50 protein-coding genes (1 of these 50 running past the window's edge) are annotated in these 57,671 nt (G+C 71.1%); 28 read left to right on the top strand and 22 right to left on the bottom strand.

Translation table 11 applies throughout. From position 1 onward, the window contains the following. The 3 genes from mnmG to D6689_05785 all read left to right on the top strand — a co-directional run. Positions 1-764 carry the 3' portion of a tRNA uridine-5-carboxymethylaminomethyl(34) synthesis enzyme MnmG gene (gene mnmG / locus D6689_05795; GenBank protein RMH43257.1) on the top strand. The gene continues 1,144 nt to the left of window position 1, outside the view, so 764 of the gene's 1,908 nt are visible here — the last part of the coding sequence; its start codon lies beyond the left edge, outside the window; its stop codon occupies positions 762-764. Continuing rightward, entirely contained in the window at positions 755-2,341 is a 1,587-nt protein-coding gene (locus D6689_05790) for a hypothetical protein (protein ID RMH43256.1), read from the top strand. The genes mnmG and D6689_05790 overlap by 10 nt, the downstream gene beginning before the upstream one ends. A 64-nt stretch (positions 2,342-2,405) precedes the next feature. After that, on the top strand, positions 2,406-2,669 hold the full coding sequence (locus tag D6689_05785) for a hypothetical protein (protein ID RMH43255.1): 264 nt from the start codon (positions 2,406-2,408) through the stop codon (positions 2,667-2,669). A gap of 214 nt (positions 2,670-2,883) precedes the next feature. Here D6689_05785 and D6689_05780 read toward each other — a convergent pair whose 3' ends face one another. After that, positions 2,884-3,717, bottom strand: a complete 834-nt coding sequence (locus tag D6689_05780; GenBank protein RMH43254.1) for a LysR family transcriptional regulator — start codon at positions 3,715-3,717, stop codon at positions 2,884-2,886. A gap of 919 nt (positions 3,718-4,636) precedes the next feature. Between D6689_05780 and D6689_05775 the strand changes: the two genes are divergently transcribed. Next, positions 4,637-5,467 (top strand): MoxR family ATPase, encoded by an 831-nt coding sequence (locus D6689_05775; protein ID RMH43253.1) that lies wholly within the window; start codon positions 4,637-4,639, stop codon positions 5,465-5,467. Positions 5,468-5,507: 40 nt separating this feature from the next. Beyond that, positions 5,508-6,707, top strand: coding sequence for a VWA domain-containing protein (locus tag D6689_05770; protein ID RMH43252.1), 1,200 nt, complete (start codon positions 5,508-5,510; stop codon positions 6,705-6,707). A 5-nt stretch (positions 6,708-6,712) separates the two neighbouring features. On the opposite strand, the gene D6689_05765 is transcribed toward D6689_05770, so the two are convergent. Continuing rightward, positions 6,713-8,671: a hypothetical protein gene (locus tag D6689_05765; protein ID RMH43251.1), complete on the bottom strand. Its 1,959-nt coding sequence runs from the start codon at positions 8,669-8,671 to the stop codon at positions 6,713-6,715. 202 nt (positions 8,672-8,873) lie between these two features. On the opposite strand from D6689_05765, the gene bfr reads away from it, so the two are divergent. After that, positions 8,874-9,344: a bacterioferritin gene (gene bfr, locus D6689_05760; protein ID RMH43250.1), complete on the top strand. Its 471-nt coding sequence runs from the start codon at positions 8,874-8,876 to the stop codon at positions 9,342-9,344. Positions 9,345-9,365: 21 nt separating this feature from the next. Here the strand turns inward: bfr and D6689_05755 are convergent, their stop codons facing one another. Together D6689_05755 and D6689_05750 are read right to left on the bottom strand one after the other, a co-directional pair. After that, positions 9,366-9,932 (bottom strand): hypothetical protein, encoded by a 567-nt coding sequence (locus D6689_05755; protein ID RMH43249.1) that lies wholly within the window; start codon positions 9,930-9,932, stop codon positions 9,366-9,368. 69 nt (positions 9,933-10,001) lie between these two features. After that, complete coding sequence (locus tag D6689_05750; GenBank protein RMH43248.1) at positions 10,002-12,101, bottom strand: TIGR02266 family protein; 2,100 nt, start codon at positions 12,099-12,101, stop codon at positions 10,002-10,004. 62 nt (positions 12,102-12,163) lie between these two features. Between D6689_05750 and ggt the strand changes: the two genes are divergently transcribed. After that, the gene (ggt, locus tag D6689_05745) at positions 12,164-13,921 is read left to right on the top strand and encodes a gamma-glutamyltransferase (GenBank protein ID RMH43247.1); all 1,758 of its coding nucleotides are present in this window, start codon (positions 12,164-12,166) and stop codon (positions 13,919-13,921) included. 15 nt (positions 13,922-13,936) lie between these two features. Here the strand turns inward: ggt and D6689_05740 are convergent, their stop codons facing one another. Together D6689_05740 and D6689_05735 are read right to left on the bottom strand one after the other, a co-directional pair. Further along, complete coding sequence (locus D6689_05740) at positions 13,937-14,479, bottom strand: hypothetical protein (GenBank protein ID RMH43246.1); 543 nt, start codon at positions 14,477-14,479, stop codon at positions 13,937-13,939. A 64-nt stretch (positions 14,480-14,543) separates the two neighbouring features. Beyond that, a complete protein-coding gene (locus tag D6689_05735; GenBank protein ID RMH43245.1) occupies positions 14,544-15,824 on the bottom strand; it encodes a VWA domain-containing protein in 1,281 nt (426 codons plus the stop codon). 56 nt (positions 15,825-15,880) lie between these two features. Between D6689_05735 and accC the strand changes: the two genes are divergently transcribed. The 16 genes from accC (at position 15,881) to D6689_05655 (ending at position 32,745) form a co-directional block, all read left to right on the top strand. Next, positions 15,881-17,413, top strand: a complete 1,533-nt coding sequence (gene accC / locus D6689_05730) for an acetyl-CoA carboxylase biotin carboxylase subunit (GenBank protein ID RMH43244.1) — start codon at positions 15,881-15,883, stop codon at positions 17,411-17,413. Continuing rightward, complete coding sequence (locus D6689_05725; GenBank protein ID RMH43243.1) at positions 17,352-18,032, top strand: 4Fe-4S dicluster domain-containing protein; 681 nt, start codon at positions 17,352-17,354, stop codon at positions 18,030-18,032. The genes accC and D6689_05725 overlap by 62 nt, the downstream gene beginning before the upstream one ends. Before the next feature lie 243 nt (positions 18,033-18,275). Further along, on the top strand, positions 18,276-19,928 hold the full coding sequence (locus D6689_05720) for a CTP synthase (protein RMH43242.1): 1,653 nt from the start codon (positions 18,276-18,278) through the stop codon (positions 19,926-19,928). Between the two features lie 340 nt (positions 19,929-20,268). Further along, positions 20,269-20,601 carry a hypothetical protein gene (locus D6689_05715; protein ID RMH43279.1) on the top strand — a complete coding sequence of 111 codons (333 nt, stop codon included), beginning with the start codon at positions 20,269-20,271 and terminating at the stop codon, positions 20,599-20,601. Between the two features lie 232 nt (positions 20,602-20,833). Beyond that, on the top strand, positions 20,834-22,324 hold the full coding sequence (gene rpoN / locus D6689_05710) for an RNA polymerase sigma-54 factor (GenBank protein ID RMH43241.1): 1,491 nt from the start codon (positions 20,834-20,836) through the stop codon (positions 22,322-22,324). Positions 22,325-22,376: 52 nt separating this feature from the next. After that, entirely contained in the window at positions 22,377-22,952 is a 576-nt protein-coding gene (gene raiA, locus D6689_05705; protein RMH43240.1) for a ribosome-associated translation inhibitor RaiA, read from the top strand. A gap of 276 nt (positions 22,953-23,228) precedes the next feature. Further along, positions 23,229-23,690, top strand: a complete 462-nt coding sequence (locus D6689_05700; GenBank protein ID RMH43278.1) for a PTS sugar transporter subunit IIA — start codon at positions 23,229-23,231, stop codon at positions 23,688-23,690. 29 nt (positions 23,691-23,719) lie between these two features. Then, a complete protein-coding gene (locus D6689_05695) occupies positions 23,720-23,914 on the top strand; it encodes a hypothetical protein (GenBank protein ID RMH43239.1) in 195 nt (64 codons plus the stop codon). Next, positions 23,911-24,888: an HPr(Ser) kinase/phosphatase gene (gene hprK, locus D6689_05690; GenBank protein ID RMH43238.1), complete on the top strand. Its 978-nt coding sequence runs from the start codon at positions 23,911-23,913 to the stop codon at positions 24,886-24,888. Before D6689_05695 ends, hprK begins: the two co-directional genes overlap by 4 nt. After that, positions 24,888-25,730, top strand: coding sequence for an RNase adapter RapZ (rapZ, locus tag D6689_05685; GenBank protein RMH43237.1), 843 nt, complete (start codon positions 24,888-24,890; stop codon positions 25,728-25,730). The genes hprK and rapZ overlap by 1 nt, the downstream gene beginning before the upstream one ends. Continuing rightward, positions 25,723-26,004: an HPr family phosphocarrier protein gene (locus D6689_05680; protein RMH43236.1), complete on the top strand. Its 282-nt coding sequence runs from the start codon at positions 25,723-25,725 to the stop codon at positions 26,002-26,004. Before rapZ ends, D6689_05680 begins: the two co-directional genes overlap by 8 nt. Further along, positions 26,001-27,812 carry a phosphoenolpyruvate--protein phosphotransferase gene (gene ptsP / locus D6689_05675; protein ID RMH43235.1) on the top strand — a complete coding sequence of 604 codons (1,812 nt, stop codon included), beginning with the start codon at positions 26,001-26,003 and terminating at the stop codon, positions 27,810-27,812. The genes D6689_05680 and ptsP overlap by 4 nt, the downstream gene beginning before the upstream one ends. 5 nt (positions 27,813-27,817) lie before the next feature. Beyond that, positions 27,818-28,072, top strand: a complete 255-nt coding sequence (locus D6689_05670) for a hypothetical protein (GenBank protein RMH43234.1) — start codon at positions 27,818-27,820, stop codon at positions 28,070-28,072. 27 nt (positions 28,073-28,099) lie between these two features. Then, the gene (locus D6689_05665) at positions 28,100-31,027 is read left to right on the top strand and encodes a hypothetical protein (GenBank protein ID RMH43233.1); all 2,928 of its coding nucleotides are present in this window, start codon (positions 28,100-28,102) and stop codon (positions 31,025-31,027) included. Next, entirely contained in the window at positions 31,024-31,761 is a 738-nt protein-coding gene (locus D6689_05660; protein RMH43232.1) for a hypothetical protein, read from the top strand. The genes D6689_05665 and D6689_05660 overlap by 4 nt, the downstream gene beginning before the upstream one ends. Positions 31,762-31,812: 51 nt before the next feature. Continuing rightward, positions 31,813-32,745: a GTP-binding protein gene (locus D6689_05655; protein RMH43231.1), complete on the top strand. Its 933-nt coding sequence runs from the start codon at positions 31,813-31,815 to the stop codon at positions 32,743-32,745. Between the two features lie 135 nt (positions 32,746-32,880). Here the strand turns inward: D6689_05655 and D6689_05650 are convergent, their stop codons facing one another. From D6689_05650 to D6689_05640, 3 genes are read right to left on the bottom strand one after another with little or no spacing between them, the layout of a single operon-like run. Then, entirely contained in the window at positions 32,881-33,270 is a 390-nt protein-coding gene (locus D6689_05650; protein ID RMH43230.1) for a response regulator, read from the bottom strand. Next, on the bottom strand, positions 33,216-33,902 hold the full coding sequence (locus tag D6689_05645) for a TlpA family protein disulfide reductase (GenBank protein ID RMH43229.1): 687 nt from the start codon (positions 33,900-33,902) through the stop codon (positions 33,216-33,218). The genes D6689_05650 and D6689_05645 overlap by 55 nt, the downstream gene beginning before the upstream one ends. Then, positions 33,902-34,150, bottom strand: coding sequence for a glutaredoxin family protein (locus D6689_05640; GenBank protein RMH43228.1), 249 nt, complete (start codon positions 34,148-34,150; stop codon positions 33,902-33,904). The genes D6689_05645 and D6689_05640 overlap by 1 nt, the downstream gene beginning before the upstream one ends. Positions 34,151-34,185: 35 nt before the next feature. Between D6689_05640 and D6689_05635 the strand changes: the two genes are divergently transcribed. Together D6689_05635 and D6689_05630 are read left to right on the top strand one after the other, a co-directional pair. Beyond that, positions 34,186-35,295: a DUF4388 domain-containing protein gene (locus tag D6689_05635; protein ID RMH43227.1), complete on the top strand. Its 1,110-nt coding sequence runs from the start codon at positions 34,186-34,188 to the stop codon at positions 35,293-35,295. A gap of 60 nt (positions 35,296-35,355) precedes the next feature. Continuing rightward, positions 35,356-36,075, top strand: a complete 720-nt coding sequence (locus D6689_05630) for a hypothetical protein (GenBank protein ID RMH43226.1) — start codon at positions 35,356-35,358, stop codon at positions 36,073-36,075. A gap of 9 nt (positions 36,076-36,084) precedes the next feature. On the opposite strand, the gene D6689_05625 is transcribed toward D6689_05630, so the two are convergent. After that, positions 36,085-37,545, bottom strand: a complete 1,461-nt coding sequence (locus D6689_05625; GenBank protein RMH43225.1) for a hypothetical protein — start codon at positions 37,543-37,545, stop codon at positions 36,085-36,087. Between the two features lie 23 nt (positions 37,546-37,568). On the opposite strand from D6689_05625, the gene D6689_05620 reads away from it, so the two are divergent. Further along, complete coding sequence (locus D6689_05620) at positions 37,569-38,441, top strand: NAD-dependent epimerase/dehydratase family protein (GenBank protein RMH43224.1); 873 nt, start codon at positions 37,569-37,571, stop codon at positions 38,439-38,441. Between the two features lie 7 nt (positions 38,442-38,448). Here the strand turns inward: D6689_05620 and D6689_05615 are convergent, their stop codons facing one another. The 3 genes from D6689_05615 to D6689_05605 form a co-directional block, all read right to left on the bottom strand. Then, positions 38,449-39,270 (bottom strand): hypothetical protein, encoded by an 822-nt coding sequence (locus tag D6689_05615; GenBank protein ID RMH43223.1) that lies wholly within the window; start codon positions 39,268-39,270, stop codon positions 38,449-38,451. A 271-nt stretch (positions 39,271-39,541) separates the two neighbouring features. Beyond that, positions 39,542-40,198 (bottom strand): 2-dehydro-3-deoxyphosphogluconate aldolase, encoded by a 657-nt coding sequence (locus D6689_05610; GenBank protein ID RMH43222.1) that lies wholly within the window; start codon positions 40,196-40,198, stop codon positions 39,542-39,544. Then, positions 40,177-41,031 carry a hypothetical protein gene (locus D6689_05605; GenBank protein RMH43221.1) on the bottom strand — a complete coding sequence of 285 codons (855 nt, stop codon included), beginning with the start codon at positions 41,029-41,031 and terminating at the stop codon, positions 40,177-40,179. Before D6689_05605 ends, D6689_05610 begins: the two co-directional genes overlap by 22 nt. Positions 41,032-41,111: 80 nt before the next feature. Here D6689_05605 and D6689_05600 point away from each other — a divergent pair, with 80 nt between their 5' ends. After that, a complete protein-coding gene (locus tag D6689_05600; protein ID RMH43220.1) occupies positions 41,112-42,227 on the top strand; it encodes a GNAT family N-acetyltransferase in 1,116 nt (371 codons plus the stop codon). Between the two features lie 18 nt (positions 42,228-42,245). Here the strand turns inward: D6689_05600 and D6689_05595 are convergent, their stop codons facing one another. The 4 genes from D6689_05595 to hflX form a co-directional block, all read right to left on the bottom strand. Further along, the gene (locus tag D6689_05595; protein RMH43219.1) at positions 42,246-44,714 is read right to left on the bottom strand and encodes a hypothetical protein; all 2,469 of its coding nucleotides are present in this window, start codon (positions 44,712-44,714) and stop codon (positions 42,246-42,248) included. Between the two features lie 136 nt (positions 44,715-44,850). Beyond that, positions 44,851-45,426, bottom strand: a complete 576-nt coding sequence (locus D6689_05590) for a sulfotransferase family protein (GenBank protein RMH43218.1) — start codon at positions 45,424-45,426, stop codon at positions 44,851-44,853. Between the two features lie 58 nt (positions 45,427-45,484). Further along, a complete protein-coding gene (locus D6689_05585) occupies positions 45,485-47,758 on the bottom strand; it encodes a hypothetical protein (GenBank protein RMH43217.1) in 2,274 nt (757 codons plus the stop codon). Between the two features lie 107 nt (positions 47,759-47,865). Beyond that, positions 47,866-49,533: a GTPase HflX gene (hflX, locus tag D6689_05580; protein RMH43216.1), complete on the bottom strand. Its 1,668-nt coding sequence runs from the start codon at positions 49,531-49,533 to the stop codon at positions 47,866-47,868. Between the two features lie 42 nt (positions 49,534-49,575). On the opposite strand from hflX, the gene D6689_05575 reads away from it, so the two are divergent. Next, positions 49,576-50,712 (top strand): HD domain-containing protein, encoded by a 1,137-nt coding sequence (locus tag D6689_05575; GenBank protein RMH43215.1) that lies wholly within the window; start codon positions 49,576-49,578, stop codon positions 50,710-50,712. Between the two features lie 55 nt (positions 50,713-50,767). Here the strand turns inward: D6689_05575 and D6689_05570 are convergent, their stop codons facing one another. The 5 genes from D6689_05570 to argJ all read right to left on the bottom strand — a co-directional run bounded on the left by D6689_05570 (position 50,768) and on the right by argJ (position 57,387). Further along, positions 50,768-53,344 carry a response regulator gene (locus D6689_05570; GenBank protein RMH43214.1) on the bottom strand — a complete coding sequence of 859 codons (2,577 nt, stop codon included), beginning with the start codon at positions 53,342-53,344 and terminating at the stop codon, positions 50,768-50,770. 75 nt (positions 53,345-53,419) lie between these two features. After that, positions 53,420-54,277 (bottom strand): hypothetical protein, encoded by an 858-nt coding sequence (locus D6689_05565; protein ID RMH43213.1) that lies wholly within the window; start codon positions 54,275-54,277, stop codon positions 53,420-53,422. Further along, positions 54,277-54,906: a sigma-70 family RNA polymerase sigma factor gene (locus tag D6689_05560; GenBank protein RMH43212.1), complete on the bottom strand. Its 630-nt coding sequence runs from the start codon at positions 54,904-54,906 to the stop codon at positions 54,277-54,279. The genes D6689_05565 and D6689_05560 overlap by 1 nt, the downstream gene beginning before the upstream one ends. 74 nt (positions 54,907-54,980) lie before the next feature. Continuing rightward, positions 54,981-56,087 (bottom strand): alanine dehydrogenase, encoded by a 1,107-nt coding sequence (gene ald / locus D6689_05555; GenBank protein RMH43211.1) that lies wholly within the window; start codon positions 56,085-56,087, stop codon positions 54,981-54,983. A gap of 136 nt (positions 56,088-56,223) precedes the next feature. Beyond that, positions 56,224-57,387, bottom strand: a complete 1,164-nt coding sequence (argJ, locus tag D6689_05550; protein ID RMH43210.1) for a bifunctional glutamate N-acetyltransferase/amino-acid acetyltransferase ArgJ — start codon at positions 57,385-57,387, stop codon at positions 56,224-56,226. Positions 57,388-57,671 lie beyond the last annotated feature (284 nt).

Here is a 57,671-nt window from a genome sequence, read left to right as displayed (position 1 = left end):
CCGCGGCCCAGGGGCTCGTCGCGGGCATCAACGCCGCACTCGCGCTTCGCGGCGACGAGCCGCTGGTGCTCCGGCGCGATCAGGCGTACGCCGGCGTGCTCATCGACGACCTCGTCACCAAGGGCACGAACGAGCCCTACCGCATGTTCACGTCGCGCGCGGAGTACCGCTTGATCTTGCGCGAGGACAACGCGGCCGATCGCTTGTTTCCGATTGGACGGTCGCTCGGCCTGGTCGACGACGATCGCTGGCGGCGGTTCGTCGAGTTCGACCGCGCGCGGGCCGCCGAGCGCGAGCGCCTCGACGCCGCGACCGTCGCGCCGAGTGCCGCCGTCAACGACCAGCTCGCGGCGCGCGGCTCCGCGCCGTTGCGCGATCGGCGCGCGACGCTTGCCGAGCTGTTGCGGCGGCCGGAGCTGTCGCACGCGGACGTCGTGGCGATCGGCTGCGCGGCGGGGCTCGCCGATCCGCGCGTCGACCCGACGGTGGCCGAGCGGGTGGAGACCGAGGTCAAGTACGCCGGCTATCTCGAACGCCAGCAGCGCGACGCCGCGCGGCTTTCGCGACTCGAGGACGTGCGGCTGCCCGACGACCTGGACTATGCTCGCGTGCGCGGTTTGTCGAACGAAGCGCGGGAGAAGCTGGCGGCGTTCCGGCCGCGGTCGTTGGCGCAGGCGGCGCGGATCAGCGGCGTGACGCCGGCGGCGGTGGCCATTTTGATGACCCACTTGACGGCAGAGAGGCGACGAGCAGGATGTCGATGACACGATCGATGCAGACGGCGGCCGCGGTGGTCGCGGCGCTCGTGTGGCGCGCGCCGGGCGCGAGCGCGGGCGGCATTTTGGTGCCGGGCACGGGGCCGCAGGCGCAGGGGCGCGCCGGCGCGTTCGCCGCGAAGGCGGACGACCCGTCGGCGCTGTACCACAACCCCGCAGGCCTCGCGAAGACGCCGGGTACGGTGCTCTATATCGGGGGCAACTTGCTCGATTATCGGCTGCGGTTCGCCCGGGCGGGGCGCTACGAGGTCACCGACGGCGGCGAGAGCTACGTCGGCGCCGACTATCCGGTGGTCGAGGACGACTCGACACCGGACATCGGCGTCGGTCCGTTTCAAGCCGTGCCCATCGTGGCCGTGTCCACCGATCTGGGGCGGCCGGAATGGCCGGTGCGGTTCGGCGCGGGCCTGCTCGCGCCGCAGGGGCACCCCAACCGGTCGTTTCCCGTACGCCACGACCTGGGCGGCGCCGATCCGGCGCCCGGGCCGCAGCGCTACGATGTCATCGAACAGAGCGCGGCGACGGCACTGCCGTCGATCGGCGTCGCGTACCGGCCGATCGACAGCGTCGATGTCGGCGTGCGCGCGTCGTGGGGCATCGCCCAACTCCAGGCGACGACCGCCACGTGGGCGATCCGCAACTACGAGGAGTGGGAACAAAAAGACGGCGTGTTCTCGGTGGACGTGGCGGACTCCTTCGTCCCCGCGTGGGGGATCGGCGTGTTGTACCGGCCGATCGGCGCGATCGAACTCGGCGCGAGCTATCACAGCGCGCTGCACATTCGCGCGACCGGCACCGGCACCGCCGATCTGGGGACCGCCGCCGATCCGCTCGATCCGAACGCGTTCATCGAGCCGGAAGATCGGCCCGAGTTCATCGACTGTGCGCTCGGCGGCACGGTCGACGCGCTCAAGTCGTGCATCGATTTCGACCTCCCGCAGATGGCGTCGATTGGCGCGCGGTGGATCGCACGGGATGGCGAGGGTCGGGAGCGAGGCGACGTGGAACTGGACGTGCGCTGGGAAAACTGGGGCGCCGACGATGCGTCCAACATCCTGGTGCGTGTGGATGGGCGATCGAGTACGGGCGGCTTCGTGCTCAACCCGGTGGTGTTGCGGCACGGCTTCCGCGACGTGTGGTCCATCCGCCTCGGCGGCTCGTATGCCGTGCCCGTCGCCGGGCGCCGCGTGACGGTGCGCGCCGGCGTCGCGCACGACACCGAGACGGCGCCGCTTTTGTACAACCGGGCCGATATCGACGGCGCGCCGCGCACGACCATGGCCATCGGCGCGTCGTTCCCGGTCGGCGACCGCGTGCAGCTGGACGTCGGCGGCGGCTACGTGGTGGAGCCGACGCGCGACGTGCCGCAGTGCCTGCCGCCCGACGGTCCCGATGCGTCGAACCCGACCTGCGACGGGCAGGCGCTGCCGCCGTTCGACCGGAGACGGCCGGACCCGGCGCAACCGCTCAACGACGCCAACTCGGCGGTGGAGAGCCCGTTCAACGCCGGCCGGTACGAGGCCAGCTACGTGATGTTGTCGCTCGGCGTGTCGGCGCGGTTCTGACCCGCGACGGGCGGGCGCGGTTCGGCGGCGGGCGCCACGCCGGCGAATGCGGCATACTCGCTGTGTGACCAAGGCGCTGACGACGCGCGACGATGACCCCGTGCGGGGGCTGGTGGCGGCCGGCGCGAGCGCGGTGCTGCCGGGATTGGGCCAGCTAATCAACGGCGACACGGACAAGGCCATCGGGGTGGCCGTCACGTTCGTCGTCGCCGGCGCAGGGTTCTGGAGCGCACTGCCGCTCGTCGGCACGGCCGCCGGCCTGGTCGCCAGTCTCACGTGGGTCTACGGCGTCGCCGACGGCTACCTGCGGGGCAAAAAGAAGAAGTAGATCCGCGGTGCGGCGGTCGGCGGGCGGCGCCCATCGCCCGCGTCGCCGCGCGGCGTCCGCCGGCGCCAGACGTCGCCGCGCGCGCCGCGGAGCCCGCGTGCGGTCGAGGTCAAGATGAGCAACGACGAGCAGAAGCGCCGACCGCCGGCGAACACGACGACCCGAAGGGGTATCGCGATGATCCGGTCTTGCGCTGATCCGACCCGCATAGCTCCTAGCGCGACGCGGTGACTGCGTTGCGGACCAGCTCGAGAAACGCCGCGGCGGCGGGCGACAGCGGCCGCCGCTCGGGCCGCACGGCCCACGCCGAGCCGAGCGGCGCGCATGCGTCGCTCAGCACCGACTCGAGGCGACCGGCCGCCAGGTCGCGGGCGGCCGCGAAGTCGGGCACGAGCGCCACGCCGAGTCCATCGACGGCGGCGGTGACGACCACGTCGGCGTCGCTGGCGCACAGGCGTGGCCGGACGCGGACCGAGTACGCCCCGTCCGGGCCGACGAACGGCCACGCGCGCGCGTGCGCCGGCTGGCACAACAGCGCGTGCGCGCCGAGATCGGCTGGCGTGCGCGGGCGGCCGTGCGCGTCGAGATACGCCGGCGACGCGACGGCCGACAGCCGAACGGGAGCGAGCCGCAGGCCGGCGAGCGGCGGACGCGGCGACCGGCCGACTCGAATCGCCACGTCGTAGCCCTCCGCGATCGGGTCGACCGGCCGATCGATCCAGTCGACCTCGACCGCGACGTCCGGGTGGAAGGCGAGCAGGTCCCCGACCGCGTCCGCCACGACCGCGCGGCCGAACGACGCGGGGGCGGCCACCCGCAGCCGCCCGGCGACCGGCTCCTCCAGATCCAGGGCGGCTCGGCGCTCGGCTTCGCGCGCCAGCGCGATCGCCCGCGCGGCGGCTTCGTAGACCGCGCGCCCCGCCGGCGTCGGCGTGACTCGGCGGGTGCTGCGGTCGACGAGCTGCGCGCCCAGCCGGTCCTCCAGCGCCGCCAGATGTTTCGACACGGTCGACTTGGCGACGCCGAGCCGGCGCGCGGCGGCGGTCACGCCGCGCGCGTCGACGACGGCGACGAGCGTCGCGAGCTGTTCGAGATAGGAAACAATAATACATAATTTAACTAATTCGGATCAAAAAAGAAACATTGTACCGGGCGCGGCGGTCGCATTCCCACGCCGCCCGGACGCGCGTCTTTGCACGTGCGGGGCACCTGTCGGCGTCGTGGTGCCGGGCCCCACCGGGGCGCGCGCGTCTTTGCGCGTGCGGGAACCTGGCGCGGCCGGCGGACGGGAGCCGGCGCGCGCCTCGCGCTCGACCCGCGCTGCCGTCGCGGCCTGCCGCGCCGCGCGCCCCGCCAGGCGACCTCCACGCGGGGCGGCCGCCGGCGTGCATCGGGGGCGGCGGACGACGGCCTCGGGCCCCGGATCGAGCCGCGAGGTTGTCCGGGGACGACCGCGGCGTTCCGTCCCGCGGGTCGCTGTCCGCCGCCGTGTCCATCGCGGGGCGTCCTGCGTTGCAATTGCAATAAAAGCGGCGCGCGTCGGCCCGCAGGGTCGCGTGCGTCGCGCACGGTGTGTCGCGCACGGTGTGTCGCGTGGAGGGACCGCCGCAAACGCGCAAGGGCGCCACCGGCCGACGCCGCGGTGCGCCCCGGCGCGGCGCGGGCGGGCGGCGCGCCGGCGCCACCGGCCGCCGTGCGCCCCCGGTGCGGCGACCGCGCGCGCCGCGCCGGCGCGGGCGGCCGCCGCGCGCAGCAGCGGGACGGAACGCACCCCCGCGGTGGGGGACTGACGCCGGGTTGCGCAGTCGGTTGCGCCCGCGCCCCGGCGCGCTCGTTCGGCCGGCGACCGCACAGGCCGGCGCCGCAACGCTGAATCGAGCGGGAGGCCGATCCGGCGCCGCTGGCGCGGAGCGATCCCCGCCGGAGCCGATGCCAACACCGCGGTCGCGATGGGCTACAGTGGGGGGATGTCCTTCGAGCAGTTTACCGGCACCGATCGCTACATCGCGTCCGAGGACCTGCGCGCCGCGGTCAATACGGCGCTCGCACTCGAACGGCCGCTGCTGGTGCGCGGCGAGCCGGGCACCGGCAAGACGCTGCTGGCCGAGAGCGTTGCGGAGGCGTTGGGCATGCCGCTCATCAGTTGGCACGTCAAGTCCACGACGAAGGCGCAAGATGGGCTGTACGTCTACGACACGGTGCAGCGATTGCACGACTCGCGGTTTGGGGACGGCGACGTGAGCGACATATCGCGCTACATCAAACTCGGGCCGCTCGGTCGGGCGCTCGCGAGCGACGAACGCGTCGTGTTGCTGATCGACGAGATCGACAAGGCGGACATCGAATTCCCCAACGATCTGCTGCTCGAGTTGGACCGGATGCAGTTCGATATCGCCGAGACCGGGGAGCGCATCCGCGCCCGACACAGGCCTTTCGTTGTGATTACATCTAACAACGAGAAAGAATTGCCCGACGCATTCTTGCGCCGCTGCGTGTTCCACTACATCGAGTTTCCGTCGCCGGAGCTGATGGCCGACATCGTGCGCGTCCACCACCCCGACATCGAACAGCGCGTGCTCGACCAGGCGCTGGAGCTGTTCTACGGGCTGCGCGACGTGCCGCGCCTGCGCAAGAAACCGTCCACCAGCGAGCTGATCGACTGGATCTGCGCGCTGCGCAGAGCCGGCGTGGATCTGTCGTCGGTCGGCGGCGGGATCCCGTTTTTGGGCGCGCTGGTCAAGACCGAACAGGACCTCGAACTCGTTCGCGACCGCGGCGTTCGCCGCGGGCTCGCATAGCCGCGGCGGCGCGCGCTGGGCCCGCGATGGCGAGGCGTAAGTGCTGATCGATTTCTTCTTCGAGCTACGACGCCACAAGGTGCCGGTCACCGCCCACGAGTGGGGCGATCTGATGCGCGCGCTGGCGCTCGGGTTGCACGACTCGTCCGTCGACGGCTTCTACCGACTTGCGCGCACGCTGTGCGTCAAGGATGTCGCCCACTACGATGCGTTCGATCTGGCATTTGCCGCGTACTTCGGCGGTCTCGCGCTGGACGCGGCGGCCGTCACGGAGCAGGTGCTCGCGTGGCTGCGCGATCCGCGTGCGCTCGATGCGCTCACGCCCGAGCAGCGGCGCCTGGTCGACCGGCTCGATCTCGCCGGCCTGCGGGAGCTGTTCGAGCGCCGGCTGCGCGAACAGACCGAGCGTCACGACGGTGGCAATCGGTGGATCGGCACCGGCGGCACGTCGCCGTTTGGCGATCGCGGCGCTCACCCGACCGGCCTTCGCGTGCGCGACAGCGGCGCGGGCGGCCGGTCGGCGATGCAACTCGCGTACGAGCGGCGGTTTCGCGACTACCGCCGCGACATCGTGCTCGACGTCCGGCAGATCGATCTCGCGCTGCGGCGGCTGCGCACGCTCGGGCGCGAGGGCGCCGACGACGAACTCGACATCGACGCCACCGTCGACGAGACGTGCCGCAACGCCGGTGACCTGGAACTCGTGTTCCGGCCGCCCAAGCGCAACCGGGTCAAGCTGGTGCTGTTGATGGACGTCGGCGGCTCGATGGATCCGCACGCGCACCTGGTCGAGCGCTTGTTCACCGCGGCGTCGCGCGCCGGGCGGTTCGCCCAGTTTCGCCACTACTACTTTCACAACTGCGTCTACGACGCGGTGTACGAGGACGCCTCGTTCCGCCGCGAGGTGTCCGTCGACGACCTGCTGGGCCACCACGGGCGCGACGAGAAACTCGTCGTCGTGGGCGACGCGTTGATGCATCCGGCGGAGCTGATGGACCCGGGCGGCGCGCTGTACTATTTCCGCTACAACCCGACCTCCGGGATCGATTCGTTGCGGCGCATCGAGCACCACTTCCGCAGAGCGGTATGGCTCAACCCGGAGCCGGAGCGCTACTGGCGGCGCACGACCATCGAGACGATCGCAGCGGTGTTCGCGATGTTTCCGCTCACTGTCGACGGCATCGATCGCGCGGTTCGCTACCTGATTGCGGGAGGGCTCCGCCCGGCTGCGGCACGGTAGCGAGCTTACGCCGCGCGGGCGCGCGACCGCGCCACCGACCACAGCGCGATCGCGGCGAACGCGACGAGCGCGACCAACTGGGCTCCGACGGTCTGGAGCGTGGGGTACAGGCCGATCCAGTCGAATCTCGGCAGCGACAGCGGCGCGATCGAGATGACGCCGGCCTCCTGCAGCGAGCGCACGCCCTTGCCGGCGAGCACGACCGCGAGCGCGCACAACAGCGCGCCGGCCGCGGTGAGCAGCGGGCCGGGCTTGAGCCGGTCGCCGAGTTTGCGCATGGCTGCGACGAGCCCGACGAGCGCGACGAGCGCGACGGCAGCGCCGCCGGCGACCGCTGCGCCCGACGCGCGCGCGTCGAGCATCAGCGCCTGCAGGAACAGCACGACCTCGAACGCCTCGCGGTAGACCGCGATGAACGCGAGCGACGCGAGCACCCATCGGCGGCGGCTCGTCGACGTCGCGGCGTCCAGTCGCGCGCGCAGCGCGGCGACTCGCCGCCTGGCGTCGAGGCGCGCGAGCACGAAGTGGCTCGCCATGAGCAGCACGCCGGCCGCGAGCAACGCCACGACGCCCTCGATGAGCTCGCGGTGCGCGCCGCCGAGCCGCGCGATGAGCGATCCGGCGGCGAACCAGGTGGCCGCTCCGAGAGCGACGGCGCCGAGCCAGCCGGCGTGCACCGCGCGCGCGTCGCGCTCCCCCGCGCCGGCGCGCCGCGCCCAGCCGAGCAACAGCAGCACGAGCAGCGCGCCCTCGAGCCCCTCGCGCAGCAGGATCGCCAGCGCGCTGGCGAACGCCATGCCGCCGCCGCGGCCGGCGAGCGCGTCCTCGGCGGCGTCGAGCCGAACGCCGAGCCGCAGCGCGAGCTGCTCGACGTCCGCCAGCGGTGCGCGGCGCTCGATCGCGCCGCGCAGGGCCAAGAACGCGCTCTCGACCGCCGTTACGGCGTCGGGGTCGCGCGCGGACAGCGCCGCCTCGTGCGGCTCGAAGGCGTCGAGGTACGCGGCGCTGAGTTCGGACAGGGCGCGCGCCGGCTCGCCGGCCGCGTACGCCCCGACGGCCGATCGCACGCGCTGGCGGACCGGGTCCATCGGCGCGCCGGTCGACTGATAGGCGGCGACGGCGCGCACGTACGCGAGCGCGTCGGCGCGGTCCGGCTCGGACAGCCCCGCGCGCGCGAACGCGTCGAGCAGCTCGCCGTCGGTCGCGCCGGCCAGCCGCGTCGCGGTGGCGACCACCGCGCCGTCGGCGCGCGCGAACGCCTCGGCGCCTCGCGACGTGCGGCTCGGATCGTGCCGCAGGGTGAACACGTAATACGCGAGGCTCCACCGGTCGGCGGCCGGCAGCAGCCCGAACGACGCCATGCCGGTGTCGGGGATGCCGTCGGTGAGCGCGTTGAACGCGCGGGCCGGCGACAGGTCCGCCATCACCTCCGGGTCGCGGAAGCTGCGGGGCGGCGGATTGAGCTCGTGCGCGCGGGGACCGTCGCCGCCTCCGGTCGGGCCGTGGCACGCGACGCAGTTGTCCGCGTAGAGCTGGCGGCCGCGGTCGAGCGATGGCGGCGCGGTGGGCGCCAGCACGATCCCGTATGCATCGAGCAGCGCGGTGCGCGCGGCGCGCGCGACGGCGGCCACCTCGTCGGCCGGCGCGCGTGCGGTGACCTCGGCGCGAACGCGCGCCAGGTCGGTGGCGACGGCATACCGCGAACGCGGAGGGGGCGGCAGCGCGGCGGCCAGAGCGCCGGCGTCGTCGAGGAACTCGAGCTGCTCGGCGTACTCGGCCGGCTCGGCGATACGGCCATCGACCACGGCGCCGCCGTAGTCGGCGGCGACATAGTCGAGGATGGCGGCGACGCGGCGGACGCGTTCGGCGACGTCCGGGGTGGTGGCGCCTTCGGGAGCGGTCGCGGCGCACGCGGCGGCCGCTGCGAGGGCGAGGGCGTGGAGGGGAAGGCGCATGACGAACACCGATTTTGAAAATAGTTTTCAAAGCCAACCTAGCGCTGTCGGCGATGGCTGTCAACCTCCGCGCCGGCTGCCGCGGCCGGGCCTGGCGCCGGCGGGCGACGCACGGTCGCGGAATCGCGGCGGACGTGGCGCTCGCCGGTCGGTCCCCGCACCGCGCCGGCAGGTGTGCCCCGCGGCCGGCCTGTGCTACCGTCGCCCCGCCATGAAGGGATCCGAACGCGTGATCGAGCTGCTCAACGACGTCCTCACCGCCGAACTCACGGCCGTCAACCAGTACTGGGTTCACGCGCGCATGTGCGAAAACTGGGGATACGAGCGCCTGTGGCACAAGATCCGCGCCGAGGCGATCGACGAGATGAAGCACGCCGACCAGATCGTCGCGCGCATCCTGTACCTCGAGGGCGTGCCCAATCTACAGCGTCTCGGCAACGTGCGCGTCGGCCAGACGGTCAAGGAGCAATTCGAACTCGACCTCGAAGTCGAGCGCGTCGCCATCGATCGGCTCAACCACGCGATCGCAGCGTGCGTCGCCGAGGGCGACCACGGTACGCGCGACCTGCTCGACGACGTGCTCGTCGACGAGGAGGAGCACGCCGACTGGCTCGAAGCGCAGCTCAACCTGATCGACCAGGTCGGGCTCGAAGCCTACCTCGCCGAGCAGATTCGCGACTGACGCCCGCTGCGCGCAGCCGGGTTACGCCCACCGCACTCGGAGGAGCGTGCGGTCGGCCCCGCGCGACCGGCAGGACGCGACCTGACCGGTTACGTCGGACGCTCCCGAAAGCTCGACACAGCCGATCGCAAACCCGAGCACGGTGTAGGTGTGGACGATGTGCGGGTACGGGAAGTCGACGATCTCGCCCTCCGCGGTGCGCGCGGGCTCGTCGAAGCGCACCTCGAACGCCCCCTCGCTGAAGTGCTCGCGCCACACTTTGGACGCGCGCCGCAGCACCCACCCGACGGAGCCGAGCCGGATGAACGGCTTGAGCACGGTGCTCGTGTTCCGGTGGGCGCTGTCGCGTCCGAGTTCGATGGCGAGTGTCCCGTCGCCCGCGCCGAACACGCGATCCATCGCGATGACGACCTCGATGAACAAGAGGTAGTTGATCCACTGTTTGGGATCGATGGGTTCCCGCAACAGCAGCCGGCCCGCCGGCGACAGCTCGCGTGCGAGCACGTCGTAGCCGGCCTCGCCGTGATGCTCCGCGATCCACTGCTTGCGGGCCCACACGCCGCTCGCGCGCACCTGCAGGGCACCCATGTCGACCGATTGTAGACCAGCCGCGGCGACGCCACGGCGGGCGGTCGGCGGCCGCCGCCCGCGGTACGCCTACTTCATCCAATCGGGCTTCGGGCCCTCGTCGACCGGGCGTTTGTCGCCGGTGTCGGGCTTGGCGCCGCCGCCGGTGTCGGGCTTGGCGTCGCCGGTGTCGGGCTTGGCGCCGTCGCCGGTGTCGGGCTTGGCGCCGTCGCCGGTGTCGGGCTTGGCGCCGCCGGTGTCGGGCTTGGCGCCGTCGCCGGCGGGCTTGGCGCCGCCGCCGGTGTCGGGCTTGGCGCCGCCGCCGGCGGGCTTGGCGCCGCCGCCGGTGTCGGGCTTGGCGCCGCCGCCGGCGGGCTTGGCGCCGCCGCGGTCCGCAGCGACTACCGGGCGTTCTTGCAGTTCGATGGACAGCTCGTGCTCGATCGAACCGTCTCGCGGGCGCCAGACCACCTGGTCGGTGCGTACGATCGCCTTGCCCGCGACGTACCCCGCCTTGCGGACGCTGATTCGCAGCGTCTTGGCGCGCGCCAGCCCGCCGGTTAGCGGTACGACGGTCGGGGTCGGCTCCGGGTGCTTTTTGCCGTTGACGAACACCGTCGCGCCCGGCGGCACGGTCGTCACGCGCAGTGCGCGCGGCAACGGCGCAAGCGCAATCTTCGGCGGTGGCTCACCGGCGACGAATTCGATGGTCTGCTCCGCGTAGCCGGGCAGCGACACGCGCGCGCGATACGTGCGGCCCTTTTCGAGCGCCGGAAACGTCGGGCCGCGCTGGCCGTCGTCGACCAACTCGACCGTCGCGCCTTTGGGCTGGACCGACAGGGTGACGGCGACGGTCTCCGCCGGCGGTGCGGCGTCCACCTCGACCTCGGGGGCCACCGCAGGGGTCGCCTGGTCGCCGGCGCGATCCGTGGTGCCCGCAACGATCGGGCCGCCCGTAACCGGCGCGCCGGCAGTCGGTGCGCCGGCTGCCGGCGCGTCCGGGCGCGTCGCGGCGCCCGCGGTGGCACGCCGGCCCGTGTCGGTCGCGCCGCCCGCGCCGGTGGAATTGGAGTTCAGCACGACGTAGCCGCCGACCGCGAGCACGGCCACGGCCACGACGGCCAGCGCGACGATCGACCCGGACGACCGCCTGGCTGGCGGCGCCGTATCGACGGTGGCCGTCGCCGCCCGCGACTCGGCCTTCGCGCCCTCGGCCTTCGCGCCCTCGGCCTTCGCGCCCTCGGCCTTCGCGCCCTCGGCCTTCGCGCCCTCGGCCTTCGCTTTCGCCTCCGCCTGTTCGCGCTCCGCCTTCTCCTTCGCCCGGCGCTCGGCCTCGCGCTCGAGTTCAGCTGCGCGTTCACGCTCGGCGCGGGCCTTCTCCTCCCGCTTTTTCGCCAGCTCGTCTTCCGCCGCCTGTTTGCGCTCGGCCTCGGCGCGCGCTCGCTGCTGTTCGACCTCGGCGCGCGCCACGTCGGCCGCGGGCACGCGATCGGACGGCGTCGAGAACGGATCGGCGTCGTCTCCGGCTTCGTCCCGCGCCGCTTGCGCGAGCAGTTTCGGGTCCAGGGACGCGACCCGCGTCTTTTCCTCGAACGCCTCGTCCGGGAAGTCGTCGGCGTCGCTGTGGAACGGCATCGGCGTCGGCAGCGGGGTCGCGTCGGTGCGCTCGCCCTCGCCGAAGCCGCCTGCCGGCGGAGCCAGGCCCATGATGCGCGCGCCGCCGGCGGGCGCGTCCTTCGCGGCGGCCGATTGCAGGTCCTGCACGAGCGGCGAAGGCGCCACGCGGGTGGGGGCGTCGCCGAACTTCTCACCGTCGGACGGCCGGCGCGCGCGACCGCCGGACGCCGCCGCCTTCTGCGTGAGAATCTGGTCGAGCACCGCCTGGCTGTCGGGCGGCAACCGATCGAAGCGGACGCCCATGCCGGGCGCGACGCCCGCGCGCGACGGGTCGTGTTCGCGCGTCCACACGACGGTACCCTCGCCGCGGATCAGCGGGGACGCGTCCTTGAGCTGGAACTCGAATTTCAGCGTCGTGCCCACCGGCAGCGGGTCGCGCGTGCGGATGAAGATCCCGCCGTGGCTGACATCGACCGAGTACCGCTCGATGAATTGATCCAAGGTCTCGCTCTTGAATTTGATCTTGAGCGTGACCGGCGTGCGTTTCGCCTGGCGCGTTCCTGTGTTCGACACGTAGCGCTCCTCTCGCCGTCACCCCATTGCAAACCGGCGAGATTCGAAGTGTGTTTAAGTGTATGAGCAGGACGCGCCCATTTGCAAATCGCTCGGGTCGCCACGCGCGTCCGCACCTACACCGCGCCACATGGGCCCTCGCGGCCGTCGCGGTCTGGGGCGCGGCATCGATCGCGACGGCACGCTCTCATCCGCCGGTGCGCACACGCGGCGGCGTCGTCGCCGCAGACCACCCCGAGGCCGCGCGAGTGGGCGCGCGCGTGCTGGCGGCCGGCGGCAACGCGGCCGACGCCGCGGTGGCGACCGCGCTGGCGCTCGGCGTGGTCCGGCCGGCGTCGTCGGGCATCGGCGGCGGCGGGTTCGCGCTGGTCTACGACGCGCGCCGGCGGACCGTGTTCGCATACGACTTCCGCGAGCAGGCGCCGGCGGCGCTCACGCCGGATGCGTTCGCGCCCGGGGGCGAGGTCGATCCGTCGCTGTCGCGCGCCGGCGGGCTGGCGGTCGCCGTGCCGGGAGAAGTGGCCGGCCTCGAGGCGATCTCCCGCCGTCACGGGCGCCTGCCGTTTCGGCGCGCCGTCGCGCCGGCGATCGCGCTGGCGCGACGCGGGTTCCGCGCCGACCCGTTTTTCGCGGCGCAGGCGGCCGCGTGGCGCGATCGGCAGGAGGTGGACGCGTCGTTGCGCGCGCAGCTCGCGCGGGTCGAGCCGGGCGCCGTCGTGCGCCGGCCGCGCCTGGCGCGCACGCTCGACGCGATCGCGCGGCGCGGCGCGCGCGGGTTCTACGCCGGGTGGGTGGCGCGCGATCTCGTCGCCGCGGTGGTGCGACGCGGCGGCGTGATGACGCTCGCGGACCTCGCCGGCTACCGCGTACGCGAGCCGCAGCCGTTGTGGGGCACGTGGCGCGGTCTGCGGATCGCAGCGATGCCGCTGCCGTCGTCGGGCGGACTCACGGCGCTCGCGGCTCTCGGCATCCTCGAGGCGGGCGGCTGGGATTTGGCTCAGCTCGGCGCCGGTTCGTCGGCGGCGCTGCACTTGACCGCGGAGGCGCTCAAACATGCGTTCGCCGACCGCGCCCGCCTGCTCGGCGACGCGGGCGCCGCGCTCGTGTCGCCGGAGCGATTTCTCGATCGCGACCGACTGCGGCAGCTCGCCCGTCGCATCAACCCGCTGTCGGTGGACGACATCGATCGCTACGGCGATCCCGGACTCGGCGGGGCCGGCGCGCCGGCCGGCGACGCCGGCACCAGCCATCTTTGCGTGATCGACGCCGACGGCAACGCAGTTTCGTTGACCACGACGATCAACCTCGAGTTCGGTTCGGGGGTCGTCGGCGCGCGATCCGGTGTCATCCTCAACAACGAAATCGACGACTTCTCGCTGCGGTCGGGTGTGCCCAACGCATTCGGCTTGGTGCAGAGCGACGCCAATCTCGTCGGCGGCGGCAAGCGTCCGCTGTCCTCGATGTCGCCGACGCTGGTGTTCGACGGCGACCGGGTGATCGCGTGCGCGGGTGGCTCGGGCGGCCCGCGCATCATCTCCAACGTCGTGCAGGTGCTGCTCAACGTGTTCGTCTACGGGATGGACGCGGCGGAAGCCGTGGCGGCGCCGCGCATCCACCACCAGTGGAAACCCGACGTCCTGCGCGTCGAGGCCGAGGTGCCTCGCGACGTGGTGACCCTGCTGCGGCTGCGCGGCCACCGCGTCGACGCCGGCTGGCGCAACTCGTCGGCGGTACAACTAATCGTGGTGCGCCCGGACGGAACGCGCGAGGCGGCGAGCGACCCGCGCAAGCTCGGCTGGCCCGCCGCGGCCGCGCGGTGACGCCCGCCGCCGGCGTCAGCCGCCGTTGGCTTCGGCGATGAGCTGCGCGCCGGTCGCGACGCCCCACGTCCACGCCGCGACGATCATCGGCAGGCCGATCGCCACGACGATGAGCGGCACGCCGAGCGCGAACAGCGCGAGCTGGCCGATGCCCGCCCGCGTGCGGCCGGCGACCAGGCTGCCAATCCCCGGGCAGACCATCGCGTTGAGGAACATGGCGGCGGTCGCTTGACCGGGCGTCACCGGACTCGGCGCGAGCCCGCGGCCGCCGCGCACGACGATCGCGCGAGGCGGCGCGTGAGGAGGCGGGGCCGGGTAGGGCGGCGGTGCGCCGGGGGCGCCGACCGGCGACGGCGGCCGGTCGGGCATGCGGTACTTGATGTGACCGTCGTCGTCGCTGGCGACCTCGAGCACGCCGAGGTCGACGAGGCGCTGCATGTGCTGTTCCGCCTCGCGCACCGACACGCCCGTGTAGAACGCTACCGACGCCGGGGACAGCTCGATGGGGGTGGTGAATGCGAGCCGCAGGAACTCGCGCTCGAAGCGCCGGTAGTCCACTCGATCAGTGTGAAGCGGTTTTCGACCGGGTCAAGCGCGCGCTCGCGGGGCGGCGTGCGGCACGTCACTCGGCGCCGGTGTCGTCGTCGGCCTCCGGCAGAGGCCGCACGCTCGAGTGACCGAGCAGGGTGAGCTGGCTGCGTTCTCGCAGGCCACGCCGCGCGCGCTCGCGCTCCGCCGCGCCGCCGGCGAGCGCGCGTTCGGCTCGCGCGATGTCGTCCAGCAACTCGTCGACCGCGGCCGGGTCGAGGCGGTGCGCGGCGCGCGCGTCCGCCACCTCGCGGCGCGCGCGGGCGAGCGCGCCGTCGGCCGCCCGGCGGTCGCGATGGCCGCGGCGCGCCCACGCCTCGTCGACCGCGGACGCGACGACGAGCCGCAGGCGCTCGAGGATGACCGCGGCCGCGTCCTCGTGCAGCGGCACGGGCGGCAGTTCCACGCCGAGGATATGGCCGTCGCCGGGCGAGCCGTCGGCGTTGCGGCAGGTGAGCGCGAGCGTGCCGACGCGCCGCGACGCGGTGCCCGGCTCGCGGTGCACGCAGAACAGCACCTGGCGCGGCGGCCCGCCGGCGACGTCGCCGAGGTGGACGACGAGTCCGTCGCCCGCGGGGCGCGCGGGCAGCCGGTGGAGTACCTCGACCGACACGACGTCCTCGTCGGGCACCAGCTTCAGCTCCGCCTGCCGCGCGCCGATGGCGAAGACGCCCGCGAGTTCGCTGCCGAACGCGGCCGGGATCGACTCGGGGCGCTCGAGGAAGTAGAACCCGCCGCCGCCGCGCCGCGCGATCTCGCCGAGCAGTTCGTCGTCGAACGTCTCGCCGATGCCCATGCAGGTCGTGGTCACGCCGCGCGCCGCCTCTGCCTCGGCCAGCTCTGCGAGGCGGCTCGCGTCAGTGATGCCGACCGACGGCTGCCCGTCGGTGAGCAACACGACGCGCGCGATCGCGCCGCGGACGAATCCCGACGCGACCGCCTCGACGCCCTTCTTCCAGCCGGCGGCCAGGTTCGTGCCGATCCCCGTGCGCGCGGCGTCGAGCAGCTCCGCCAGCTCGGCGCGCCGGTCGTCGGACAGCGGCGCCGGCCCGAACGCGACGCGCGCGGTGCCGTCGAACAGCACGAGCGCCAGGCGGTCGCGCGCGTCGAGTCGGCTGGCGACCTCGCGCACCGCGCGCACCGCCTGGGCGAACCGCGGCCCGCGCATCGACGACGACTGGTCCACCACCAGCGCGAGGTTGACCGGCGTTCGGTCGGCGCCGCCCGTGCCGTCGTCCCCCCCGATCGCGACCCGCGCGAGCACGTACACCTTCGACCCCGCTTCGGCGACCCGGTAGCTGAGCACGACCGCCATCGCGCGCGAGCATAGCGCGGATCGCCGGGCGCTGGCGGTGGTGTACAGTCCGCCCCATGTCGTCGTTTCGCCGAGTGCTCGTCGCGAACCGGGGCGAGATCGCGGTGCGCGTCATGCGCACGTGCCGCGAGCGCGGCCTCGAGACGGTGGCCGTCTTCAGCGAGGCGGACCGGCTCGCACCGCACGTGCTGATGGCAGACCGCGCGGTGTGCGTCGGGCCGCCGCCGGCGGCCCAGAGCTATCTCGACATCGACCGCATCCTGCGCGCGTGCCGCGACACCGGCGCCGACGCGGTGCATCCCGGCTACGGGTTCTTGTCGGAAAACGCGGAGTTTGCCGACGCGTGCGCGCGCGCCGGCGTCACGTTCGTCGGGCCGCCGGCGGCGGCGATCCGCGCCATGGGCAGCAAGACCGCAGCGCGCGCGGCGATGGCGGCGGCCGGCGTGCCGGTCGTCCCCGGCGACAACGGCCCGGACGGGCGCGGGTTCCCGTCGACGGAGGCGGCGCTCGAGGCGGCGCGCGCCATCGGCTTTCCCGTGCTGCTGAAGGCGTCGGCCGGCGGCGGCGGCAAGGGCATGCGGCTCGTGGCGGACGAAACGGCGTTCGCCGCGGCGTTCGACGGCGCGCGCCGCGAGGCGGTGGCCGCGTTCGGGGACGAGGCGGTGTACATCGAAAAGGCGATCGAGCGGCCGCGCCACGTCGAGATCCAGGTATTCGCCGACGACCACGGCAACGTCGTCCATCTCGGGGAGCGCGACTGTTCGATCCAGCGGCGCCATCAGAAGGTGATCGAGGAGGCGCCGTCGCCCGCGGTCGACGCCGGCCTGCGGGCGCGCATGGGCGACGTGGCGGTGCGCGCCGCGCGCGCCGTGAACTACGTCGGCGCCGGCACCGTCGAATTCCTGCTCGCGGCCGACGGCTCGTTCTACTTCCTCGAGATGAACACGCGGTTGCAGGTCGAACATCCGGTGACCGAACTGCTCTACGGAGTGGACCTCGTCGCGTGGCAGCTCGACGTCGCCGCCGGCGGGCGGCTGCCGATGGCGCAGGCCGAGATCGACGCCGCGCGCCGCGGCGCCGCGATCGAGTGCCGTATCTACGCCGAGGATCCGCGGCGGTTCCTGCCGTCGCCGGGCACGATCACGCGGCTGCGCGTGCCGTCCGGCCCCTACGTGCGGAACGACGCGGGAGTCTACGAGGGCAGCGAGATCACCGCGCACTACGATCCGATGATTTCCAAGCTGATCGTGTGGGGGCGCGATCGGGCCGAGGCGGTCGCGCGCATGCGCCGCGCGCTGGACGAGTACGCGGTCGGCGGCATCGACACGAATCTGGCGTTCCACCGGCGGTGCGTCCGCCACCCCGAGTTCGTCGCCGGTCGCTACGACACGGGCTTCATCGATCGCGAGGCGGAGGCGCTGTGCGGGCCGACCGCGGCGGACGGCCCGCTGCTCGACGTGGCGCTCGCGGCCGCGGCGATCGACGCGCACCCGGCCCACGGCGTGGCGTCGCGGGCGATTCCGGGGGATGGCCGCCCGGCGGCGGGCGCGATCCCGGCGTGGCGGCTCGCCGGGTCGCGGTGGCCCTGACGCCGACTCACCGTCGAGTGATATCGGTTGGTTGCGCGTCGTTTCGCGCGCCCAGGGGGCCGGCCTGGGTTTGACCGCCCACCTGTGTCAAGCTATACGTACCGCGATGCCGTACACCATCATCGATGCATGCACGGGCTGTAGCGCCTGCGAGCGGCGCTGTCCGACCCGCGCGATCCACGGGGTCAAGAAGGACATGTACTACATCGACCCCGAGCTGTGCATCGACTGCGGCGCGTGCGGCGTGGTGTGCCCGGACGCATCGATCCTCGACACGTACGGGCGGTTGTGCGAGCAGCTCAAGGCCAACCAGCGGCCCAAGGCGTACGTCGAACTCGAAAAGTGCACCGGTTGCGTGTACTGCGCGAACAGCTGCCCGTTCGACTGCATCACGATGGAGCCGGCGCCGCCGGCCGTGCGCGGCAACGGCGGCATCGCGGCCACCGTCGCCGTCATCGAGATGAAGAAGTGCACCGGCTGCACGGTGTGCGAACTCGACTGTCCGTACGACGCCATCCACATCTGGCGACAGGACGATCCGCGCGCGGTCGAGGTCTCCGCGTACAACAAGACGCTGTGGGAGATGGCGCGCGAGGCCGAGCAGCGCCAGGTCGCGTGAACGCGCCGCGGGCGCGGGCGGCTGTCGCGGCCTGCGCGGTGCCGGCGGCCGGCGGCCGGGCGGGCGCATGTCACAGCCGCGTGCGAAGAACGGCCCGATGACGGGGCGAGCCGCGGCGGGACCGAAGCCGACGGCGTGCGCCGGCGGGCCGACCGCCGGCGAGTTTGCGGTTGACGGGGCGGCGGCCCGCCATTAGCATGGCTCGATTGCGAAAAATGCGTAACTAGCTGGAATCACGGGAAAATGGCCAAGCCCACGAAATTCGTCTTCGTCACCGGTGGCGTCGTGTCTTCCCTCGGCAAGGGCCTCGTGAGCGCGACCATCGGGGCGCTGATGGAAAACCGCGGCCTGCGCGTCGCCAACATGAAGCTCGACCCGTACATCAACGTGGACCCGGGCACGATGAACCCGTTCCAGCACGGCGAGGTGTTCGTCACCGACGACGGCGCGGAAACCGACCTCGACCTCGGCCACTACGAGCGGTTCGTGTCGACGCCGATGTCGAAGCTCAACAACGTCACCACCGGCCAAGTGTACGACACGGTGATCTCCAAGGAGCGCCGCGGCGAGTACCTCGGCGCGACCGTGCAGGTCATTCCGCACATCACCGACGAGATCAAGCGCCGCGTTCGCCAGTGTGCCGAGGGGCTCGACCTGCTCATCGTCGAGGTCGGCGGCACCGTCGGCGACATCGAGTCGCTGCCGTTTCTCGAGGCGGTACGCCAGCTCAAGTTCGAGCTCGGCCACGAAAACGCCGTATCCGTCCACGTCACGCTCGTGCCGTACATTGCGGCGGCCGGCGAACTCAAGACGAAGCCGACGCAGCACTCGGTGCAGAAGCTGCGCGAGATCGGGATCGACGCGGACGTGCTGGTGTGCCGCAGCGAACACGTGCTCGACGACGGCATCCTTCGCAAGATCGCGATGTTCTGCAACGTCGATCCGGACGCGGTGTTTCAGTCGGTCGATGTCGCGACCATCTACCAGCTTCCGATCGTGTTCGCCGAGCAGGGGTTGGACCAGAAGCTGTGCGACCGCCTCAACATCTGGTCGCGATCGACGCGACTGGACGCGTGGCAGGACGTGGTCGACCGGGCGCTGAATCCGCAGAGCGAGGTGACGATCGGGTTCGTCGGCAAGTACGTTCAACTCGTCGAGTCGTATAAGAGCCTCAACGAGGCGCTGGCGCACGCCGGCTTCAAGCACCGCGTCAAGGTGCGTGTGCAACATATCGACTCGGAGGAGATCGAACAACGGGGCGCCGACGCGCTGCTGTCGCACGTCGACGGCGTGTTGGTCGCGCCCGGATTCGGCGCGCGCGGGACCGAAGGCAAGATCGAAGCCGTCCGGTTCGCGCGGGAGCGCAGCGTGCCGTTTTTCGGCATCTGCCTCGGCCTGCAGATGGCGGTCGTCGAGTTCGCCCGCCACGTGTGCGGGCTGGCCGGCGCGAACTCGACGGAGCTGACCGACAGCACGCCGCACCCGGTGGTCGACCTCATGCCGGACCAGCGGGGCGTGACCGACAAGGGAGCGACGATGCGCCTCGGGGCGTACCCCTGCGTGCTCGAGCCCGGCACGCGCGCGCACGCGGCCTACGGGACGCGCGAGATTTCGGAGCGCCACCGCCACCGCTGGGAGGTCAACAACAACTACCGAGACGCGCTCGAGCGGGCCGGCTTGGTGTTCTCCGGGCTATCCCCGGACGGGCGGCTGGTCGAGATGATCGAGCTGCCGGACCACCCGTATTTCGTCGCCTGCCAGTTCCACCCCGAGTTCAAGTCGCGTCCGCAGCGACCGGCGCCGCTGTTCGACGCCTTCGTCGCCGCCGTGGTGGCTCACCGCGATGCGCGCGCCGGGGCCGGGGCTGGCGCGGCCGATCGACCGTCCGACCGGTAGCGGCGTCGAGTCGCGGCCGGGCACGGGCTATCGCGCGTGCGCGGCCTGCGGAGTGGCGCGCCGTCCGCCGGTGATTACGTTGTCGCGCAGACGGAGGTACGCCATGAGGACGTCGCATCGCTGGACGATCTTGGGGATGGTCCTGGCGGTCGCGCTCGCCGGCGCCGCGGTGACCGGGTGCGGCGGGGCGACCGTGTCGAGCGCTTCGGTCGGCGTCTCGATCGGCCCGCCGCCGCCGCCGGACGATGCCGTCTACTGGGTAGCGCGCGACGGCTACGTGTGGGTCGAGGGCCACTGGGAGTGGGTGGACGGGCAGTGGGTATGGCGGCCCGGCTACTGGCTGCCGGCGCGGCCGGGCTACGTCTACATCCAGGGGTACTGGGTCGTGCAGGCGGGGCGGTGGGTGTGGGTTCCGGGCCGGTGGGTGCGCGCGCGGCCGGGCTACGTGTGGCTGCGCGGCCACTGGGCGTGGCGCGGCGGCCGGTACGTGTGGGTTCCGGGCCGCTGGGTTCGTGCGCGGGCCGGGCACGTATGGAAGCCCGGGTATTGGACCCGCGGCGCGGACGGGCGCACCACGTGGGTTCCAGGCCCGTGGGTGAAAGCGGGGCCCGTGGTGCGGGACCATCGCGCCGGACGGCCGCGCGAGCGCGTGCCGAGTCGGCGCGGGCGGTGACGCGCGAGCGCGTGCCGAGTCGGCGCGGGCGGTGACGCGCGAGCACGTGCGGGTCCGTTTGCAGCCGCGCCGGCCCGCGGCGGGCGACGCACAACTCGGCCGGCCGTGTCAAGGGTGTTCTTGCAATACTGGTGCCATCGCGTTTGTCAAGCCTGTACAAATGCGGTGCCAACCGCTATCATGGACGCCAAACGCGGCTCCGCCGGCCGAGAAAGCGAGGAGATTCAGTCATATGGCCATGGAAATGAGGATTGACCTCAAGCTGTCCCAGCAGCTTGTCATGACGCCTCAGCTCCAGCAGGCCATCAAGCTGCTGCAGCTGTCTCGGATGGAACTCGTGGACCTCGTCCGCGAGGAAATGCTCGAAAACCCGGTACTGGAGGACGACGTCGAACTCACCGGCGTGGGGGCCAAGGAGGAGAGCCGGGTGGGCGATGACGCGGACGTCGCCGCCAAGGTCGAGCAGGCTGGCGCGACCGAGACTCCCGTGACCGAAGTTCCGGCGGCCGAGGCGGAAAAGGAGGTCAAGGCCGACGACAGCGCGGTCAACGAGATCGACTGGGAAAGCTACCTGGAGAGCTACTCGACGGCGCCGCCGATGCCGTCGTACCGGCCGGACAACGACGATCTACCCGGCTACGAGGCCACCCTCACCCGCGGCGAGTCCTTGTTCGAGCATCTGGCGTGGCAACTCAAGATGACCGAACTCGACGAGGACCGGATGCGGGTGGGCATGCTGATCCTCGGCAACCTCGACAGCGATGGCTACCTGAAGGAGCCGCCGCTGTCCGAAATCGCTGCCGAGGCCGGCGTATCCGAGGAGGTCGCCGAGGAGGTCCTCGAGACGATTCAGGGGTTCGATCCGATCGGCGTCGGCGCGCGCAGCCTGGCCGAGTGCATGCTCATCCAGGCGATCCACTACGGTGAGGACGACGATCTGGTCGTCAAGATCATCAAGGACCATCTCGGCAACCTCGAAAAGAAGAACTACCAGGCGATCGCGCGCGACCTGAAGGCTCCGCTCGAGGAGATCTACGAGGCGGCGAAGGTGATCATGGAGTTCGATCCGCGGCCGGGGCGGCAGTACTCGCTGGACGAGCCGCGGTACATCACGCCGGACGTCTACGTCCACAAGGTCGGCGACAAATACTTCGTCGTGCCCAACGACGACGGCCTGCCGAAGCTCAAGATCAGCAACTTCTACCGCGCGGCGTTCGAAAAGGGCGACGGCACCAAGGAGTACATCCAGGAGAAGTTGCGGTCCGCGCAGTGGCTCATCCGGTCGATTCAGCAGCGGCAGCGGACGATCATCAAGGTCACCGAGTCGATCATCAAGTTTCAGCGCGACTTCTTCGACAAGGGGATCGCGCACCTCAAGCCGCTGATCTTGCGCGATGTGGCCGAAGACATCGGCATGCACGAGTCCACGATTTCGCGCGTGACGACCAACAAGTACGTGCATACGCCGCAGGGCATCTTCGAACTCAAGTTTTTCTTCAACTCTGGGATCTCCCGCACCAACGGCGAAGACCTCGCATCGCAGGCGGTCAAGCAGAAGATCAAGGAGATCATCGACAACGAGCCGAAGCAGCGCCCGTATTCCGATCAGAAGATCGTGCAGCTCCTCAAGGAGCAAAACATCGACATCGCGCGCCGGACGGTGGCCAAGTACCGAGAACAGATGGGGATCCTGAGCTCGTCCAAGCGCAAGCAGGTGTTCTGACGCCGTCGTCGGCCGGCTGTCGCCGTCCGCGACCCGATCGCTGGGGGACTCGATGCAATTTTCCGTGACGTTTCGCCAGATGGAGGCGACCGACGCTCTCAAGGACTACGCGAAGGAGCGGATGCAGCGGATCAAGAAGTACTTTCCTGATCCGATCTCGTGCCACGTCGTGATGAGCACGGAGCGCTACAAGCACCGCGTCGACGTGAATCTGCAGCTGCACAACGGGTTGCAGATCGCGGGGCACGAAGCCACCGAGGACATGTACTCGTCGATCGACCTGGTGGTGGCGAAGATCGAACGGCAGGTCCGCCGGTACAAGGACAAGCTGCGCGATCACAAGCCGCGCACGGACGTGACACCGATGCCGTACGCTCATACCGTGCTCGAGGAGACGCCCGCGCCAGATGCACGACCGCCCGAGCCGGCCCCGCCCGCGCCGCGGGTCGTCAAGCGCGACAAGTTCGTCGCGCATCCGCTCACGGTCGACGAGGCCATCATGCAATTGAACCTCGCGGACCTGCAGTTCCTCGTGTTTCGCAACGCGGATACCGGGCAGGTCAACGTCGTCTACCGGCGCGACGACGACAGCTACGGCCTGATCGAAACGGAAGCGGCGACGGCGTGACGCCGTGGCGCCGGCTCGCCGGCGCGCGGGACTGCGTCGAAACCTGGCCCGGCGGCCCGCGGTCCCCCGGCGACCGTCGCCGTCCGGACGCGCGCGGTGGCCACCGGGTGTCGCTGGCTGTCGCGGTTGCCGCCCACGGGCCGCGCCGAGCGCATCGCGGGCGTCGACGCCCCGCGCGTTCGCGAGCCGGCGGGCGACCTCACGGTTCGCGCCGCAGCCGGCGCCGGCCGCTCCCCGCGAACGGGCTTTTTTGCTAGTCTGCCGCCCGAGCGCTCGATGAAGATTATCGACTTGATACGGCGGGACATGGTGATCCCGCAGCTGAAGGGCCGGACCAAGCGCGACATCCTTCAGGAACTCGCGCACCACATCGCGTCGCACCGGCCCGGCCTCGACGAGGAAACCATCGCCCGAGTGCTCATCGAGCGCGAGGAGCTGGCGTCGACCGCCATCGGGGAGGGCGTCGCCATTCCCCACGGCAAACTGCCCGGTCTCGACGAGATCGTCGCCTGTCTCGGGCGCGTCGCGGAGGGGGTGGATTTCGACTCGATGGACGGGCAGCCCACCTACTTGTTTTTCGTCCTCATCGCGCCGGTCTCGTCTACCGGCGCGCACCTCAAGGCGCTCGCCCGGGTCAGCCGCCTGTTCAAGGACCGCGAGTTCAGAAAGCGGCTGCTCGCCGCCGCCGATGCCGACGCGATGTACGAAATCCTCGCGGAGGAGGACGCCAAGTACTAGCGGCGGCCCTCACGCATAGCATTTCGCCCATGTCCCTGATTTCTCACGCCGCGCTGCTGCTCGGAGACCTCGCCGGGCCCCGTGCCTCGCGTGCGCGCGGCCCGCGGTTGCGCGGGCGTCACGAGCGGGACGCCGCTGTGCGGACGAGCCGTGGCCGCGCGATCGCTGTCGCAATCCGGAACCCGGCGGATGCGCGGGCCGCGAACGGAGTCTGGTTCGAGTGACCCGTACGACTCCCAGCGTGACGGTCGACCGGCTGCTCGCCGATCTCGGAGAGCCGCTACAACTCGACCTGCGGGCCGGTGCGACCGGGTTGGGGCGCACCATTTACGTGCCGCGCATTCAGAAGCCGGGCCTGGCGCTCACGGGCTACCGCGAGCAGATCCACGACGACCGCCTGCTGTGCCTCGGCGGCACCGAGATCGACTACCTGCGCGGTGTCGACGATGCGGCGCGGGCGGTGGCGGTCGAAACCGTCATGGCCGCGTCGCCGGCGTGCATCGTGATCACGCGCGGCCTCGAGCCCCCGGCAGAGTTGGTCGCCGCGTGTGAGGCGCAGGGGGTTCCGTTGATGGTGTCGCAGCTGGTGAGCAGCGAGTTCATCCGCGGCGTCAAACATTGGTTGCAGGAGCACCTCGCGCCGACGTCATCGATACACGGCGTGCTGTTGGACGTGCTCGGGGTCGGCGTGTTGTTGGTGGGCAAAAGCGGCATCGGGAAGAGCGAAGCGGCCCTCGACCTGCTCGTTCGCGGGCATCGCCTCGTGGCGGACGACATCGTGAAGCTGCGCCGGCTCGGGGCCGATCTGGTGTACGGCACCGGCTCGCCGATCATCCGCCACCACATGGAAATCCGCGGACTCGGTATCATCAACGTCAAAGACCTGTTCGGCGTCGCGGCGGTTCGCGACACCAAGAAGATCGAGTTGGTGATCGAACTGGCCGAGTGGGATCCGACCGAGGAGTACGACCGTCTCGGTACCGAGGACCGCACGTATCAGCTGCTGGGAGCTCCGATACCGATGCTGCGCGTTCCGGTGCGGCCGGGCCGGAGCATCGCGACGATCATCGAGGTCGCCGCGCGCAACCAACTGCTCAAGTTCATGGGCCACTACACGGCTCGCGAATTTCAGGAACGGCTCAATCGGCAGATCGCGGAGGCGACGCCGGCGGGGTTCGACGGGGACCTGGTGGAGTAGTGCGGATCGTCATCGTCACGGGGTTGTCCGGGGCCGGCAAGTCGACCGCGCTGCGCGCGCTCGAGGACGTCGGCTTCTACTGCGCCGACAACGTGCCGCTGCCGCTCCTGGGGGCGCTCGTCGACGCGCTCGCGGGGGTCGGCGTGACGTCGGCCGCCCTCGTCGTGGACGCCCGGCAAGAGCCGTTTCTGGCCGATTATCGGGCGCAAGTTGCCGGACTGCGGGCGGCAGGACACCGCGTGGAGGTGCTGTTCCTCAAGGCGGCCGACGAGGTGCTCATCCGCAGGTTTTCCGAGACGCGCCGGCGTCACCCGCTGGCCGGCGACGATCTGCGCAGTGGGATTCGCCGAGACCGCGAGCTGCTGGCGCCGCTGCGCGCCGACGCGCGCAACGCGACCGTGCGCACCGACGCGCTCAACGTCCACCAGCTCAAGGGCATCATTCAGGAGCGATACGGCCGGCGCGAAGGTCAGCTCGCGATCACACTGTTGTCGTTCGGGTTCAAGCACGGGTTGCCGCCCGAGGCCGACCTCGTGTGGGATGTGCGGTTTTTGCCCAACCCGTACTTCATCGAGGGCTTGTCGCAAAAGGACGGCACCGCCGCCGACGTCGCCGCCTTCGTACTCGACAGCGACGCCGGTCGCGAGCTGATCGACCGGCTGGAGCAGTTTGCGCGCTTCGCGCTACCGGAGTTCGAGCGCGAGGGGAAGATGTATTTGACGATCGCGGTCGGCTGCACCGGCGGTCGTCACCGATCGGTCGCTGTCGTCGAGGAATTGGGGCGGCGGCTCGGCGGCGATTGGGACGTGGTCGTCCGACACCGGGATCTGGACCGTGGCTGATTTCGCGGAAGTCGACGTCGTCATCGTCAACGAACTCGGCATGCACGCGCGGGCGGCGACGCGGTTCGTACATCTCGCGAGCCAGTTCGACTGCGATGTGTTCGTCGAAAAGGACGGCCAGGAGGTCAACGGCAAGTCGATCATGGGCGTGCTGATGCTCGTGGCGTCCAAGGGGACGAAGATCACGATTCGAGCGCGGGGCACCGATGCGGAGGAGTGCGTCGCCGCGCTGGCCGACCTCGTGCGATCCGGATTTGGTGAGGGGGAGGGATGACGCGGGAGCGGCGTACGACGAGCGACGGCAGGCGGACGGGCGAGTGGGGAGAGATCCGCAAGCGCGGCACGGCGGCCGCGCCGGGCATCGCGATCGGTCGCGCCTATGTGGTGGACCGGCGCCGGCTCAAGACGCCGAAACACCACATCAGCGACCGCGACGTCGAAGCCGAAGTGGAGCGGTTCCGGCGCGCCCTCGAGCTGAGCGATGAGCAGCTCGAGCAGATCAAACAGAAGATCCACGAGCGCGACGCATCCGAGCACTACAACATCATCGCCGCTCACCAGCTGATCCTGCACGACGAGCACCTCGTCGACGAAACGATTCGCTACATCCGCGAAAAGAAGATCAACGCAGAGTGGGCGCTCAAGAAGACCGTCGAGCACATCAAAGGCGTATTCGACGCAATCGAGGACGACTACTTTCGCGAGCGTCGGAGCGACGTGGACTTCGTCGGCGAGCGCGTGATGCGAAACCTGATGGGGCACTCGAACGCCCCGGTGCAGCCGCCGCCGGACGCGATCGTCGTCGCACACGATCTGTCACCGGCCGACGCGATCCAGCTTACGCGGGCCGCGGTCGCGGGTCTGATCACCGACGGCGGCGGCAAGACGTCCCACACCGCGATTATTGCGCGCGCACACCAGATTCCGTGCGTCGTCGCGCTCGACGACGTGACCTCGGCCGTCGGCAACGACGACTTGATCATCGTCGACGGCACGCGCGGGATGGTCATTCTGAATCCAACGCCGCAGACCGTCGCGCACTACCGCAGTCGCGCGCGCCGCGAGGCGGCGATCGGCGAGCAACTGCTCGAGAACCGTGCTCTGCCGGCGGTCACCCTCGACGGCCAGCGCGTCGAGTTGCTCGCGAACGTCGATTTCGCCGACGAGGTGCCGGGAGCGCTCCAGTTCGGCGCGACCGGGGTCGGGCTGTTTCGTACCGAGTTCCTGTTCATGACCGAGCGCGAGCCGCCGTCGGAGGATCTGCACTATCAGATCGCGGCGCGCGTGCTCGACGTACTCGACGGCAAGCCGGCGACGTTCCGCACGTTCGACCTGGGCGCGGACAAGATCGCGCACATCTTGCCCGAGACGTACGCCGAGGCGAACCCGCATCTGGGGCTGCGGTCGATTCGGCTGTCGCTCGTCGAGTCCGTCTATCCGCTGTTCAAGGCGCAGCTGCGCGGCCTTCTGCGCGCGTCGGCGCACGGCGATTTACGCATCATGTTCCCGATGATCTCTGGGGTGGACGAACTCATGGCCGCGTTGCGCGCACTCGACGAGGCGCGTGGCGAACTTTTGGCGGAGGGCGCCGCGTTCAATCCAGACGTTCCGGTCGGGGTGATGATCGAAACCCCCGCGGCGGTGCTCGTCGCAGACTTGATCGCGCCTCACGTCAACTTCTTCTCGATCGGGACGAACGATCTCATCCAATACACACTCGCGGTCGATCGCGTCAACGAGCGGGTCGCGCACCTGTACGAGCCGCTGCACCCGTCGATCTTGCGCGCGGTGCGATCGGTGGTGCAGGTGGCACTGCGGCACGACGTTCCGTGCGCGGTGTGCGGCGAGATGGCCGGCGATCCGCTGATCGCTCCGCTGCTAGTCGGCATGGGCTTGCGCGAGCTGTCGATGAACGCGGTGTCGATCCCGACCGTGAAGAACGTAATTCGCCGTATTCACGCCGAGGATATGGCGAGGCTGGTCGACGCCGTGTTGGACTTGGCCACGACCGAGGAGATCCGGACGGCCGTGCGCGGGGCGCTCGGCCGCGCGGTGCCCGGCACCGACTCGGAGGCGCCTTGATGCGGGTGTACGTCGCGGTCGCCGCCGCGGTGCTGGCCGCTACGGCGTGCGCGGGCGGTGGTTCGGGCCGCGCGCGCGAGGTGCCAGTCGAGCTGGACTGGCCCGATGCCGGCGCACCGGCGGTCCCGCCGGCCGGTCGACCGAGCGCCGGGCCGCGCGATCGCCAGGACGCGGGGGACCAGCCGGCCGGCCCCGCTCGCGACGAGCCGGCGTCCGGCGAGCCGCGCCCCGACGGGACGCCCGCGGCCGCGGCGCGGTGACCCGCGCGGTCGTCCGATCGGGCGCGGATGCGGCCGCTCGGCCGTCGTCGTCTACAATGGGCTGCCGTGTCGAGGTTGTCGTGGCGGCTCGCGATCGCGTCGTGCCTGGTGGCCGTGTCCGCCTACGCCGGCGATCCGACGCTCGTGTGGAAGACGGTCGAGTCGGACCACTTCGTCGTTCACTACTACGAGCCGTTGGATCGCCTGGCGCGTCGGACGGCCGTGGTCGCCGAGCGGGCGCACCGGGCGCTCGTGCCGGTGTTCGGCTACGAGCCGGAGGACAAGACGCACATCGTCCTCGTCGACGACACCGACGGCGCCAACGGGTTCGCGAATGTGCTGCCGCGCAACGTCATCCGCCTGTTCGCGGCGGCGCCGACCGCGCTGTCGGTGCTCAACGACCACGACGACTGGCTCTACGACCTGGTCGTACACGAATACACGCACATATTGCATTTGGGGCGTATCGGCGGCCTGCCGGCGCTGTACAACAAGGTGTTCGGTCGGGTGTGGGCGCCAAATCAAATCCAGCCGCAGTGGATCGTCGAAGGGATTGCGACGATGCAGGAATCGGCGCAGACGGCCAGTGGCCGCATCCGCAGCAGGTTGTTCGATATGTTTCTGCGCGTCGCCGTCCTCGAGGGACGCGAGGTGAAGCTCGACGCGCTGTCGACCGGACCGCGCGCGTGGCCGCACGGGACGGCTGCGTACCTGTACGGCGGCCGGTTCCTCGACTACGTGTTTCGCCGGTACGGCACCGACAAGATTGCCCGGTGGGCGGCGGATTACGGGTCGACCGCGATCCCGTTTGCCATCAATCGGTCGATGAAGCGCGCGGTCGGCAAGACGATCGAGGAACTGTACGAAGAGTGGCTGGCCGACCTGCGCGCCCGGTATCGCGCGCAGCTGGCGGACATCGACCGGCGCGGCCGCCGCGAGGGGCGGCGGCTGACGTTCGACGGCGAGACGGATGCCAATCCGCAGTACACGCCGGACGGCAAGTGGATTGTGTGGTGGCAGGCGGACGGGCGCAGTCGCGGCCGGTTTCGCGCAATCCCGCGCGGGTTCAACATCGGCCGCGCGGTGGACTACCTGATCGCGGATCGCTCCGGCGGCTTCGACGTGCTTCCCGACGGCGACATGATCGTCGAGCGCACGCGGTTCACGCGCACGGAGTATCGGACGCAAGACCTGTATTGGTGGGATCGGCAGACCGGCCGGTGGACGGAGCTGACCGCCGGCATGCGCGCGCGCGATCCGCAGGTGTCACCCGATGGCCGGCAGATCGCCGCCGTCGTCGTCGGGCCGGGGGCGAGTCGGCTCGCGGTGCTGCCGCTGCGTCCGGAGGCGCGTCCGCGCATCGTGTGGGATGGCGGGCCGTACGCGCAGGCGAGCGCGCCGAGTTGGTCGCCGGACGGCACGCGCATCGCGCTGTCGGCGTGGCGCCCGGGCGGGTATCGCGACATCTTGATCGTCGACCTCGCCAGCGGTGACGTGCGCGAGCTGATGCGGGATCGAGCCATCGACGTCGATCCGGTGTTCGATCCGGGGGGTAGGTACTTGTATTATTCGAGCGACAGAAGTGGTGTGTACAACATTTACGCGTATGACCTCGACACCGGAAAGACGTGGCAGGTTACGAATGTGGTCGGGGGCGCGTTCGGGCCAGACGTGTCGCCGGATGGGCGGCACATCGTCTATCAGGGGTACGATGTCGATGGGTTCGATCTGTTCGAGATTCGCGTCGCGCCGGCGCGGTGGCTCGAGCCGGAACCGTATGTGGACGATCGGCCGCCGCCGCCGGATATTCCGGACGACTCGGCGGCCGTGACGCCGCCGCGGCCGTACCGCCCGCTCGAAACGCTCGCGCCGCGCAGCTACCGGCTGCAGGCGGGGACCGACTCGTTCGGGTCGGCCGTGACGGTGTCGACGTCGGGCGCGGATGTGGCTGGCTGGCACGGATACACGCTCGCCGCCACGATCGGCGTCGAGCGCGGCGACGTGAGCGTCGGCGGCGCGTACGCGTACCGGCGGCTGTGGCCGACGCTGCGAGTGGCCGCCAACCGCAGCGTCGCGCGGCGCAGCGGCTACTTCATCGACGGTCGCAACACGTCGTACATCGAGACGAATCTGGGCGTGTCGGCGCGCGTCGATTTGCCGGTTCTGCTGCGGCCGGAAGGGTCGGCGAGTCTGTCGGTCGACTACGACGCGGACTGGTTTCACAACGACGAGGACGAATTCGACGGGTACGATCCCAACGAGGCCATCCCTCAACCGCCCGAGACGGACATCGCCGTGTCCGGGATCGGCATGTCGTTTCGCTACAGCGACGTGCGCGGCTATACGTGGACGCTCGGGCCGCGCGAAGGTACGTCATTGATCGCATCGGTGCGGCTCGACCATCCGGCGTTCGGCTCGAGCGTGCACGCGCTCAATCTCAGCTACCGCTGGGAGGGCTACCTCCCGCTGCCGTGGGGAGACACGCCGGTGCTGGCGCTGCGGCTCGCCGGCGGGATCACGACGACGGATCGCCGGCGCACGGGCGTGTTCGTCCTCGGCGGTGTGCCGGACCAGGACATCCCGCGCGCGATCCGCGACCAGTTGCGCGCGAGCGGAACGGGTTACCTGCGCGGTTATCCGCCCAGGTCCGTTTTCGGGCGGCAGTTCCATCTGCTCAACGCCGAATACCGTCAGGTGGTCGCGGAGGTCGAGCGCGGCTTGTCGACGTTGCCCGTGTACGTGCGGCGGCTGCACGTCGCCGGCCTGGTGGACGTGGGCGACGCATTCAACGATAGTTTCGACCTCGCGGATTTCAAGGTAGCGGTCGGCGCCGCGCTGCGCCTGGATGTCGTCTTGGGCTATTTCGATTCGGGGACGATCGACGTGGGGTACGCTCGCGGCCTCACCGACGGGGGCGTCGGCGAGTACTGGCTCCTGTTTACGAGTGCGCTATGAGCGACGACAGCGGGCGCATACCGCCGCGCGCAGAGCCGCCGGCGCCGGACGTGGACGCTCCGGCGGCCGCGGCAGGGGAGGCTCGGGGGACGGTGTCCGACGCGGGCGTGCTGGCGATCGCCGGTTTGCTCGCCGGTGGAGTGGCCGCGGAGTTGGCGCGGCCGATTCGCGAACTGCGCGAGAGGCTCGCGGTCATCGTGGACGAACTCGATCATCACGTCGCTCGCGCGAAAGGTCCGACGCCCTACTCGTGGGAACAGGTCGGCGTGTTGCGCGAACGAGTCGCCGAGGCGTACCTGATGTCGCGGCGCGCGGCGCGGCTGGCCGGCGAGTTGGCGCAAGCGGCCGGAGCCGCCCCCGAGGCGATGGTCGCGATCGACGTCAACAAGACGCTCGACGCGGCGCTCAACCTTGCGCGCTACCGTGTCTCGGCCGGCTGTGAAGTGTTTGCCGATTTCGGCGCGGTCCCGGTCGTGCGCGGCGCGGAAGGCCGTCTGCTGCTGTTGTGCGCGCGTCTGATCATCGCCGCGGCCGAGCGCGAGCCGCACGCGATCACGCTGTCGTCCCGGCGAGCGGCGGACGGCGTGGTGGTGACGATTCGCCACGACGGCGACCCGGACGCCGCGTGGCACGCCGGGCAGGTCGCGGCGCTGGCGTCGCTGGCTGCCGCCGCATCGGCGACGGTCGAGGCGATCGACGGGGGATGGGCGATCGGGCTGCGCACCGGCGCGTGACTCGGGTCTGCCGCCGGCCGACGAGGCTGGCGAGTTCCCGCAGAATGCGATATGCGCAGGGGCATGGCGACGCCGTTTACCATCCTCACCGGGTTTCTCGGCGCCGGCAAGACGACCGTACTCAACCGCACGCTGGGTGCGCCGCGCGGCCGCCGCATCGCGGTGCTGGTCAACGAGCTCGGGCGGGTCGCGATCGACAGCCGGCTCATCCTCGGCGGCGGCGGCGACGTGCTCGAACTCGCGGGCGGCTGCGTGTGCTGCAAGATCGACGTCAAGAACGACCTGTGGGACGGGATCGCCGACGTGGTTGCGCGATCCCGGCCGGACCACGTCGTCCTCGAGACGACCGGCATCGCGGAACCCGCGGCGATCCTGGCCGGCCTCGACCGGGCCGTCGCGGATCCGTACGGGGTCGTGTGCGTGGTGGACGCCGACGCGGCGGTCGACGCGCTCGACCGCCGGCCGGAGGTGGCCGAGCAGATTCAGGCCGCCGACCGGCTGCTGTTGTCCAAGCTCGACATCGCCGGTCCGGATCGGATCGCCGCGACGCACGCCGCTCTCGATCGACTGAACCGCGATGCCGAGCGCGCCGCGTTCCCGGCCGGTGACGCCGGGACGGCGGCGCTCGTGCCGTGGCTGCTCGCCCGCCGGGCGGCGCGCGCTGCGGCGCGGCCGCACCGCGATCACCTGCATCAGGTCGCCGCCGCCACGTTCGTCGACGCCGCGCCGCTGCTCGCCGGCCCGCTGCTCGCCGCGATCGATGGCTGGCGCGATCGACTGCTGCGCGTCAAGGGCGTGGCGAACCTCGCCGGAGAGTCTCGTCGCGCTTACGTCGAGCTGGCCGGCCGGCGCGTCGAGATTCGTCCCGGGGAGCCCTGGGGGGCCGAGCCGCGGTGTACCGAGCTCGTGTTGATCGGCGAGGGGATCGACGATCGGGAAGTGCGCCGCCGGCTGTGGGCCTGCCGCGCACCCGCTGCGTCGTGATCGCCCCCGGCGGCGCGAGGGTGTCCTCGAGGCCATCTCGCCGGAGCGCCGACGACGCGCGCGCTCGTCGCCGGCCGGTCGGCCACAGGTGCCGTACCCGCGGCACGACCACTCCGCGCCGTGGGCCGGCGTCGGTCAGCCGTTGTCGGCCCTGGCGGCGTCGGGCAACAGCCGTTCGACGTTGTGGATGAGCACTTCGCGCAGAAACGGCTTGATCACGTATTCGTCGGCGCCGAGTTCGGTGCCCTTTTCCGCGTCCTCCACCGACACGTACGCCGCCGTCATCATCACGACCGGGATGTGCTGGGTCGACTCGCGGCTCTTGAGTTCTCGGCACACCTCGAAGCCGTCTTTCTTGGGCAGGTTCACGTCCAAGATGACCACGTCGGGCTGCTCGCTCTCCGCCAATTCGAGCGCGCGCACGCCGTCCTTCGCGGTGGTCACGGTGTGACCGCGCGATTCCATGATCTTCACGACGACCCGGAGGATGTCTGGCTCATCGTCCACAACCAAGATCTTAGCCATGGCAGCGTGTCCTTCTCCTCGATCAGCGAACGCAGGCACGTTACCGCGATGTCGGACTTCCAGTCCCGCTTGTTGACGAAGTAGTGGCGGATATAGCCCTGTTTGTCGATGACGAACGTCTCCGGCAGCGCGGGAACGCCGTATGCGCGCGCGATCTTGCCGATTTGCTCGTCCTCCGACGCCGGCGGGTCGAGGAGCACGGTCATGGGCGTGCCCTCGGGGAAGTCCACCAAGACCGATGGCCAGTCGCGCGACGACGCCAGCGCCAGTACGACGAACGGCTCGTCGCCGAGTTCGCGCTGAAGCTGCTCGATCGACGGGACTTCCTCGCGACACGGCGGGCACCACGGCGCCCAGAAGTTGAGAAAGACGACCTGACCGCGGAAGTCCGACAGCCGGCGCATGTTCCCGTCGACGTCTTGCGCGGCGAAGTCGGGCGCCGGAATCGGGAAGTCGCCGAGCGGGTGGTCGCGGAACGCGTCGTTCGGCGGGGACGGACGCAAAGCGGTGCACGCGGCCGCTTCTTCTCGCGCGACCGCGTCGTCCAACATCAGGACGAAACGGACGATGAGGAACCCGGCGATCGCGACGGTCGCGGTCGCCGCGGCCGCTCGTTTCGCGGAGGTCGACATCAGCGTGCGACCTCTCGCTGCAGCCGGCGGCGCAACTCGCGCTCGTCGACCCGGTACTTGAACGCCTTGCGGCCGCCGATGAACACGACCGGAATCTCCTGTCCGTAGGCGGCGAGGCGCTCCGGGTCGCCGGCGATGTTCACCTCGCGTAGCTCGAAGGGCACGTCGCGCCGCACGGCCTCGAGCACGCGCTTGGCCTCGTCGCACAGGCAGCAGTCGGGTTTGCTGTAAATCTCGACGGTTACCATCGGATAACCGCGGTGATCGTAGCCGACTTTCCGGTATGCTCCAAGGTCGGATGTCGCTGAGGGGTTCGCTGCGAACGATGCCCGTGGAGGACGTCCTCGACTGGATCGACCGCCGGTTCGCGTGCGGGACGTTGACGGTCGAGCGCGGCGCCGCCACGCGGTCGTTTCACTTCGACTCGGGCTACGTCACGCGCACCGACTCGAACCACCCGGCCGAGCAACTCGGCCACCAGCTCCGCGTGCGCGGACTCGTCACCGCGGACCAACTCGCCGAGGCGTTCAGGGTCCAGGCCGACACCGGCGTGCGACTCGGCAAGATCCTTCTGATGGTCGGCGCGGTGGACGCGGCGACCCTCGACCGCACGCTGCACGCGCTCATTCGGGAGGCGGTGGCCGACACGCTGGCGTGGCCCGACGGCGTGTTCGCGTTCGAGCCGGACGTGGGTTCACGCGCGGCGTCGGAGTACGCGGTATCCGTGAATCTGCGCGACGCGATCGAGGCGGGCCGCGAGCGCGCGCCGCGGTGGCGGGCGATCGAGACGGCCCTGGGGGACGACGAGGGGGCCCGGTTGTGGCTGGTGCGGCGCGACGCGGTCGGCGACGCGGCGGCCGATCTCGTCGCCGCGGTGGACGAGGGCAAGACGATCGGCGACATCGTGCGCGCGCGGCCCCACTTCCGGTTCGACACGCTCGACGCGCTCGCGCGGCTGGTCGAGTCCGGGGCCGCCGCCATCGACCGACGCCGGCCGTCCCGTCCCGCCGCGCTGGCGAGCGCGGCCGATGTGGCGCGCGCGGCGCGCGGACGTGCCGCGGGCGGCGATCGCGTCGGCGCGCTGGAGTTGGTGATGGCGGCGCTGGCCGAGAGCCCGGACGACGAGGATCTCAACGCGCTGCGCGCGGAGATCGAGCGAAGCGTATTCGCAGAGCTGTCGCGCTCGCTTCTGTCGAGCTTTCGCGTGCCGAAGCTGCTAAAGACGAAAGAGGAACTCAGCGCGATCGACATGACGCAAGCGGAAAAGGACATGGCCGACCGGATCGACGGCCGGTGGGATCTGCTGTCGTTGATGCGGATTAGCCCGCTGCGCGACGTCGACGCGCTGCTCGCCATCAAGCGCCTCGCCGACCGGGGTATCATCTCGCTGTAACGTCCCCTGCATCGGAACGCCGTGGCTCGGACAGGATTGCTACCGCGAAGCGGGATCGGAGTGGACGGCCCGTTTTTGGTGATCGCGCCGCCGGGCAACCCGGTCATCCGGCTCGACGCCCGCTTGCTCGACCGCGTCGAGCTGATCGGGCAGTCGCCGACGGCCCCGCTCGTGATGGCTGGCGCCGCCGCGACGGGCGTGGTCGCCGGAGCGCTTTCCTACATTCCGGGGGGCATCTTTGCGTGTATCGGCCTGGCGTATCTCGCGCAGGAACGGTGGCGCGAGGCACGGCGGCGCAAGCGGTCGCGCGATTTGTTGCTGTCGCTCGGAGATCTCGACGTCGCGCTGCACGTCGCCGACGGCCCCGAGGCGGCCAAGCGGATCGCCGATCATCTCAAGCCGTACACGCGCAACGCACCGATCACGCGCCCGGACGTGTACGAGGACGCGCGGCGCCGCCTCGAAGCGCACGCGCGCGGCGCGGGCGACCGCGAGGCGCGGCGCGAACTCGAGCGCGGCCTGATGGTCGGCAGCGACGTCGTGTACGTCGACGGCGGCTATCTGCACGTCGGCTCCGTCGCGTTTCGCATCGACGAAGTGCGCGACTACGCGCAGCACGGCGCCAACTTGCCGCTGCCGGGCGGGCGGTTGCTGCAGGCGGCGATGGGACTGCTCGTCGTCGCCGCGGAGGCGCGCGCGCGCGCCGGCGAGGACATCGAGGCGCTCAAGCAGCGCGTTGCGCACTACGAGCAGTGGACCGGGCGGACGGCCGGGCGGTGACGGCCCCCGCTAGCGCGACGCGAAGTGCGCGCGCGCACCGCGCAGCCCCGCGAACGCGACCTCGTCGACCACGGCGATGTCGGCGGGGGCGGCGCCGTGGACGGCGAGTCCGAGCAGGACGGCGCGCGCGGGCGCTTCGCCGTAGGTCGGGTCCACGGGCAGCCAGCGGCCGTCGACCCGCGCGATCGCCCAGCGGTGGCGGACGAGGCGCCAACCTTCGTCGGTGTCGGTGAGCCGGTAGCCGGTCACCAGCCGCACGTCGATGTGTCGCGCCTGGCCGAGCGCGGCGAACACCGCGGCGTGCGCCGTGCAGTCGCCGCGACCGAGCGCGAACGCCGCGCGGGCGTCGACCGTCGGCGAGCCGAGGTCGTCGGCGATGAACCGGTCCGTGTAGCGCGCGAGCGCGCGCACTTCGTCCATCGGGGTGGCCGCACCCGCTTCCTCGACGATGGCTGCCGCGATCGCGCCGGCGCCGTCGGGTGCGCGACCCGTCGCGTGCGTCGCGAGGGCGGCCTCCACATCGGCCTGCGCGAATCCCGCCGCGAGCGTGACGTCCCAGCCGTCGTCGCGGGCGAGCACGAGTTGGCCCGGAAGCGGGCGCGGCGGCGGTGCCGTGACGCCGGCGATGCGGAGGCGAATGATGTCGTCGTCGACCGGCGGGCGGCCCGCGACCGGGATCGCGGCCGCGGCCACCACGTCGGGTGGGTCGAACGGAAGCTCGGCGTCGGCCGGCGCGACGCGGCGCGACTCGACGCCGCCCGGCGCGGTCACGCGCGCGAGCCCGCCGCGCGGGTCCAGTTCGACGCGCTGGGTGAGCACGCCCGTCGGCACGACCAGCGATACGACCGCGGCGCGGTCGCCGTCGGGACGCGAGTAGACGTCGCCGGTGGCGAACCCGTAGCCGGGCAACATGACGGGCCCCTGGTAGCGCGGCTGGCGTGCGAGGCGCAGCGGCAGCACCTCGAGCGGGATCGCGTCCGGCGGGATCGGGCCGGCGGCGGTGCCGGCGAACGTCGCGCTCCAGCCGGTCGGAGTGCGATGCGCGCGGCCGACGAGCGTGGGCCCCTCGCCGTCGCGCGTGACCTGAACCGACACGGGGTCGAGATCGGCGTCGAGCGCGATGTGCAGCGCGGTCCGCAGGGTGACCGACTCTGCGCCGCGCCGTATGGCGATCGTCTCGGTGCGTCGCAGATCGTAGCCGGCCTCGGTGGCCTGCAGCGTTTCGGTGGCGCGACCGATGCGCCGGCCGTTCCACGTGAGCAGGTACGTGGCCGAGAACGCGGGCACCGCCGTGCGGGCGGGGCCGGTCGCGCGCGGGCGCGGCGGGGCGCTGGGCGGCTCCGGCGCGGCGCACGCGACACAGCAGCCGACCAGCCACGCGGAGAGCGACCACCGCGCGGTGGACCGGACGCGGGATCGGCCCGCGGTCGCCCTCGGGCGGCCGGTCGATCCGTGGGCACGTACCGTCATCGGCCGTAAGATCGTAGCCTGCGGTGTGCGCGCTGGGCAAAGATTGGACCGTCGTCGGCGCCGGCTACACGGGAGCGCGGCTCGCGCGCCGGCTGGTGGCCGGCGGCTCGCGCGTCGTCGTCACTCGGCGCGAGCGCGACGCGGCGCGATCGGTCGCTGCGCCACTGGGACCGGCCGCGCGCGCGGTCGCGGTCGACCTGGCGGAGGCCGGCGGACTGGCGAACGCGATCGAGCCGGGCGCGGTCGTCGCGATGTTGGCGCCGCCGGGGCCGGCGAGCCCGGAGGCCGAGCGCCGCGCGGTCGCCGTCGCCGCGGCCGCGGGCGCGGCGCGCATCGTCTACGTGTCGTCTACCGGCGTCTACCCGCCGTCAGCCGATGGCGCATGGATGGACGAGGACACGCCGCCGGCGCCGGCGTCGGAGCGCGGCCGGTTGCGCCTCGCCGCGGAGACCGCCGTGCTGGATGCGGCGGCCGAGGCCGGCGTCGATGCGGTCGCGCTGCGAGCGGCCGGCATCTACGGGCCGGGGCGCGGGATCGCGGCGCGGCTGGCGGCTGGCACATACCGCATCGTAGGCGACGGCGACACGTTCGTGTGTCGCATTCACGTCGACGATCTGGTGTCTGCGATCGTTGCGGCAGGAACGATCGCGCGGCTGCCGCGGCGTATCTACAACGTGTGCGACGACGAACCCGCGCCGTCTGCCGTCGTCGCCGCGGAGGTGGCGCGCCGCCTCGGCGTACCGCCGCCGCCGCGTGTGCCGGTCGGCGAGGTCGATCCGACGATCGCGGCGATGCTCACCGCCAACCGCCGCGTATCGAACCGGCGCCTCAAGCGCGAGCTGGGGGTCGCGCTGCGCTACCCGACCTGGCGGGAGGGGATGGCCGCGTCGCGTTGACGCGACGTCACTCGAGGATCAGCCGGCCGAACACGGTCGTGTCGCACCACGGCTCCGGGTGGGACCAACCTTCGCAACAGTCTTCGCAGTGTGGACCGGGATTGACGTACCACAGCCCGAACGCCGCGTCGCTGCTGCCGTCGTTGTCGTTGATCGCGATATCGAACCCGATCGTGCTCGGCATCGGCGCGTCCGCGAGCGAATCGATGCGCACGCCGATCTCGAGCGCATAGCCATCCGCCGTGCGCCGCGCGGTGCCGGAGAGCTTCGCCCTCGGATCGCTCGGCGTGAAGTCGCTGTACATGGCGTTGGCGCCGATCGTGATCTCGTGATCGTCGGCGCCCAACTGCCCCGCGCGGTCGCCGCCGGCATCCAGGTACAGGGTGACGGAATCGAACGTCCACAACGGGGAGCCGCCTTCGACGACCTGATCGTCGGTGACCTGGAGCGCAAAGTAGACGTGCTCGTCGTCGTGCATCGACGCGAACGTGAGCCGGGCCGACGGCGTGTAGCCGGCGCGACCGTGGTAGTCGGCCGCGTCGCCCATCCGGAACTCGTAGGCCGGCACGCCGGCCCACTCCTCGAACCGCGCGTCCGACACGTCAGGCGTACCGCGCACGCTGCGGGCGACGCCCTCCTCGGGCGGCGGCGGCTCCGCGTCGGCGGGCGGCCGGCTTGCGGCGTCGGGCAGTCCGGCGTCGGAGTCGCCACCGCCGGCGGTCGCGTCGGGACCGGTGCGCGAGGGCAGGCCCGGTGCCGTCGGGTCGAACGAGCACGCGCCCGCCACGACGGTCAGGCCCGCCGCCATCCAGAAACCCCCGCACTGCATGGTCGGGGCATGACACAAGTGCGCGGCCGGTGTCCAGATGAAAGTGATTTACTGTGTAAAAACAATCGGTTGCGCCATCCGCAGGCGGGGGTGCGATGGAGGGCGACATCCTACGTTTCGCGACACGTCCTCCCCGCCGCGGCGGGCGCGTGCGCGCCGACAGCCACCCGCCGCGGCGGGGCCGGTCGCGCACCCGCCGCGCGCGGGAGCCATCCGTCACGGCGGCGCGGGTCGCGCGCACCCGGGGCGCTGCCCTGCGCGCCGGCCGGCGTCACCCTGGCGCGCCGCCGCCGCGGCAGGCGGCGACCTGCGCGATCACCGCCGCGGCGGCGCGCTCCACTGCGGCGAAGTCGCGGGCGGCCATCGCGCCGGGATCGAACACCGCGCGGACGAATCCGCACGCCCACGCGCCGGCATCGAGGTAGTCGCGCACGTTGGCGGCGGTGACGCCGTTGGTCGGCACGATGCGCAGGCACGGCAGCGGCCCGAGGATGGCGCGGACCGCCTCCGGGCCGCCGGCGGCCGCGGGAAACAGCTTCTGCATCGGGGCGCCGGCGCGGTACGCGGTCCACATCTCGGTGGGCGTGTGGGCGCCGGGTACGGCGGCGACACCGAGGCGCCCCGCTTGTTCGATCACGCCGACATCCACGACCGGCGACACGACGAACTGTGCGCCCGCGTCGACGCATGCCCGCACCTCGTCGGCGGTCAGAACCGTTCCGGCGCCGACCGTCAAGTCCGGGTTCTCCGCGAACTGCGCGATCAAGTCGAGGGCGCCGTCCGTCCCGAGCGTGAACTCGACGAGGCGAAACCCGGCGCGCACCGCCGCGGCCATCGCGTCGGCCGCGACGCGCCGGTCCGGCCAGCGCATGATCGCGACCGCGCGGCGGGCGCGGAACTCGGCGACTACGGCATCGGCGGCGCGCACGCGTCGTTGCTCATGTCGAGCGGGATGGAGATCGCGCCGACCGCCGCGGTGAGGTCGTTGCCCGGCACGTCGATGTCAGCGGTCGTGACGTAACACGGTAGATCGCCGTCGCGATAGCCGACGACCGACAGTCGGGTCGGCCCCGATCCGATGTCCGCGACGCGCAGCTCTCGGTCCTCGGGGATGCACGCATCGTGCTGCTCGCCGGCACACGTCGTCGCGTAGGTCGCTTCGAGTACGCCGGTCGGGTCGTGGATCGCAAAGTCGACCGGTACGCACGTCCCTCCCTGGGACAGTTCGAGTTCGAACTTGGTGATGGCGGCGCCGTCGTCGTCGACTGGCGCGCAGTTGCCGCCCGGCTCGAGCGCGCGCAGGGAGAACGTCAGGTTGCCGACGGGATCGACGACGAACTCGACGTCGCCTAGCGCGGTGTCCTGCGCCGGCGCCACCGTGACACCCTTGAAGCGAATTGGCTCGTCGATCAGGTCCCCCTGCGCCGCGCTGATCGTGATCTCGACGTCGTAGTCGCGCGGCGGCACGCCTCGACTTTGGAACGTGCCGGAGCTCGCGCCGTTCGGGCAGCCGCTGACGTCGCTGGTGCCCCCTTGAACGCCGACCGGCAGGAGGCTGATCGACACCGCGTCGGCGCCGACGTCGTCACAGGTGATCGGGCCGCTGCCGTCGGACAGCGACCACGCGAAGCTCACGGTGCCGCGGACGTCGGCATCGGGGGCCGGGGCCGCGTCGACCGTCGCGTCGTCGTCGTCGTCACCGCCGCCACACGCGGCGGCCAGCACCAGGGCAAACACGGTCGAGCACGCCAGCTTCACCATCGGTAGCCTCCGACGACCGTGCTATACCGCAGGACATCGGTGCCGGACAACTTTCGCTGACGCTTCGCGTCGTCGATAGCGTGGCGGCGGTCGATGCCGCCGCGTGGGACGCGCTCGACCATGGGCCGTCGCCGTTTCTCGAACACGGGTTTTTGCGCGCGCTCGAGGACAGCGGGTCGATCGGCGCCGACACCGGGTGGATTCCGCGCTACGTGCTCGCCGAGACGGAGCCGGGTCGGCTCGCCGGCGCGGTCGCCACGTTCGTCAAGCTGCACGGTTACGGCGAGTACATCTTCGATTTCGCGTGGGCGCGGGCCGCGGAGCGCGCCGGCATCCCGTACTTTCCGAAACTCGTCGTGGCCGCGCCAGTGACGCCCGCCACGGGCCGGCGGCTGCTCGTGCACCCGGACGTGAGCGACGAGGAGGCCGTCGTCCATGCACTCGTGCACGGCGTGCGCGAGGTGGCCGACCTCGTCGGGTGCCACTCCATCCACTGGTTGTTTTGTACCGAGGCGGAGCAGCAGGCGTTGGCCCGCATGGGATATGCGGCGCGCGCGAGCTACCAATTCCACTGGCACAACGCCGGGTATGCGTCGTTCGACGACTTCCTCGCGCGGCTGTCGTCGCGCAAGCGCAAGCAGTTTCGCAAGGAGCGGCGGCGCGCGGCCGAGGCGGTCGATGCGATCGACTGGGTGGCCGGTGGCGCGTTGACGGACGCGGACGTCGCGGCGATGGACGCGCTGTACCGGCGCAACGTCGCCCGCCACTGGGGGCAGGCGTATCTGCGGCCGGGGTTTTTCGACCGACTGCGCGCGTATCTGCCCCATCGGGTGCAGTTCGTGCGGGCGCGCCGCGGCGCGCGCACGATCGCCGGCGCGATCTATCTCGAGACCGAGCGCGCGCTGTACGGCCGGTACTGGGGCAGCACGGTCGACGTGGACTGCCTGCACTTCGAGTTGGCGGCCTATCAGGGCATCGAGCGCTGCATCGCGCGGCGCATTCCGCTGTTCGAGGCCGGCGCGCAGGGCGAGCACAAACTGCTGCGCGGGTTTGCGCCCAGCCCGACGTTCAGCGCCCACTGGCTGCGCCATCCCGAACTCGACCGCGCCGTACGCGCGTTCATCGCGCGAGAGGCGCAGGAGGTCGCCGCGCAGATGCGCGCCTACGCGACGTACCTGCCGTACCGGCGCGACTGACCCCGCACCGGCGGCCCGCTACTCCGTCCAGTAGTTGAGGACCTGCACCTGCGTGCCGTTGGCGAGCGTGTGCCAGTAGACGAACAGGCCGAACCCGTAGTGCGAGCTGGTCCACTCGTCCGTGTCGGGAATGTCGCCGACGCGACCGGCGTAGTGCGTGCTCGTCCCCGCGGTGACGGTGTACGCGCTGCTGTCGCGGAAGCCGATGGTCGTGCAGCTCGGATTGCCCGCCGCGCACAGCAGATTGTTGAGCGGACCGCGCATGGTCGTCTGATTGCTCCGCGTGCGCTGCTCCGTCGTGGCCACCTCCTGCTCGAGGTCGATCGTCACCTCGACCGTGCCGTTGCCCTGGCCGACGGTTGCCGGCAGCGACCGCCAGCCGGTCGTGTCCGCCAGGATGGCGTCGCGCTCGGCCGACGTCGGGTAGCTGGCCGGATCGCCGATGACGTGGTCGAACACCGAATCGTCGATCGCCCAGCCGCGATCGGCCAGCACCGAGTTGAAAAACGGGATCGTCCACTTGTAGATGCGCGTCTCGACGGGGACATCGATGCGGACTTCCTTGCCGATCTCGCCGGGGTCGAGGGCGCTCACGACTTCGTACGCGTACGAGTTGTACAGAGTGCCCTGGAACACGATGGTGTCTGCGTCCGACGCGCCGCGGAAGCTCGTTCCGTAGGTGACGCGCTCGGACGACACGTTGCGCGCGGAAAACGCCTCGTCGAAGTTCTTTTCGACCTCGTACAGGTCCAGCCCGACCTTGGGAATGCTCGCGCCGGTCGTGAACGTCACGCGAGTGGTCACACCGATCTCGACGGATTCGCTCGAGCCCATGGTCACGGCGCTGCCATAGCCGGTGTCGCTCAAATCGTGCCGCTGGGACGAGCCGGCCAGCGTCGGCGGTGCCGCGAGGATCGCGATCGGCATCGGGTCGGCCAACGCAAGCGTCTTTTCACCGGTGTAACGGAGCACGACGGAGTCGGCGTCGAAATCGCCAGCGACCTGCCAAGGTGGCCGATCGGTGTCCGGAACGGTCGACACGACGGGGGTTTGCGACACGAACCGGTGTACCGACGGCGGGCCGACCTGGTCGACGACGGCGCCGAACCGCGTCGTCACGAGCGAGTCGCCGTCGCGCGCGGTGGCGACGATCGCATCGCCGAAGTCGTCGGGCTGGTCGTCGGCCGTCCCCTTGTCGGCGACGGCCACGACGTGGCCGAGCGCGGTGCCGGAGACGGACATCGCGGCCAGGGAGGCGGCGCCGCGGATGCCGCTGGTCCATCGATCCGCTTCGGCCGGCATCGGGTAATGCGTGACGGTGAGGTCGTAGTCCGGATCGTTGCTCAGTCGCGCGATCGTGACGAGTTCGTGCGTACCGTCTCCGTTCATGTCGGCGACGGTCGACCGCCACGGCCAGCGGTTGCCGACCGGGGTGTAGCCGCTGAAATTTCCCGACAGCACGTCCAGGTCTCGTTGATGCACAATCTGTGCACCGCCGTCATATTTGATGACGTAGTAGCGAAGAGCGTAGGTGTCATTGTCGCTCACGTGGGCGACGACGAGGATCTCGCCCTCGGGATCGTCGTCGAAGTTTCCTCCGTGCAGCACGACCCGGTCCATCGTCAGGTTGGGATCGGTGCCGAATGAGGACGCTGTGAGGACGCTCGAGTTCAGCCCGCCGCCGCCACCGGCGAGGTCGTCGTACATCATGTAGACGATGCCGTTTGTGCTCTGCCAGTTGAGAAAGATGCCGAACTCGGGCTCGCCATCGCCGTCGACGTCGCTGGCGGCTACCGCCACGTTGCGAACGCCCTTCGACACGCTCGCGAGCTCCGTGATCAGCGCGAACGACGCGTCGAGATCGTCGTAGACGCGTATCCACCCGACGTTGGCTGCGCCGCCGACGGCGACGATGAGTTCGTCCTTCGAATCGCCGTCCACGTCGGCCGCCGCCACGGAGAGGTCGTCGACGGCGACGTCGTCCGCGATCTCGAATTCCCGGAAGAAGTGATTCATCGGTGCGGAGTCGATGATTCGCACCCGAACGTAGCCGGTTGCGGTTTCCAACTGGGCCAGCACGATCTCGTCGCTGCCGTCGCCGTCGAGGTTGGCCGCCAGCGTCTGATAGATGCGCCGGTCGGCCGCTTGCGGGTCGGCCGGCAGCGTTCCGAGCGATCCGCCCGCCCGCGGGTCGTCCGCCACGGTGCCGCCGTGTCCGCCCTGCGGGATCACCGTCGCGACCTCCTGCATGCGCAGCAGCGTCGTGCGTGGATCCGGCAGGGGGTGGTAGTCCGCCGGATTCGGATCGACGTAGCCGAATGCGTCGATCGTGTAGTCCTCGGGCGGCCCGGCGTCGTCGCCGGCGTCGGTGGCCCCCGCGTCCACGCTACTGCCGCCGTCGGCGCCGCTTCCCGCATCGCCGTCGCCGCCGCCACCACAGCCGATGGCGAGCGAGACGGCGACAATTCCCCCCAGTGATGTGCGCATTCCGACCATCGTAACAGACGGCCCCCGGGGCGGGAAGGCCGGTGAGCGCCGCACGGAGCGAACCCACCATGGTCGGCCGGTGCGATCCGGGCGGTGGCGCAATCGTTGCGCGCGGCGAGCCGCGCGCGGTCGCAAGCTACTGCGTGCGATTGCGGTACAGGCTCGGGTCGACCGCGGCGGCCATCGCGGCGGGGTCGACGATGCCGCCGAGAAATGCCGCGACGCGTGCGGCCTGCGCGGCCGGGTCGGCGACGAGCCGGTTGTAGCTCACGTACAGCGCGGTCATGTGGTCGGCGTCGCGCAAGAACCGTTCCGCGCGCTCGACGTGGCGCGCGAACAGGCTGCGCATCGCGTCGTCGTCGCCGAGCGGCTCGCCGCGCCGCTGCAACATGCGCCGCTGCGACGCGAGCACCTCGTCGAGGCGGCGCCGCATGAAGATCACGCGGTAGGTGCGGTCGGCGGGCAGGTGCGGGAGCAACTCGGAGATGACCTTCACCACCTTGCCCTCGGCTTCCGCGACCCACGACGCGTCGCGCGCGGTCGCCTTGACCGCCTCGAGTTCAAAGTAGCCGCGCGGGTTGTCGTCGTCGGCCGTGCGCTCGCCGTCGGACAGCACCGGAAGGCCGCCGCGGTGGAGCATCTGCATCATGAGAGACGTGCCCGACCGCGGCAGGCCGGAGACGATCGTGATCGGTTCGTTTCGTCGAGTCATGGCGTGTGGTCGTGACGAAGTGCAGCGAGCGGGTCCAATCGGGCGCCAGTTGCGGCGCTCATGGTCGCAGCGGGTCGGCGCCAACGAGGCGCAGAAACCCGGCGCGGTGGTTGTTGAGCGCGCCGTGCTCGCGCATGCGCCAGCGCGTGCGGTGCGCCCGGAAGAACCCCGCCAGGTCGCGGAAGTAGCGCAGGGCCACGGGCGAATCGCCGGCGAGGTCGCGCTGCTCGGTCGGATCGCGTTTCAGATCGAACACGCTCTCGCGTCCCTGGTAGTCGACGATGTACTTCCAGCGGGCCGCGCGCAGTGCGTAGCTGCGGCCGTATTCGAGCGGCATCACGCGCGGCGTCCACGGGCCGCGCCGGAGCGCGATCGGCAGCAGGCTCTCGCCCTGCACCTCCTCGGGAATCGGAACGCCCATCAAGTCGAGCACGGTCGGTGCGATGTCGATGTGGCTCGTCACGGTGCGTACGGCGATGCCTTCGTCGGTCAAGCCGGGCGCGAACACCACCAGCGGCACGTTCGCCAGTTCGGCGTAGTGGCCGAACGCGTGACCCATGTGCCCGTGCTCGTACATGCCGTCGCCGTGGTCCGACGTGAGCAGGATCGCGGTGTCGTCGGCGAGGCCGGCGCTCGCGAGGCCGTCGACAAGCTGGCCGAAGCAGCCGTCCATATAGGTGACCTCGCCGTCGTACAGCGCCTTGAGCTGATCCCACATGGTGTCGGTCATTCGCAACGCTCCGGACGTGATGCGACCGAGCAGCTCGCCGGTGACCTGCTTGCCGATCGGCGGTGGCCACGGACCCGGAAAGTACCGATCGGTGATGCCGGGGTGGTAGCGATAGGGCACGTGCGTCTCGTACGGCAGCGACGACACGAAGAACCGCTCGCCGGCGGCCGCGCGCCGCTTGGCGAACGCGAGAATCATGTCGATCAACGGAACGCAGTCGTTGCTCTTGCCCTCGCGCGTCGGCTGATGGAATTCGGTCCATCGTCCGGGCTTTTCGAGGCGCGCCATGCCGAACGCGTTGTTTCCAAAGTAGCCCGTGGCGACACCGGCGGCGCCGAGCGCTGTGCTGATCATCGGCGTACCCGGCTTCAGCTGGGCGCGGTCGCCGACGACGCCGTGCACGCGCGGGATCATGCCGGTCTGGATGCTGCCGTGCGACGGCGGCGACGACGGGGATGCCGCCTGGTTGTACAAGAAGGTCACGCCCCGCGCGCGACCCTCTGCCGTGATGCGCGGCGTGTCGACGCGGGTCGTGCCGTACAGCGCGAGCCGGTCGGCGCGCAGCGCATCGACCACGACGAGAATCGCGTTGCGCACCGCGGGCGGACGCGGGCGCACCGGGGCGGCCTCGAGCTGGATGCGCGGTTCGCCCCACGCGGCCTCGGCCGGCGCGCTCAGTTCGAGGCGTACGAGTTGGCCGGCGACCGGGGCGAGAGACACGGCGTGTGCCGCCCAGCCGGCCGGTGCGTCGGCGCGCCACAGGTCGACGCGGTCCCCGTCGGCGGTGGTCGCGCGGATCGCAAACGGCGCGCTGTCGCCGGCACCGGTGGCGAACGTGAGCCACGCGCGGTCGGGGATCTCGACGTACAGCGCCATCGCGTCGAAGCCGGACAGCGACCGGCGCGTATCACCGGCGACCGCGGCGCGGCGCGCGGGCGAAACGGGCGGCCAGTCGGCGTCGGGGGCGCCCGGCGGCGCCACGTCGATGGAGTGGACGAGCGCGTAGGCGGCGGTCGCGCCGGCGCGGCCCTTGCGCGCCAACTCGATCCGCAGCGCGTTTTCGCCGCGCTCGAGCACGCCGGCGGGCACGTCCCACGTCTCGGTGTGCCACGCTGCCGCGGGCGAGCGCGACGGCAGGCGCGTGCCATTGAGCGTGACCGTGAGCCGTTGTCCCGCGGCGACGCCGTGCAGCCGGATGCGCAGCCGCGCCGCCCCGCCGGCGTGCGGGAACGTCAGCTGTGCGCGGCGCTGGGTCAGCGCCCGGCCGGCGTGACCGTCGAGGTCGACGACGTCGCCCCACGCGGAGGCGTAGTCCGCGTCGTATTTGCGGAAGCCTTCGCTCGCCGCGGGGATCACGAGGGCGCCGCCGCGGTACAGGTGCCACAGAAATCGATTGTCGACGAGGTCGATGGCGGGATCGTCGGCCAGGTCGGGGCGGCGGTCTGCGCGCGACTGGGGGGCGGCCGGCTGCCCGCGCCGCGGCGCGTCGTCACCGGCGGCCGACTCGGCTGGTGCCGAGGCGGCGGCCCGCGGTGCGGCGGTCGCCGGCGGGTCGGGCGCGCGGGCGCCGCTGCGCGGTTCGCCGCAGCCGGCGAGCGCCATCACGACAGCGGACCATGCGAGGCGGCGTGACATGCACCGCACCGTAACGAAACGCGATCCGCGGCGCAAATCGCCGGGGTGGGCGCCGCATCGGGCGCCGTCGGCGTCTACGCGGCCGGGCCGGCGGCGATCGCGGCGGCGTGGCCTTCTTTCCACAGCTCGCGTTCGATGGCGGCGAGCAGTGGCCCAAACGTATCGCGCGACAGCGCGCTGATGCGCAGCGCGCCGTGCGCCGAGGCGCGCCGGCGCGCTTCGTCCGGCTCGAGCCGGTCGCACTTGTTGAACGCGACGAGGCGCGGCTTCTCCGCCAAGTCGAGCTCGGCGAGGATGCGCGTGACCGCGCGGATGTGGGCCTCGTAGTCGTCGTCGCTCGCGTCTACGACGTGAACGAGCAGGTCGGCGTCGTACAGCTCCTCGAGCGTTGCGCGGAACGCCGCGACCAGGTCGGGCGGCAGGTCGCGGATGAAGCCGACCGTGTCGGTGAGCACGACCTCGCGCTCGCGCGGGAACCGCAACCGCCGGCTGATCGGATCGAGCGTCGCGAACAGCTTGTTGGCGACGATCGCGTCGCCTTCGGTCAAGTTGTTGAGCAGCGTCGACTTGCCGGCGTTGGTGTAGCCGACAATCGCGACGATCGGCACGCCGCGGTCGCCGCGGCGCTTGCGGCGCAGCTGGCGATTCTGCTGCAGGTGGTCGAGCTTCTTGGTGAGCAGCGCGATGCGCTCGCGCGCGCGGCGCCGGTTGATCTCGAGCTTCGTCTCGCCTGGCCCGCGGCCGCCGATCCCGCCGGTGAGGCGGGACATCATCGTGTTCTTCTCGACGAGGCGGGGCAGCGCGTAGCGCAGCTGCGCCAACTCGACCTGCAGCTTGCCGTCGCGGCTGCGCGCGTGCTGCGCGAAGATGTCGAGGATGAGCATCGTGCGGTCGATGATCTTCAGCTCGGTGAAGTCCGAGATCGCGCGCGCCTGAGCCGGCGTGAGGTCGGCGTCGAAGATGACGGTCTCGGCGCCGAGGTGCATCGCGCGCAGCAGGATGTCCTCGAGCTTGCCGCGGCCGACGAGAAACCGCGGATCGGGCCGGGCCCGGCGTTGTTCGACGACGTCGAGCACGCGGACGCCGGCCGTGCGACACAGCTCGCGCAGTTCGGCGATGCGCGCGTCGCCGTCGTCGTCCGCACCGATGCCGACGTGCACGATCAGCGCGCGGTCGGTGCCCGGCTCGGACGACGCGAGCCGCGCCTGCGTCCGCGCGAACTCCGCCTCGAGCGAGGCCATCAGCTCGATCACGTCGACGTCGAGATCGTGGACCGCCACCGGCGGCAGCTCGCGCCACATCTCGCCGCTGCCGGTCGCCGGCAGCATGTGGCCGACATACACGGGGCCCGGGCGGCCGCCGGCGCCGACGCCGATCGCCGCGACCAGGTCCAGCCGCAACAGCGTCAGGTCCGTGAGGTCGTCGCGGGTGAGCGGCTCGCCGCGAAGGTGCGTGTGCACCAGGCGCAGGCCCCGGAACCGGCCCGGCGCGCCGCGCAGGCGGCCGACGTCGGGGAGCATCAACCGCGAGGCGTCGCCGACCACGACGTGCTCGATGGCGCCCCGCCGGCTGATGAGCAGACCGATCTGCCGGCGCATTTGGGCCGACAGCTCGCACAGGTAGGTCGCCAGCTCCGGAGTGACGATCGCGTCGTGCGGCACGCGGCGCCGGTAGATGCGCTCCAACGCCTTGATTTGGCTCGGCTTTAGCCCCTTGGTATGGCCCGTGACCTCGCGGTTCATCCGTCGCCCGGTTTATAGCGCGATTCACTATAATCGTCTGCGGTGGCGTCAGAACTGCTCGCACTCGTCGTCCACAACCAGCCCGAGGCGCTGGGAGAGGTCGTCGAGGCGCTGTCGAGCCCGGCGCTGCGCGTGCACACCGCGCGGTCGGCGACCGAGGGGCTGCACAAGCTGCAGGCCCACCCGTACGCGATCGTGATCGCCGGCCACAAACCGCCGCTGCTCGACGGAATCGACCTGCTGTTGCGCAGCGCGCTGTACCGGCCGGACGCGATGCGCATCGTGCTGTTGCGCGACGGGGCGGCGGAGGCCGACGTGGATGCGCGCGAGCCGTTCGACCACGCGATTTTTCGGGTGATCGGCCGCAGCCCGCAGCGCGGCAACCTCGCGGCGCTCGTCGCCGAGGGGGTCAAGTTGCAGTCTTTGTTGCGAGAGCAACGAGAACTCGTGCGCCGGCTGGGCAGCGAATACGACAAGCTGCAAAAGCGCGAGAAGCTGCTCGACGTCGTGGTCAAGGAGCGCACCAAAGAACTCGAGGAGAGCTATCAGCGGCTCAAGGCGGCGCACCGGCAGGCGCTATTCGGGCTCGCGGAGGCGATCGAGGCCAAGGATGCCTACACCAAGGGCCACTGCGGCCGGGTCGCCGGCTACGCGCTCGCGCTCGCCGAGCAGGTCGGCTGGCGGGCCGAGGAGATGGAGACGCTGGAGTTTGGTGCGTTCTTGCACGACATCGGCAAGATCGGCGTGCGCGACAGCGTGCTTCTCAAGCCGGGACCGCTCGACGAAGACGAGTGGCAGCACATGCGCGAACACCCGGTCATCGGCTACGAGATCGCCAAGCAAATCTCGATTCTGCACCCGATCATGCCGGCGGTGCGCAACCATCACGAACGCTGGGACGGTCACGGCTACCCCGACGGCCTCGCCGGCGACAACATCCCACTGTCGGCGCGGATCGTCGCGATCGCGGACGCGTACGATGCGCTGGCGACCGATCGGCCGTACAAGGTCGCGCTGCCGCTCGACGAGTCCGAGCGCATTCTTCGACGCAACGCGGGCAAGATGTTCGACCCGGAACTGGTCGACGTGTTCTGCCGGCGGCACATCGGCGTGCTGTACCGCGAGGATTACGAGAACCTGCGGCCGGTCGGCGCCGAAGACGAATCCGCGGCAGGGTGACGTCCGCGGTGCGGGCCGGTAGGGGCGCTGCGCGGATGCCCGCGCCCGAGCCGCGCTACAGCTCGGAGCTGTCTTCGGCGCCGTCGGCCGCGTCGGCGCGGACCGCCGCGTCGACGCTCGCGTCCGCGTCGTCCGCGCCGTGCTGGTCGAGGAGCGTGAGCGCGATCGCGAGCGCCTTCTTGGCGCGCGCCGCGACCTCGGCGTCGGCCTTGAGCTTGCGCCGCGCGTCGAGCACCTGTTCCTGGTAGCGCGCCGACTCGGCCTCGAGTTCAGCCTGTTTCGCCTTGAGCGAGGCAATGCGCGAGTCGCGCGCCTCGAGCGTGTCGCGCAGTTTCTGCAACTCCGCGTCGCGTTCGGCCAGCTTTGCGCGCAGCGATTCGATCTCGGCCTCGAGCTCCGCCGTCCGCTCTCGTGCGCCCGCGAGCCCGCGCTCGAGCTCGCCGCGCTGCTGTTCGAGCGCGGCGATCGCCTCGGCGTGGTCGCGCGACAGCTGTTCGCGCTCGGCGTCGAACTGCGCGCGCAAGGCGCGCTCCGCCTCGTCGCGCTCGGCCTCGGCGGCGGCCAGCGCCTCGTCGCGCTCGGCCTTGGCGGCGGCCAGCGCCTCGTCGCGCTCGGCCTCGAGTGCAGCGATCGCTTTGGCGTGTTCGGCGCGCAGCGCTTCGAGCGCTTCCGCGCCGCGCGCCTCGGCGGCCGCCACGTCCGCCTTGGCCTGTTCCATCGCCGCGTCGAGGTCCGCAACGCGCTTGGCCTCGGCCGCCTCCAGCGCCGCGGCCTTGTCCTGCTCGAGTTGCCGGCGCAGCTGTTCGAGTTCCTCGGCCGCCTTCGCGGCTGCGGCCGCCAGATCCTCCTCGCGCCGCTCTTCCGCCTTGGCCAGCGCGCTCGCCTTGTCCGCCGCGGCCGCTTCGAGCGCCTGTTCGAGTTCCTTGGTCTTCGCTTCCAGCTCGCGCTCGTGTGCCTTCGCGAGCGCCGCCAGCTCGTCGGTGTGCTCGGCCCGCAGCGCGTCGATCGCTTGCACCTTGTCCGCTTCCAGTTCGGCTCGCAGCGCGGCGAGCGCCTCCTCGTGCTGCCGGTCGCGCGCCGCGAGCTGGTCGGCGTGCTCGGCCTCCTTGCGCTCGAGCGCCGCAGCGTGGTCCGCGGCGGTTTGTGCGAGCCGGGCTTCGGCTGCCGCGAGCTGTTCGCGGGCGGTCGCCAATTCGGTGCGCAGCGACGCGAGCTGCTGGTCGAGATCGTCCACTTGACGGCGTAGGTCGGCCAGCGCCTTGTCGCCGGTGGCGATCTTCTCGTTGGCCTCGAGCAGCTTTTGTTCGAGGCCGAGTTGTTTTTCTTCGAGGTCGGCGCGCAGGCGCTCGAGTTCCTGAATGCGCTCCTTGCCGTCGAGGATCTGACGGTCCTTCGAGCTGATCTCGTCGCGGAGGTCGAGGATCTCCTTTTCCTTTTTGTTGATGACCTCTCGCAGGTTCAGAAACTCGCGCTCGCGCGAGAACTCGGACGTGCCCGCGTCGGCGCGGGCTCGCTCGAGTTCGGCGCGCAGCCGCTCGATCTCGGCCTCGAGTTGTGCGACGCGCTCGCTGTCGCGGAGGCCTGACTTTTCCTCGACGGCCATCTCGGCCACCGCGTCGAGACCGAGGTCGAGGTCGTCGGCGCCCGATGCGGACCCCTCGTGCGGCACCGGTTCCGGGATCGCGCCGCCATCGCCGGCGAGCGGCGGTGCCGGCTCGTCGCCGGGCTCCGGCAGCGGCTCTGGCTCCGCCGCGGCCATCGCATGCGATTCGCGTGCGGCCGCGACCGCGGCTTCCGCATCGGCCGCCCGGTCTAGCTCGTCGAACATCTGCACCGGAACGTCAGAGCCGCTATACGTCGCCGCGTCCGCCTCGTCGCCCGCGCCGTCGTCGATGCCGAGCATCGCGAACGCGGCCTCCGTCTCCTCTTCGACGTCGTGATCGACCAACATCGACGGCGCGGCGACGCGCGTGGCGCCGTCGTCGAACTCGTCGCCGCCGAATTCGTCGGCCGCACCGGTGTCGATCTCGCTAAACGGGCTGCTCGGCTCGGCCGGCAATGCCTCGGCAGGTGCTGCCGCGTCGGCTTCGACCTCGATCTCGTCGAACTCGTCCGGCGGCGGCAGCTCCTCGGCGGAGGAGTCGTCGATTTCAATGTCGTCCGACAGGTCTTCGATCAGGATCTCTTCGCCGTCTTCGACCGCGATCTCCTCGACCTCCACCGGCAGGTCGAACTCGTTACCCCCGGTGGCCGCACCCAGGTCGACCAGCGCGCCGATCTTTTCCATCAGCTCGTCGTCCGACAGCGTGCGCTTGTCGAGGTACTCGTCGGCGTGCACCTTCAGTTTGCGGTGGCTCGCAAACCCGGACGGCGGTACCGACGCCGTGGTCAACACCACTGGGATCTTCTTGGCGACGCCCTTTTTGGCCTTGTTGCACAGCGAATAGCCGGTCTTGTCGGGCAGCTCGACGGCGATGAAGATCAGGTCGGGCGCCAGCTCGCTCACCTTCGCGAGCGACGAGGGATCCTCCGGCGCGGTGACGATCTCGAACCCGTAGGGGCCGAAGTTGTCCTGCAGTCGCTGGTGAAAGTCGGGGTCGCTATCGATCAGCAGGATCCGGCGCGCGCTCATGCCGGATCAGTCTATCCCGGCCGGCGGCGCGGACGCAACGCGACCGCCGGCAAAGAACTGGCCAATCTCGCGCGCTTAGCGTATCCCGAGCGAGCTTTGGAGGAACTCGAGCGCGCGCTCCTCCGGCTGATCGGTGACGACGATGTAGCCGACGCCGTCGCGCACGACCCACAGCTTGCGATAGCCCGCCTCCGTCTCGACCAGGACGTCGGTGTCGCCGACCCGCCTGACGCGGCCGGTGCGGCGCAGTCGGAGACCGCGCGCATCGAACACGAACACGCTCGCGTTGCCGTCATCGAAATCGAACGCGAGCTGTGCTCCGAGGCGATCGCGACCGAAGTGAACGATCTGCGCGGCGGCCGGCCGAGTGCGCAGCGGCGCAAGCGGCAGCCGCACGGGAATGCCGATCGCGCGCGACAACTCGCGCTCGACCTCGGGCGCATTCTGGCTCGTCACCGTCACCGGCCGGCCGGTGTGCGCGCCGCTGGCGACACGCAACGGATCGAGTTCCGGGTCGTCGGCGACGGGGCTGGCCGCGACGGGGCCGGCGCCGTGCGGTGCGGTCGCGATCGGCTGGGGCGCCGACGTCGGGCGCGGGTACAGGAAGAACAGCGCAATCGCGGCGGCCGCCGCGGCCACGGCGCCCGACGGAACGAGCCACGCCAGCCACCGCTGTGCCGCCGGCGCGTCGCCGCGCGCGCGGTCGACGTCGTCGAGCGCCGCGAGGATGCGTCGCCGCAGGTGAGCCGGCGCCGCGGGTGGCGCCAGCTTGGCGCGCAGGGTCGCCTTGAACGCCATCTCGGCGTGGACCAACGCCTGGCAGCGCTGGCACGTGCTGGTGTGTCGCTCGAACGCAACGCGGTCCTCGTCGGAGAACTCGCCGTCGAGGTACGGATACACGAGCTTGCCGATATCGGTGCAGGTCAGAGCCATCAGCGCTTACTCCTGTACGTCTCCAGCTCGACCATGTTGTCGGGCGTGTCGCTCGGCCGGCGGATGATGCCCTGCTCGACCGCGTAGTCGTACAGCGCCTTTTGCAGCAGACGGCGGCCGCGGTACAGCCGGGACATCACCGTGCCGATGGGGCACTCCATCACCTCGGCAATCTCTTTGTACGACAACCCTTCGATGTCGCACAGCACGACCGCCACGCGGAACTCCGGCGGCAAGGACTCGAGTGCGCGCGCCACGTCGTCCGAGATCATGCGGTCGATGAGTGCGCCCTCCGGGTCCCGGTGTGCGAGCGCACGTTCGTGGTGCAGGACGCCGTCGGTCGCACTCTGCTCGGCCGTCGCCTGGTCCAGCACTTCCCGCTCGCGTTTGCGCTTGTGGTGTGTGTTGAAGAAGGTGTTGGTGAGGATCTTGAGCAGCCACGCCTTGCAGTTCGACCCCTGCTCGAACGTGTGCCAGAAGCGGTACGCCCGCAGCAGCGCTTCCTGCACCAGGTCCTCCGCGTCGCCTCGGTTGCGGGTGAGGCGGTAGGCGACCCCGTACAGCGCGTCGATGTGGGGGAGAGCGGCCTGCTCGAACTCGCGGCGTGCGATGGGGCGGCGCGAAGGCATCGTTCACACCGTACAACCCGCGCGGCCCCGCGCCCTATTCCCCGGGCGCGTCGACTCGTATGTTGTTGATTTTATTAGAACGGCATCGGGGTCGGCGCAATCGACAGCGCCTCGGCGACCGCCGCGTGCGGACAGGTGCCGCGGAACGTGTTGATCCCGCGCGCGATCGCCGGGTTCGCCTTGGCTGCCCCCTCGAGCCCGAGGTCGGCGATGGCTTTGACGTAGGGGATCGTGGCGTTGGTCAGCGCGTACGTCGACGTATTGGGGACGGCGCCCGGCATGTTGGCGACGCAGTAGTGGACGACCCCGTGCAGCTCGTACGTCGGCTCGTCGTGGTTCGTGGGCCGGCAGGTCTCCACACAACCGCCCTGATCGACCGCGACGTCGACGATCACCGAGCCGGGTTCCATCCGGGAGACCATGTCTTCGGTGACGAGTCGCGGCGCCCGTGCGCCGGCGATCAGCACGGCGCCGATGAGCAGGTCGCACTGCAACACCGCTTGTTCGATGTTGTGCGGGTCCGAGTACAGGGTATGGATCCGCCCCTGGTAGATGTCGTCGAGATAGCCGAGCGTCTGGAGATTGACGTCCAGCACGGTCACCTGCGCGCCGAGCCCCATCGCCACTCGCGCCGCGTTCGACCCGACGGTGCCGCCGCCGATGATGACGACTCGGCCGCGGCGGACGCCGGGTACGCCGCCGAGCAAGATGCCCTTGCCGCCGTGTTCCTTTTCGAGGCACACGGCGCCGACCTGAACCGCCATCCGGCCGGCGACCTCGCTCATCGGCGTCAGTAGAGGCAGCGAGCCGTCGTCGAGCTCGATCGTTTCGTAGGCGACGGAGTCGACGCGCCGCTCGAGTAGGTGCGCGCCCAGCTCCTGCGCGGCCGCGAGGTGCAGGTAGGTAAACAGGATCTGCCCCTCCCGCATCAGCGGAAACTCGGGAGCGATCGGCTCTTTGACCTTGACGATCATGTCGGCCTGTCCCCACACGCCGGCGGCGGTGTCGACGATCTCGGCCCCGGCGCGCGCATACGCCTCGTCCGGGATCAGACTGCCCTCGCCCGCGCCGCGCTCGATCAGCACGCGGTGGCCGCGCGCCGCGAGCATGTGCGCCCCGGCGGGAGTGAGACCGACACGGTATTCGCGAGTTTTGATCTCCTTCGGGCAGCCGATGATCATCGCGGCGGACTATCGGCGGATCGTGAATCCGTGTCAATAGTCGCTCCCCTGCGTGGTTGGCGCTCGGCGCCGGCGGTTCGGCCGTGCGGCGTTCCCGCGCGTGCCGCGGTGCGGCATGCCGCGGGCCGCGGCTGCGTCACGTCCGATAGTCGGCGTTGATCGAGACGTATTCGTGCGACAGGTCGCACGCAAGGCAGTGTCCTGACGCGCGGCCTTGATGCAAGTGCAACCGCAGCGTGTACTCGGGCCGGCGCATGACCGCCGCCGCGCGCCGTTCCGCCGCGGCACCGCCGACGCCGCAACCGCCGCGCACGATCGGCACGCGGTCGAGCCACGCGTCGATCCGATCCGGACGAATTGCGACGCCGGCGTTACCGGCCGCCGCCAGAAATCGGCCCCAGTTCGGATCGCCGCCGGCGATCGCGGTCTTGACCAGAGAGGACGTGGCGATCGCCCGCGCGACCGCGCGCGCGTCTGCGGTCGACCGCGCGCCGTCGACGCGCACCGTGACCACGTGGTGGACACCCTCGCCGCCGCGCATTAGCTGGTGGGCGAGGTCGGCGAGCAGCCGCTCGAGCGCGCGCTCGAACTCGGCGGCGGTCGGTGCACGCGCGGCCGCGCCCGACGCGAGCACGAGCAGCATGTCGTTGGTGGACGTGTCGCCATCCACGGTGAGGCTGTTGAACGTCGCGTCCGCGGCGCGCCGGACGGCGCGGTCGAGCGCCGGCAGCGGCAGCCGGGCGTCCGTGCACACGAATGTCAGCGTTGTCGCCATGTTCGGCGCGATCATGCCCGCGCCCTTGGTACAGCCGATGAGCGTCGCCGAGCCGGCGCGCGCCCGCGCGGTCTTGGCCGCGCGATCGGTGGTGAGGATCGCCTCGGCGAACGGCGCGAGGTCCGGCCCGAGTGATGCTGCCGCCGCCGCGATGCCGCGGTCGACCGCGCGCATCGGCAGCGGCACGCCGATGACGCCGGTCGATGCCACGACGACCCGGCCGGCCGGTACGCCAAGCGCCGCCGCGGTGCGCGCGGCCATCGCCTTCGCGTCGGCCAACCCGCGCGCTCCGGTGCAGGCGTTGGCGTTGCCGCTGTTGACGACCACGCCGCGGACGGCGCCGCGACAGCGCGCCAGCGCCGCGCGCGACACGATCACCGGCGCGGCGACCACGCGGTTTTGCGTGAACACGCCCGCGCCGATGGTGCCGGCGGCGCAGGCGATCACGCCCACGTCGGGTCGGCCGGAGGCCTTGATCCCGGCGGTGGCGGCCCCGAACTGAAACCCTCGCACGCGAAGCGGCATCGGCCGCACGATAGCCGATCGCCCGGCGGCGCGCGCGCGGTCGGGCCGCGCCGGATCGCGCCGGCGCCGCGCGCGCGGTCGCGCCGCGCCGGATCGCTCGGCGGCGCGCGCGCGGTCGGGCCGCGCCGATCGCCCGGCGGCGCCGCCGCGATGGCGATCCGGCTGCGCGTGCGGGTATGCTCGGAGCGTGGTGCGCCGTGACGAAGCGGTCCAGCTGGCCTTGCCGTTGGAGGCGGGGACCGTTTCTCGCTGCGCTTGTCCAGCGGGTGAAAGTCCCGTCCCGG

This window comes from Deltaproteobacteria bacterium (assembly GCA_003696105.1).
Classification (GTDB): Bacteria; Myxococcota_A; Polyangia; order Haliangiales; family J016; genus J016.
This window is presented reverse-complemented; position numbering and strand designations above follow the sequence as displayed.

Coding starts and splice junctions, on each gene's coding strand:
- D6689_05790 (RMH43256.1), top strand. CDS start 755: ATGTCGATGACACGATCGATGCAGACGGCGGCCGCGGTGGTCGCGGCG.
- D6689_05625 (RMH43225.1), bottom strand. CDS start 37,545: ATGACGGTACGTGCCCACGGATCGACCGGCCGCCCGAGGGCGACCGCG.
- hflX (RMH43216.1), bottom strand. CDS start 49,533: ATGAACCGCGAGGTCACGGGCCATACCAAGGGGCTAAAGCCGAGCCAA.
- D6689_05585 (RMH43217.1), bottom strand. CDS start 47,758: ATGGCGCTCGCCGGCTGCGGCGAACCGCGCAGCGGCGCCCGCGCGCCC.
- D6689_05720 (RMH43242.1), top strand. CDS start 18,276: ATGGCCAAGCCCACGAAATTCGTCTTCGTCACCGGTGGCGTCGTGTCT.
- D6689_05590 (RMH43218.1), bottom strand. CDS start 45,426: ATGACTCGACGAAACGAACCGATCACGATCGTCTCCGGCCTGCCGCGG.
- rpoN (RMH43241.1), top strand. CDS start 20,834: ATGGCCATGGAAATGAGGATTGACCTCAAGCTGTCCCAGCAGCTTGTC.
- ptsP (RMH43235.1), top strand. CDS start 26,001: ATGACGCGGGAGCGGCGTACGACGAGCGACGGCAGGCGGACGGGCGAG.
- D6689_05615 (RMH43223.1), bottom strand. CDS start 39,270: ATGCAGTGCGGGGGTTTCTGGATGGCGGCGGGCCTGACCGTCGTGGCG.
- D6689_05695 (RMH43239.1), top strand. CDS start 23,720: ATGTCCCTGATTTCTCACGCCGCGCTGCTGCTCGGAGACCTCGCCGGG.
- D6689_05645 (RMH43229.1), bottom strand. CDS start 33,902: ATGTCGACCTCCGCGAAACGAGCGGCCGCGGCGACCGCGACCGTCGCG.
- D6689_05605 (RMH43221.1), bottom strand. CDS start 41,031: ATGGTGAAGCTGGCGTGCTCGACCGTGTTTGCCCTGGTGCTGGCCGCC.
- raiA (RMH43240.1), top strand. CDS start 22,377: ATGCAATTTTCCGTGACGTTTCGCCAGATGGAGGCGACCGACGCTCTC.
- D6689_05595 (RMH43219.1), bottom strand. CDS start 44,714: ATGCGCACATCACTGGGGGGAATTGTCGCCGTCTCGCTCGCCATCGGC.
- bfr (RMH43250.1), top strand. CDS start 8,874: ATGAAGGGATCCGAACGCGTGATCGAGCTGCTCAACGACGTCCTCACC.
- D6689_05565 (RMH43213.1), bottom strand. CDS start 54,277: ATGGCTCTGACCTGCACCGATATCGGCAAGCTCGTGTATCCGTACCTC.
- D6689_05700 (RMH43278.1), top strand. CDS start 23,229: ATGAAGATTATCGACTTGATACGGCGGGACATGGTGATCCCGCAGCTG.
- D6689_05635 (RMH43227.1), top strand. CDS start 34,186: ATGCTCCAAGGTCGGATGTCGCTGAGGGGTTCGCTGCGAACGATGCCC.
- ggt (RMH43247.1), top strand. CDS start 12,164: ATGAGCAGGACGCGCCCATTTGCAAATCGCTCGGGTCGCCACGCGCGT.
- ald (RMH43211.1), bottom strand. CDS start 56,087: ATGATCATCGGCTGCCCGAAGGAGATCAAAACTCGCGAATACCGTGTC.
- D6689_05775 (RMH43253.1), top strand. CDS start 4,637: ATGTCCTTCGAGCAGTTTACCGGCACCGATCGCTACATCGCGTCCGAG.
- D6689_05665 (RMH43233.1), top strand. CDS start 28,100: ATGCGGCCGCTCGGCCGTCGTCGTCTACAATGGGCTGCCGTGTCGAGG.
- D6689_05650 (RMH43230.1), bottom strand. CDS start 33,270: ATGGCTAAGATCTTGGTTGTGGACGATGAGCCAGACATCCTCCGGGTC.
- D6689_05660 (RMH43232.1), top strand. CDS start 31,024: ATGAGCGACGACAGCGGGCGCATACCGCCGCGCGCAGAGCCGCCGGCG.
- D6689_05725 (RMH43243.1), top strand. CDS start 17,352: ATGGCCGCCCGGCGGCGGGCGCGATCCCGGCGTGGCGGCTCGCCGGGT.
- D6689_05640 (RMH43228.1), bottom strand. CDS start 34,150: ATGGTAACCGTCGAGATTTACAGCAAACCCGACTGCTGCCTGTGCGAC.
- accC (RMH43244.1), top strand. CDS start 15,881: ATGTCGTCGTTTCGCCGAGTGCTCGTCGCGAACCGGGGCGAGATCGCG.
- D6689_05655 (RMH43231.1), top strand. CDS start 31,813: ATGCGCAGGGGCATGGCGACGCCGTTTACCATCCTCACCGGGTTTCTC.
- D6689_05755 (RMH43249.1), bottom strand. CDS start 9,932: ATGGGTGCCCTGCAGGTGCGCGCGAGCGGCGTGTGGGCCCGCAAGCAG.
- D6689_05570 (RMH43214.1), bottom strand. CDS start 53,344: ATGAGCGCGCGCCGGATCCTGCTGATCGATAGCGACCCCGACTTTCAC.
- argJ (RMH43210.1), bottom strand. CDS start 57,387: ATGCCGCTTCGCGTGCGAGGGTTTCAGTTCGGGGCCGCCACCGCCGGG.
- D6689_05735 (RMH43245.1), bottom strand. CDS start 15,824: ATGGCGGTCGTGCTCAGCTACCGGGTCGCCGAAGCGGGGTCGAAGGTG.
- D6689_05560 (RMH43212.1), bottom strand. CDS start 54,906: ATGCCTTCGCGCCGCCCCATCGCACGCCGCGAGTTCGAGCAGGCCGCT.